Here is a 57,671-nt window from a genome sequence, read left to right as displayed (position 1 = left end):
GGGTCATGGCTTCGAGGGCCATGGCGTTGACCGTGTTGCCTACGGTGTTGGAGAGGTCGGCGGTGGTGGGGACGCCGTTGCCGCTCCAGATGTACATGGGGAGGCCGCGCAGGAGTTCGGCTTGGACGGTGGCGTCGTTGCGGGTCCAGGCGGGGTTGGTGATGGGGCCCCACATGTCGTCGAGGTTGAAGTTGCCCTCGTCGCGCATGGCGGCGCGCATGCCCTCGTTCCACAGCGGGAAGGTGGGGTTCACGTAGCCGGAGAAGGAACCGGCGAAGCGAAATTGGTCGCGGTGGTGGGCGGCCAGGGTGAGGGCGGCGTTGCCGCCCATGGAGGGGCCGACGATGGCGTTGTTGGTGCGCGAGACGCCGTATCCGGCAAGGAAGTTGGGGAGTTCCTCGGTGAGGAAGGTTTCCCAGCGGTAGGTGACGGTCTGGCCGTTGGTGCTGCTGGGGCGCAGCCAGTCGGTGTAGAAGCTGGAGTGGCCGCCGACCGGGAACACCAGAGTGACGTCGTCGCCGACGAATTGGCGCAGGGCGTCGGTGTCGGAGGTCCACTGGCTGTGGTCGCCTGGAGCGCGCAATCCGTCGAGCAGGTACAGGGCCGAGCTGCCGCCGCGGGCGGCCCACTGCACCTGCACCTTGATCGGCCCCATGCTGGAGGGCACCCACAGTTCCTGATATCCGCCCGAGGGTGCGGCCGCGGCCGGACCGGTGCCGACCGTGGCTTGTGCCGCTCCCACCCCCGACACCAGCGCGGCCGCCGCCGCGACAGTGGCGAATCGCCGCAACACCCCGCGAAACGTCCGGTGTCCCTTGGATCGCTCTACGCCCATCATTCGCACCCCTCCCGACGGATTTCCGGAGATCTACCTTATCTCAGCCGGAAATCCACTGCGCCCCAATCAAATCAGCTGCTCAACCCCCGGCGGGCCAACAGCGGCTCGATCTCCGGCGCGCGTCCGCGGAAGGCGGCGAAGGCTTCCATCGGGTCGACCGACCCGCCGCGCGAGAGCAGTTCGCCGCGGAACCGGTCGCCCTTGGCGCGGATCGACTCCTCACCCTCGTCGAACCATTGCACGGTATCGGCGTCGAGCACCTCGCTCCAGATGTAGGAGTAGTACCCGGCCGCATAACCGCCCGCAAAGATGTGCGCGAAATAGCCGGTCCGATACCGCGGCGGGATGGCGGCCAGGGCGACACCGGCCTTGCGCAGCGCTTCGTCCTCGAACGCCTCGGCATCGGTGTCGGCCTCCGCCTCGGCGCGGGTGCGACGATGCCAGGCCCAGTCCAGCAATGCCGCCGCGAGATATTCGACCGTGCGGAAACCCTCACCGAACTGTTCCGCCGCGACCATGCGCTCGACCAGTTCGGCGGGCATCGGCTCGCCGGTCTCGATGTGACGGGCGTAGTTGGCGAGCACTTCCGGACGCGCCATCCACATCTCGTTGACCTGGGACGGGAATTCCACGAAGTCGCGCGGCACGGCGGTGCCGGAGAAGAACGGGTACACCACATCCGAGAACAGCCCGTGCAGCGCGTGCCCGAACTCGTGGAAGAGGGTGCGGACATTGTCCCAGGTCAGCAGGGCCGGTTCGCCCTCGGCCGGTTTCACGATATTGAGGTTGTTCACCACGACGGGCCGCTGCCCCAGCAGTTTCGACTGGCGGACCAGCGAGTTCATCCACGCCCCACCGCGCTTGGACGGACGCTTGAAGAAGTCGCCGAGGAACAGGCCCAGCGCGCTGCCGTCGGCGTCGAACACCTCGAAGACCCGCACCTCCGGGTGATAGCCGGTCAGATCCGTGCGCTCGCGGAAGGTGAGCCCGTAAACCAGTCCGGCCGCGTGGAATACGCCGTCCCACAGCACCCGCTCCAATTCGAGGTACGGGCGCAGCACCTCGCCGTCCACCGAGAACTGTTCGGCCCGCAGCTTTTCCGACCAGAATTGCCAATCCCAGGACCGCAGTTCGGCCTCCGGATCCGAGGCACGCAGGGCGGCGGTGAGCTCGGCCGCCTCCCGCTCGGCATTGGCGACCGCGGGCGGCACCAGGCGAGCGAGCATATCCTCCACCGCCTCAACGGTTTTCGCGGTCTGATCGGCCACCGCGTAGGAGGCGTGATCCGAATAGCCCAGCAGCTCCGCCCGTTCGGCGCGCAGCGCGGTCATCCGAGCGCCGAGGGCGGCATTGTCGCCGTTCGCGCCGAACCCGCGCCCCAGCGACGCCGCCATCATCCGTTCCCGCACCGCCCGGTTTTCCAGTTCGGCCAATACGGGCTGGTTGGAGACGTTCTGCAGGCTCAGCGCCCACTTGCCGGGATGTCCGAGGGCTGCGGCGTTCTCCGCCGCCGCGGTCACCGCCGCCGGAGTGAGCCCGGCGAGTTCGTCCTCGCTGTCGAGGATCAGGGTCGCCGCGTTCGTGGCCGTCAGATTTTCCTGACCGAATTCCGTTGACGCCGTGGCGAGTTCCGCATTGAGCTCGCGCAACCGAGCCTGCTGCGCCGCGTCCAGCCGCGCACCGGCACGCACGAAGCGCAGGTGGTAACGCTCGAGCAGCCGCGTCTGCTCGGCATCCAACCCGAGTTCGGCCCGGCGCTCGTACAGCGCGTCGATCCGCCCGAACAGCACCGGATCCAGATGAATGGCATCCGAGTGCGCGGCCAGCCGCGGCGAGACCTCCGCCTCGATCTCCTGGATCCGCTCGTTCGTGTCCGAGGACACCAGGTTGAAGAACACCAGCGAGACCCGTGTCAGAATTTCACCCGACCGCTCCAGCGCCGCAATGGTATTCGCGAAGGTCGGGGCCTCGTCCAGCGCGTCGATCGCGGCGATCTCGGCCAGCTGCTCCGCCATCCCCCGCTCGAAGGCGGGCAGATAGTGCTCTTCGCTGATCTCCGCGAACGGCGGCAGCTCATAGGGCAGCGCGCTGCGCTCGAAGAACGGGTTGCTCGTCATACCCGCCACCTTATTCCGGCAGGTGGCACGATCATGGAATGAGTACGGACTACTTCGATCTCGGCGCATATTCGAGGACCGTCACGACCTCCTCGCCCGAGGCCCGGCTGTGGTTCGATCGGGGGCTGATCTGGACCTACGCCTTCAACCACGAGGAGGCCGTGCACTGTTTCCGGCGGGCGCTGGAGGCGGATCCGGACTGCGGGCTCGCCTACTGGGGCCTGGCCTTCGCGCTGGGACCCAACTACAACAAGCCGTGGGAGTTCTTCGACGAGGAGGAACTCGCCACCACGGTGGTCGCCGCCCACGAAGCGGCGCGGCGGGCCCTCGCCCTGACCGCCGCCGCTACACCGGTCGAACGCGCGCTCGCCGAGGCCCTCCGCGCCCGATATCCGCGGGCCGCCGCCGAGGGCGATCAGGAGAGCTGGAACCGGGACTACGCCGATGCGATGCGCACCGCCTACCAGCGATTCCCGGACGATCTCGACGTCGCCGCGCTGTACGCCGACGCGCTGATGAACCTGAGCCCCTGGGCCCTGTGGGACCAGCGCACCGGCGAACCCGCGGCCGGGGCGTTCACGCTGGAGGCCAAGGCGGTGCTGGACCGGGCGCTGCGCGGCGAGGCGGGACGCGCACACCCGGGCATCCTGCACCTCTACATCCATCTGATGGAGATGTCCCCGACCCCGGAATCGGCTCTGACAGTGGCGGATCGGCTGCGCGATCTGGTGCCCGACGCCGGGCATCTGCGGCACATGCCCTCGCATCTGGATGTGCTGTGCGGCGACTACCGCAGCGTGGTGGCCGCCAACTCCGCCGCCATCGCCGCGGACGAGAAGTTCGTGCGGCACGCGGGCGCGCTCAATTTCTACACGCTCTACCGGGCGCACAACTACCACTTCAAGATCTACGGCGCGATGTTCCTGGGACAGTTCGCGACCGCGCTGGAAACCGCTGCGCAGCTGGAGGATTCCCTCTCCGAGGAACTGCTCCGGATGCCGTCCCCGCCCATGGCCGATTGGCTGGAGAGCTTCGTGGGCATGCGGGTCCACGTGCTCATCCGCTTCGGCCGCTGGGACGAGATCATCGCCCTGGAACTGCCGAAGGATCCTGAGTTGTACTGCGTGACGACCGCGTTGCTGCACTACGGCAAGGGTGTCGCCTATTCCGCCACCGGCCGGATCGACGAGGCGCAGCGCGAGCGAGAACTGTTCCACGCCGCCGTGGCACGGGTGCCCGAGTCCAGAACCCTGTTCAACAACACCTGCCGAGATATCCTCGCCATCGCCGCCGCCATGCTGGACGGCGAACTGCTCTATCGAAAAGGCGATTACGACAAGGCATTCGAAGCCCTGCGCCATTCCGTCGAACTCGATGACACGCTGCCCTACGACGAGCCCTGGGGCTGGATGCAACCGGCCCGCCACGCCCTGGGCGCACTGCTGCTGGAGCAGGGCCGGATCGCCGAAGCCGAGGCCGTCTACCGCGCCGACCTGGGCCTGGATCACACGCTGCCCCGCGCCTGCCAGCATCCGGGCAATGTGTGGGCCCTGCACGGCTACCACGAATGCCTGCTGCGGCTGAATAAAACCGAGGCGGCCGCGATCATCGCACAACAGTTGAAACTGGCTACCGCTGTGGCGGATGTGACGATCCAAGCCTCATGTTTCTGCCGCATTCCGACGACCGATCACCCCGACGAGCATTGCTGCCACTAGCAGGACTGTCTGGGCCAATTACCTTGGGCTACAACGGCCGATGCGGCGGCACAATAGGTGATGGCCTGCTGCAAATCAATAGCAAGTCGAAATGGAATACTGCACAAAAGTTCCCCAGCGTCCGTATCTACCCCCAGGTAAGCTACCGGCTAGTAGTCGTTTAGGTTACGTCCAGCGTGGGCTCGATGGACGGCCCGACAGGCAGGTCGGGCGCAGCAAGGCAGGGTGAGGTGCAAGTGTTGATCGGCCGGTCGAGGTTGTCATTCGCCATGCGGCGCGGCGTGATATCGCTGAGCCGCACCGGACCGGATTCGAATGTCGTTGTGCGCGAACCGTTGTGGGGCATCGGTTCGTAGCAATCTCGCGGGATGCGATCCCGCACACCACTTCTCGGGGGGATCCGCGTTACCGAGGAGACTTCATGTCTGACATTGCCACCGCCGTGCATTTCCCAGCGGAATGCCCGCACGTCCGGCGTCACCACGATCCCGGCTGCTTAAGCCTCCCGCCCGGTCGGGCAACCTCGAAAAATCTCTAAAGCTCTTCGTGTAGTACACATTTCACACCCGCGCGGCGTCGACGCGCGCAGGTGCGTGCTCGTCGTGAGGAAGGTTCTCGAGTGGTGACTCGATCAGATTTCCCCGTAGCTGTCGTAGGAATGGCGTGCCGGCTGCCGGGGGTTGCTGATCTCGACGAATTCTGGCGGCTGCTCGCCGAGGGACGCGATACCGTCGGCGCCGCCCCGGCGGCGCGCGCGAATCTCAGCGAGCGCGCGAGTTTCCTCGATACGGTGAGCGATTTCGACGCGGAGTTCTTCGGCATCGCCCCCAATGAGGCCCGCTCGATCGATCCGCAGCAATTGCTCGCATTGGAGCTGAGCTGGGAAGCCCTCGAGGACGCGGGGCTGGCCGAGGCGGCACGCGAATCGCGCCGGGGCGGGGTATTTCTCGGCTGTACCGGCGGTGACTTCGCCGAACTCGTCACGGCAGCCGAGGGGCCCGGCATTACGCGCCACTCGCTGTGGGGTGCGACGCGCGGCATCATCGCCAACCGGGTCTCCAACTATTTCGGCTTCACCGGCCCGAGCCTCCTGGTCGACAGCGCTCAGGCATCCTCGCTGGTCGCGGTGCATCTGGCATGCGAGAGCCTGCGGGCGGGCGAGACCGATATCGCGCTGGCCGGTGGCGTCAATCTGATCCTCTCGCCGACCAGTGGTGAACGGATCGAACAGTTCGGCGCGCATTCGGCGCAGGGGCGGTGCTTCACCTTCGACTCGCGCGCGGACGGATTCGTGCGCGGCGAGGGCGGCGGCGTGATCGTGCTGAAGCCGCTGGCCCGGGCGATCGAGGACGGCGACCGGATTCACGCCGTGATCCGCGGCAGCGCGGTTACCACCGGCAATGAGCGGCGGGTGTTGAGTGCGCCGAGCCGCGACGCCCAGGTCGATGCGATTCGCTTCGCGCTAGAGGCGGCCGATGTGCCCGCCGATTCCGTGCAGTACGTCGAATTGCACGGCACGGGAACCCCGGCGGGCGATCCGATCGAGGCCGCCGCGCTCGGCGCGACCTACGGCTCGGATCGGAATTCACCGCTGGCGGTGGGGTCGGTCAAGACGAATGTCGGCCATCTCGAGGGCGCGGCCGGGATCATCGGCCTCATCAAGACCGCCTTGTGTCTGCGGCATCGCGAACTCGTGGCCAGTCTCAACTTCGAGCGGCCCAATCCGGCGATTCCCCTGGATGATCTGCGCTTGCGTGTGGTCAGCGAACCCGAGCAGTGGGCTGCGAACACGATCCGGCGGGCGGGTGTCTCCGCGTTCGGCATGGGTGGTTCGAACGTTCACCTGATCCTCGATGAGGCTCCGATCGCGGACATCGCGACCACCGTTGGGCCAGATGACCTCGACGAGGTGCCGATCGTGCTCTCCGCGCGCGCTGCGGACGGTCTTCGCGCGCAGGCGAGTCGGCTGCGTGACTGGCTGGTGCGCCACCCGGAATTCTCCCTTGCCGACATCGCGTATTCACTGCTCACCGCCCGCGCCCACATGCCTTGGCGAGCAACCTTTTCCGTATCGAGCCGCGAGCAGCTGCTGGACGAGCTGGGAACGCTCGCCGAGCACGGCGGCGGCTCGGACCGCACCGGACAACCGGTGGATTCGACGGCCCCTGCGACAGGTGTCCGGGTAGACCTGCCGCCGTACGCATTTCGCCGCCGGGAGCACTCCGCGGATCTCGAGTCCGTCCAGTCTCCCCCGGTATCGCCCAGCGCGCTGGGGAACCACCTGCAAGCGATGCCCGAATTCCAGCGCCGCGCAGCGGTTCTCGCCGTGGTCCGGGAGCAGGCCGCCGCGGTGCTCGGATACGAATCGGCCGGGTCCATTCGCGACGACCTGCCGTTCACCGATCTCGGGTTCGACTCGCTCAGCGGCGTGGAACTGCAGAAGCGCCTGACCCTCGCGACGGGTGTGGAATTGCCGCCCTCGCTCATCTTCGATCACCCCACGGCCGCCGCGGTGGCCGACCTGCTGAGATCACGCGTCACCGCGGCCGGTGAGAAGCGCGGCCGGGTCACCCGGCGCACCTCGACGGACGAGCCGATCGCGATCGTCGGTATGGGTGCGCGGTTCCCGGGCGGTATCTCGTCCGCCGAGGAGCTGTGGGAGCTGGTCGCGGCGGAACGCGACGCGATCGGCGACTTTCCCACCGATCGCGGCTGGGATCTCGATCGCCTCTACGATCCCGACGCCGACAAGGCGGGCACCGTTTACACGCGCAGAGGTGGATTCCTCAGCGACGCAGGCGATTTCGATCCTGCCTTCTTCGGGATCAGCCCGCGCGAGGCCCTCGCGATGGACCCGCAGCAGCGGGTGTTCCTCGAAACCGCGTGGGAAGCCCTCGAAGACGCCGGGATCGACCCGACCACGCTGCGCGGCAGTGACACCGGCGTCTTCGTGGGAGCCTGCGCGTCGGGCTATTCCGGCCTTGTCACCGGCGAGCTGGAGGGCTTCCGGCTGACCGGCACCTCGCACAGCGTCATCTCGGGGCGGCTCGCCTACGTCCTCGGCCTGGAGGGCCCCGCGGTGACGGTGGACACCGCGTGCTCCTCGTCGCTGGTGGCGCTGCACTCGGCGTGCCAGGCCCTGCGCCGGGGCGAGAGCTCGCTGGTGATCGCCGGAGGCGTGACCATCGCCGCGACGCCCGACCTGTATGTCGACTTCTCCCGGCAGCGCGGGCTGTCGCGCGACGGCCGCTGCAAGGCATTCTCCGCCGCCGCCGACGGTGTGGGCTGGTCCGAAGGATCGGGTGTCCTCGTTCTGGAGCGGCTCTCCGACGCCCGCCGACTCGGACACAATGTCCTTGCGGTAGTGCGTGGTAGCGCGGTCAACCAGGACGGTGCGAGCAACGGTCTCACCGCGCCCAACGGTCCCTCGCAGCAACGTGTGATCGAGCAGGCCCTCGCCGACGCCGGAATCGCGGCGGCCGATGTGGATGCCGTCGAGGCGCACGGCACCGGCACGCGACTCGGCGATCCGATCGAGGCGCAGGCGCTGATCGCGGTCTACGGACAGGATCGCGGCGACCGGGAACCCCTCCGGATCGGTTCGCTCAAATCGAATATCGGCCATACGGTCGCCGCCGCCGGTGTCGCAGGTGTGATCAAGACCGTCCAATCGATGCGGTACGGACGACTGCCGCGCACCCTGCACGCGGAAACGCCTTCCCCCCATGTGGATTGGAGCGCGGGCGCGGTACGGCTGCTGACCGAGGCCGAACCGTGGGAGCGCGGGGATCGGCCGCGCCGGGCGGGGGTGTCGTCGTTCGGGATCAGCGGAACGAACGCCCATGTGATTCTCGAGGAAGCGCCTGTCGAAGCGGCGACATCGGATGTGCCGCAGGATGATTCAGCCCTCCCGAACCAGACCGCGATGCCGCTGGTCATCTCGGGTAAGGGCGAGGCGGCGCTGCGCGCGCAGGCCGCCCGCTTGCGGACGTGGTTGTCGGAACGTCCGCAGCTGGATGCCGCCGAGGTGGCCGCTGCCCTGACTTCGACTCGGGCACAACTCGATTCGCGCGCCGTGGTGTTCGGACGCGACCGCGACGAGCTGCTCGAACGGTTGCACACCCTTGCCGAGGCGGGCGATGGCGCCGACATCGTCACCGGAAACCTCGTCGCGGGCCAGACCGCGTTTCTGTTCACCGGACAGGGTGCCCAGCGAATCGGCATGGGCGCCGACCTCTACAACGCCTTCCCCGCCTTCGCGACCGCGCTGGACGAGGTGTGCGCGCACTTCGATCCGCTTCTCGGACAATCACTGCGCGAGGTGATGTTCACCGATGCCAACGGCGTGCTCGATCGCACCGAATGGACGCAACCGGCGCTGTTCGCCTTCGAAGTCGCGGTGTACCGGCTGTTGGAATCGTTCGGTACGGCACCGGATGTCCTCGCGGGCCACTCCATCGGCGAACTGTCGGCCGCCCACGTGGCCGGAGTGCTGTCGCTACCCGACGCCTGCGCACTGGTGGCGGCCCGAGGCCGGTTGATGGGCGAACTCCCCGAGGGCGGAGCGATGCTCGCCATCGCCGTCGACGAGGCCCGCGCGAACGGCATCGTCGCCGGATTCGACGGGCGCCTCTCGCTCGCCGCGATCAATGGCCCGGCCGCGACGGTGCTTTCCGGTGACTCCGACGCAATCGATGCCGTCGAACGGGATCTGGCTACCGAGGGCATCCAGACCACCCGGCTGCGCGTCAGCCACGCTTTCCATTCGGCGCGACTGGATCCGATGCTGGAGGAATTCCGCACGATCGCGGACAGCCTCACCTACAGCCCGCCCCGGATCCCGATCGTTTCCACCGTCGCCCCGGACCTCGTGGGCGAGACCATCGCCACCCCCGACTACTGGGTGCAGCAGGTGCGCGACACCGTCCGCTTCGCACCCGCGGTCGCGGCCCTGGTCACGAGCGGCGTCCGGCGATTCGTCGAAGTCGGACCGGATGCCATTCTCAGCGCGGCCACCAACCGCTGCCTGGCAACCGACCCGGCCACCGAGGCGTCGACCGCGGTCGTGGCCACCTCCCGACGATCGAATGATCAAGTACCGCAGCTACTCTCCGCGCTGGCACAGCTCCACGTCACCGGCGATCCGGTCGACTGGCGCCCCCTGCTGCCCGCTACCGAGCGACGAATCCCGTTGCCGACCTATGCCTTCCAGCATCAGCGGTTCTGGCTGCGGCCTAGCCCCGTCGCCACGTCCGGCACATCGGGGCATCCGATCCTGACCGATGTCGTCGGTATCGCGGGCACCGATGAGTGGTTGTTCACCGGTCGACTATCCCTGCGCGAACACCCGTGGATCAACGACCATGCGGCAAATGGTGTTGTGGTCGTGCCGAGTGCGGTCCTGGTGGAATTCCTGCTCATCGCGGGCCAACGGATCGGCTGCGACGTGCTCGACGAGCTCACGCTGCAGGTTCCGATCGTGCCCGCCGACGACGATGAGATCGAACTCCAGGTCACTGTCCGGGCCCCCGAGTCCGGACGTCGGCCTTTCGACTTCTACTTCCGGAAATCGGCCGATGCCCCCTGGGTGCTGAACGCGTCTGGTGCACTCGCACAAGAACATCCGGTCGACTCGGGCGCATTGCGGCTGCTCGGCCAGGCATGGCCGCCCGCCGACGCGGAAGCGCTCGACGCGGCGCGTATTCCTAGCCTGATGACCGAGGGCTCCGGGCTCGAATACGGCCCGGCGTTCGGCGGCGTACATGCCGTATGGCGACAGGGAGACGCGGTCTTCTCCGAGATCACCCTGCGCACGGAGGTAGACGGCGCCGCAAGCACTTTCGGTCTTCACCCGACGCTCGTGGATATGACCGTGCATGCCGGTCTCGCCGAGTTGCTGTGGCGTGGACAGGACCACGATCCTGCCTCCGGGAAGCTGCTCTTCCGCTGGGGCGGCGCACGATTCCACCGGCCGATGACCGACGGTTCGGCACGGCTGACGTCACTTCGAGTCGCCGCCGTCGCAACCGGTCCGGAGACCATCTCCGTCGCCGCCATCGATTCCGCCGGCCAGCCGATCATTTCGGTGGATGCCGTGGTCATGCGCCCGTATGACGTGCGGCGATTCTTCGAGGGCCTCTCCGAGGACACGGCCGACCTGTATCGGGTGCGCTGGGAGCGCGCGGGTGGCGAGATCATCGGCGACCCGGAGCTGATTCCGACCGCTGTGGAATACCGTCCGGAGATCCCGAGCGGCGAACCGGCCGATATCCATTCGGCCACTCGGCTGGCCGTGAACGAGACACTCGCCCAGCTGAATTCGTGGCTGAGTGGCGACCGATCCAATGCCCGACTGGTCGTCATCACCACCGGCGGGGTGGGAGTGGCCGAGGAAACCCCCGATCCCGTCGCATCGGCGGTGTGGGGTGTGGTGCGCACCGCGCAGACGGAGAATCCGGATCGCTTCGTCCTCGTCGACGAGGACCCGGCGGCACCGCTGGATGCCGAAACGCTCGCCGCCGCATTGCGCACGGAGGAGCCTCAGGTCGCGATCCGCGGCTCCGAGGTGCTCGTGCCGCGACTGGTTCGCGCCGAGACGGTCAGCACCGACGTCGAGGCCACCCCGTTCGGCGCCGGTACGGTGCTGATCACCGGTGGCACAGGTGGATTGGGTGCGCTGTTCGCCCGACACCTCGTCACCGAATACGGCGTCCGGGACCTGGCGCTGACCTCCCGCCGCGGCCCCGATGCACCCGATGCGGCGGCCCTGGTCGAGGAATTGGCGGCTCTGGGGGCCCAGGCTCGGATCATCGCCTGCGACGTTGCCGACCGTGAATCGGTACGACAACTGGTGAGAGGTCTGACCAATACCGAGCAGACCGCCGGTCTCAGTGCGGTGATACACGCCGCGGGTGTCCTCGACGACGGCACCATCGGCTCCCTGACCGCCGAGCAGGTCGATCGGGTCTTGGCGCCGAAGGTCGCGGGCGCGTGGAATCTGCACGAGGCGACCGCGGGCATCGATCTCTCCGCGTTCGTGGTGTTCTCCTCCGTTGCCGGAGTGATCGGTTCGGCCGGACAGGGAAACTACGCCGCCGCGAACAGCTTCCTGGATGCGCTGGCCGAGCGGCGTCGGTCCGCCGGGCTTACCGCTACCTCCCTAGCGTGGGGACCATGGGGCGAAGCGGGCGGAATGACGGGCGAATTGGATCACGTCGCCGTCGCACGGTGGGATCGCCTCGGGCTCGGGCAGATCGAACGCGCGGAGGGACTGCGCCTGTTCGATGCCGCGCTCGCGCATCGTGCGGCACGCTTGGTTCCGCTGCGCTTCGATGCCACCGCGCTGCGTCGATCCGATGCTCGCGCACTGCCTTCGGTACTGCGAGGGTTCGGACGACGCCCCGCCGAAGTCGTGAAATCCGTTGGCACGGCGGTCGATACATTGGCCGCGCGACTGGCCGAGGCGGGGTCGGACCGTAGTGCCGACCTGACCCTGGAGACGGTCCGCACGCAGGTCGCCGCCGTCCTCGGACATGATTCCGGTGACTCGATCGATGCCGAGACGCCGTTCCGGGAACTGGGCCTCGATTCACTGGGCGGCGTGGAGTTGCGGAATCGGCTCGGCAAGGCGACCGGTCTGTCCTTGCCGTCCACTCTGGTCTTCGATTATCCGACGCCCGCGGCGGTGGCGAAGCTGGTCCAGTCGAGGGTCGCGCCGACGGCGACACCGGCTGCCAAGCCGCTGGCATCGAGCTCCGCGCGCACCGATGAGCCCATCGCGATCGTCGGCATGGCCTGCCGCTACCCAGGCGGTGCCGAATCCCCCGACGCGCTATGGGATCTGGTGTTCGCGGGAAGGGACGCCACGAGCGACTTCCCCGCCGACCGCGGCTGGGAGCTGGACCGGCTGATCAATCCGGACCCCGATCATCCGGGCACAACATATTCGGGTCGCGGCGGATTCATCACCGGCGCAGCCGAGTTCGACGCGGGCTTCTTCGGAATCGGACCCCGCGAGGCCGTCGCCATGGATCCGCAGCAGCGGTTGCTGCTCGAAGTGTCCTGGGAGGCCCTCGAACACGCTGGCATCGATCCGAACTCGTTGCGCGGCAGCGATACCGGTGTCTATTCGGGCGTGATGTACCAGGACTACGAATCGCTCACTCGCAACGCGGGTCCGGAAGTCGAGGGGTACGCGCTCACCGGATCGCTGGGCAGCGTGGTGTCGGGGCGTATCGGGTACGCGCTGGGGCTGGAAGGCCCCGCGCTGACAGTGGATACCGCGTGCTCGTCCTCGCTGGTGGCGCTGCATCTGGCGTGCCGTGCGCTGCGGGACGGCGAGAGTTCGCTGGCCCTGGTCGGCGGGGCCACGGTCATGGCCACGCCCGCGGTGTTCCTCGACTTCTCCCGGCAGCGCGGTCTCGCCTCGGACGGGCGCTGCAAGTCGTTCTCCGCGGCCGCCGACGGCGTGGCCTGGTCGGAGGGCGCGGCCATGCTGGTCGTCGAAAGGCTCTCGGACGCACAGCGACTCGGGCACACCGTGCTCGCGGTCATCCGGGGCAGTGCGGTCAATCAGGACGGCGCCAGCAATGGCCTGACCGCCCCCAATGGACCGGCCCAGGAGCGGGTGATCGCCGAGGCGCTGGCCGACGCCGGTCTGACACCCGCGGACGTGGACGCCGTCGAGGCGCACGGCACCGGAACCACCCTGGGCGACCCGATCGAGGCGCAAGCGCTGATCGCCACCTACGGACAGGCGCGCGGCGACCGGGAACCCTTGCGGATCGGCTCGCTCAAATCCAATATCGGGCATGCGCAGGCGGCCGCGGGCGTCGGCGGCATCATCAAGATGGTGCAGGCCATGCACCACCGCGTGCTGCCGCGCACCCTGCACGCGGAAGAGCTTTCACCGCATGTGGATTGGTCCGCCGGAGCCGTGCGGGTGCTCACCGATGCCGAGCCCTGGCCGGGTGGCGACCGGCCGCGCCGCGCCGGTGTCTCGTCCTTCGGCATCAGCGGGACGAACGCTCACGTCATTCTCGAGGAGCCGCCCACGGTTGCGGCCGAACCCATTGTCGCCCCGGTGAATCCGAACGTCTCCGCCCTGATGATCTCGGGGCGGTCCGAGGCGGCACTGCGCGATCAGGCGGATCGGTTGCGGCAGTGGATGATCGAACGCCCGGCACTCGCCGCGCGAGATGTCGCCGACGCCCTGGTCGGCACCCGGGCGCGACTGGACTGGCGCGGCGGTGTCATCGGCCGCGATCGTGACGAACTGCTCACCGGACTGGCGGCCCTCGCCGACGGACAGGCCACCACGACCGCCATTGCCGGCACGGCGACGCCGGGACGGCTGGCGTTCCTCTTCACCGGGCAGGGTGCGCAGCGCCGCGGCATGGGTGCCGGGCTCTACCGCGACTACCCGGTCTTCGCGAGCGCCCTCGACGAGGTGTGCGCCGAATTCGACGAACGTCTCGGCGGCTCGCTGCGCTCGGTCATGTTCGACGCACCCGAAGGCGGGCTGAACCGAACGGAATTCACCCAGCCCGCGCTGTTCGCCTTCGAAGTGGCGCTGTTCCGGCTGCTGGAGTCGTTCGGCGTCGTCCCGGACGTGGTGGCCGGACATTCCATCGGTGAGCTCGCCGCGGCGTATGTCGCGGGCGTGTGGTCACTGCCGGATGCGTGCGCGCTGGTGGCGGCGCGCGGACGGTTGATGGGCGGACTGCCCGAAGGCGGTGCGATGCTCGCCGTGGCCATCCCCGCGGAGCAAGCGGAAGCCGTGGTCGCCGACTACGCCGATCGCCTGTCGGTGGCCGCGATCAACGGGCCTGCCGCCGTGGTGCTTTCGGGCGATGAGGACGCCGTCGGCGAGGTCGAGCAACTGTTCGACCAGCGCGGTGTCCGGACCAGCCGGCTCCGGGTCAGCCACGCGTTCCATTCGGCGCGCATGGATCCGATGCTGGACGAATTCCGCACTGTCGCAGCAGGACTGACCTACCGGCAACCGCTGCTGCCGATCGTCTCGAACGTCACCGGTGTCGAGGCGGGCGACGCGGTCCTCGACCCAGAGTATTGGGTGGCGCAGGTGCGCGGCTGTGTGCGGTTCGCGCCGGGCGTGGACACCCTGATCGCCGGCGGTGTGCGGAAGTTCGTCGAGGTCGGCCCGGATGCGGTGCTCACCGCCATGACGTCGGCCTGTTTGGCGCAGCATCCCGAGGTGGAGCCGAAATCGGTTGCGGTGGCGGCATCGCGGCGCTCGGTGGACGAGCCGACCGCGTTCCTCACCGCCTTGGCGCGGGTGGATGCGGCCGGCATTCCCGTCGACTGGTCGCAGGGGCAGGATCGGCCTACTGTCCGAGTCGCCCTGCCCACCTACGCATTCCAGCGTCAGCGCTATTGGGCCCGGCCGGTCGTGGCGAATGATGTCCGGCGTTCGGGGCTGGAAGAGGCAGGCCATCCGCTGCTCGGCGCGATCGTGCGGGTGCCGGGCTCGGAGCAGGTGGTGTTCACCGGAAGGCTTTCGCGCAGCACGCAGCCCTGGCTCGAGGACCACGCGATCGCGGGCACGGTCCTGTTGCCCGGCGCCGCCCTGGCGGAGCTCTCGCTGCATGCCGGTGCGGTCATCGGGCGGCCGCGGCTGGCAGAGCTGGTGATCGAGGCACCGCTGCCGATACCGGCCGATGCGGGGGTACAGCTGCGCCTGGTGACGGACGCACCCGGCGACTCGAACAGTGTTACAGCACAAATCTATTCACGAATCGAGAGCACCGGAACCGACGGCGAGGAGCAGTGGGTGCGCCACGCCTCCGCGACCCTCACCGACGAGTTCGCACCGGCGACCCCGGGTGGCTCTTACGATTGGCCGCCCGCGGACGCCGTGGCGATCGCCGTCGAGGACGGCTACGCGGCCCTGGCGGAACGCGGCTACCGATACGGCCCGGCCTTCCGCGGTGTGCGGTCGTTGTGGGCGCGTCCCGGTGAGGCGTTCGCCGAGATCGCACTGCCGGATTCGGTCCGAGACCAGGCCGGGGAGTTCGGGCTGCATCCCGCCCTCCTGGATTCGGCGCTGCACACGATCCTTTTGGGCGGCCTGGTTCCCGAATCGCCGAATGGTTCGGTCGCCGTACCGTTCTCCTGGGAACACGTCGACCTGCGTGCGACCGGATCGAACGCACTCCGGGTGCACGCGAAGGTTTCCGACTCCGGCAGCCAGCGCATCGCCCTGACCTTCACCGACCAGGCGGGCACTCCCGTCGGTGAGGTGGGGGCACTGACCCTGCGTGCAATAGCGACCGGCACGCCCACCGCGGCCCGGCGCGACAGCCTCGGCTACCACGTCGATTGGGTGGCCCGGCCGCAACCGGACAGCGGCACAGTGGATGTCGCCTGGGACGACACCCTCCCCGACGCGGACTACGAGATCGCCACGATCGGCGGGCGCAGGCATGTGGTCGCCGCCATCGATTCGGTGACCGGGCCGAGCGTCCCGGATGTGGTGCGCGAGACGGTCATCGGCGTCGCCGCGCGAGTGCGGCGACTGCTGGATGGTGAGGATCCCGTCGTGGTGGTCACCCGCCTGGCGGTCGCGGCCGAGCCCGGCGAGCAGATCGATCCGGCGAGTGCCGCAGTATGGGGCCTGCTGCGCACTGCCCAGACCGAGTACCCGGACCGGATCAGGCTCGTGGACATCGCCGGGGACCGTTCCCATCGCGCGGCCGTGCGATCGGCGGCGGCGATCACCGGCGAAAACCAGCTGGCTGTGCGGGGATCCGCGGTGTACGTGCCGCGAGTCACCCGCGACTCCGCCGCCCTGACCACCCCCGCAGGTCCGGCCTGGGCGCTCACCCTCCGCGACAAGGGAACCCTGGACGCGGAGAACTTCGGAGTCGACGAAACTGCCAGCGCGACAACCGCTCTCGAACCCGGTCAGGTCCGCGTGAGCATGCGCGCCGTCGGCCTGAACTTCCGCGATGTGCTCATGGCCTTGGGCACCTATCCGGACCCGCTCGGCCGCATCGGCGGCGAGGGCGCGGGCGTCGTGCTCGAGGTCGCGGCCGATGTCACCGAATTCGCCGTCGGCGATCGCGTTTTCGGCTTCACCCCCGGCATGGGTTCGGTGGTCGTGGTGGACCGGCGACTGCTCGCGCCGATGCCGCGCGGCTGGTCGTTCGCACAGGCCGCCGCCGTCCCGATCGTGTACGCGACCGCCTACTACGGTCTGGTCGACCTCGCCGAGGCCCGCCCCGGTGAGACGCTGCTGCTGCACGCGGCGACCGGCGGCGTCGGCATGGCGGCGGTACAACTCGCCCGGCACCTGGGACTCCGCGTCCTGGCCACGGCCAGCCAGCCCAAGTGGAATGTCCTGCGCGACATGGGCTTCGACGATGCGGATATCGCCGATTCCCGGACCCTGGATTTCGAGCAGAAATTCCTGGAGCGCACCGGCGGCGCGGGCGTGGACATCGTGCTCGATTCGCTGGCGGGCGAATTCGTGGACGCCTCGCTGCGCCTGCTCCCCCGCGGCGGCCGCTTCGTCGAGATGGGCATGATCGACCGGCGCGACCCGGTCGAGGTCGGCGCGACGCACCCCGGCGTGCGCTACTCCAGCTTCATGCTGATGGAAGCCGGACCCGAGCGGCTGCGGGAGATCCTCACCGCCCTCGTGTCACTGTTCGACCGCGGCGAACTGCGGCCGTATCCGATCACCGCATGGGATCTGCGGCGCGCCCCCGAGGCCTTCCGCTATCTCAGCCAGGCCCGGGGCGTCGGCAAGAACGTGCTGACTGTCCCGGCACCGCCGCGCGCCGACGGAACCGTGCTGATCACCGGCGGCACCGGCGGTTTGGGTGTGGTGGCCGCCCGCCACCTCATCACCGCCCACGGTGCCCGCAGGCTCGTGCTCGCGAGCCGCCGCGGCACGGAGACGCCCGGTGCGGCGGAGACGGTCGCCGAACTCACCGCACTCGGCGCGCACGTGGACGTCGTCGCGTGCGACGCGGCGGATCGGGCGGCGCTCGACCGGCTGCTCGCCACGATCCCGGCCGAACATCCGCTGACGATGGTCGTGCACGCGGCCGGTGTGCTGGCCGACGGCCTGCTCGCCACCATGACCGACGAGCAGATCGCGCGGGTCCTGCGGCCCAAGGTCGACGCCGCGTGGAATCTGCACGAGGCCACCGCGGGCCTGGACCTCTCGGCCTTCGTGCTCTATTCCTCGATCGCGGGGGTTCTCGGCACGGCGGGCCAGGCCAATTACGCCGCCGCCAACACCTTCCTCGACGCGCTCGCGCACCAGCGGCGCGCCGAGGGACTCCCCGCGACCTCCATCGCATGGGGGCCGTGGCAGCAGAGCAGCGGTATGACCGGCGATCTGACCGAAGCCGATCTGGCACGACTGCGACGAGAGGGCCTGCTACCGCTGGATTCCCGCGAGGGCATGGACCTGTTCGACGCGGCGACGGCCACCGGCCGTCCGACCTCGGTCGCGGTCCGCATCGATCGCGACGCGCTCGGCGATCCGGCCGGTGTCCGTCCGATCATGCGGGCACTGTCCCGGCCCGCGGTGCGCCGCGGACCGGTCACCGACCCGGCGACGCCGGACCTCGCCGCCGATTCGGGAGCGCTGGTCACCCGCCTGCTCGGTCGTTCGCCCGAGGAGCAGAAGCGGGTCCTGCTCGGCGTGATCGGCGTGCACGCCGCAGCCGTGCTCGGGCTCACCGACTCCGAGACCTTGGAGCCGGATAAACCGTTCAGCGCCATCGGTTTCGACTCGCTCGGGGTGATGGAATTCCGCAACAGGTTGAAAACCGCCGCGGGAGTGCAGCTGTCGGCCACCGCGATGTTCGATCACCCGACCCCGGCGGCCCTGGCCGAGTTCCTGCGCCGGGAGCTGGTGCCCGCCGACGCCGCCGCGCGGGCGCTGACCGCCGAAGTCGACTCGCTCACCCGAAGTTTCGCCGCGGCCGAACTGACCTCGTCGGAACGCTCCGCCCTTGCCGAGAAGGTATCCGCGCTACTACGCAAGCTCGAGGACGCGGCCGATCGAACCGAGCGCGGCCCACTCTCCCCACCCGGAGTGGATGCCGCCGGGGATCTCGAATCCGCCGACGACGACGAGCTTTTCGAATTCATCGACAGCCTCTGAGCTGACGGACCAGGAGTTGCACTGATGGCTGACGACGACGAACTGCGCCGGTACCTCAAGAAGACCGCCAAGGAGCTGTACGACACCAAACAGCGGCTGCGCACGCTCACCGATCGCATGCGGGAGCCGATCGCCATTGTCGGCATGGCGTGCCGGTACCCGGGCGGCGTGCGCTCCCCCGAGCAGCTGTGGCAGCTGACCGCGGACGGCGTCGACGCCATCGGCGGCTATCCGACCGACCGAGGCTGGGACCTGGATCGGCTGTTCGACCCGAATCCGGACGCGCCGGGCACCATCTACACCCGCGACGGCGGATTCCTCGATGACATCGGCGATTTCGACGCCGCCTTCTTCGGCATCGGTCCCCGCGAGGCGGCGGCGATGGATCCGCAGCAGCGGCTCATGCTGGAGGCCGCGTGGGAAGCCCTCGAGGACGCGGGAATCGACCCGACGTCGCTGCGAGGCAGCGAGACCGGTGTGTTCGCCGGTGTCATCCATCAGCACTACGGCCCCCGCATCGGCTCCGCCACCATTGGCGCGGAAACCGAAGGCCATGCCTACCTGGGTGTTTCGAACAGCGTCCTGGCCGGGCGCATCGCCTACACCTTCGGGTTCACCGGCCCGGCGATCGCGGTCGACACCGCGTGCTCGTCCTCGCTGGTGGCCATCCATCTGGCCTGCCAGGCATTGCGTTCCGGCGACACGGACGTCGCTCTGGCCGGTGGCGTCACCGTGATGTCGGACCCCTCGCTGTTGATCGCCTTCGCGCGGCAGCGCGCACTATCCAGCGACGCCCGCTGCAAGGCGTTCGCGGCCGCCGCCGACGGCACCGGGTTCTCCGAGGGACTCGGAATGCTTGTGCTGGAACGACTCTCGGACGCCCAGCGTGCGGGCCACAACGTGCTGGCGGTCATTCGCGGCAGCGCGGTCAATCAGGACGGTGCGAGTAATGGGCTCACCGCGCCCAACGGCCCGTCACAGGAGCGAGTCATCGCCCAGGCCCTGGCCAATGCCGGACTGGAGCCCGCCGACGTCGACGCGGTCGAGGCGCACGGAACCGGCACCATGCTCGGCGATCCGATCGAGGCGGCGGCGCTCATCGGCGTCTACGGCGCGGGACGCGAGGGTGAGCCGCTGCATCTGGGCTCGCTGAAATCCAATATCGGCCACACCTCGGCCGCCGCGGGTGTCGGCGGCGTGATCAAGATGGTGCAGGCCATGCGCCACGGTGTGCTGCCCAAGACGCTGCACGTGGATGAGCCAACGCCGCACGTGGACTGGTCCGCCGGTACCGTCCGCCTGTTGCAGGACAGCCACCCGTGGCCGCACGGGGAACGCGTGCGCCGGGCAGGCGTGTCCTCCTTCGGAGCCAGCGGCACCAATGCGCACCTCATTCTCGAGGAGGCTCCCGCCCCGGCGGAGGTCGCGGCCGAGGCGGAGGCCTCGCCGCGCGTTTCGGCCGACAGTGTCGCACTGGTCGTCTCGGCCAAATCCGAAGTCGCTCTGCGCGCGCAGGCGGATCGGTTGCGGCAGTGGATGATCGAGCGTCCCGACGTGGACGTGCACGAGGTGGCGCATTCCCTGGCGAGTTCGCGGGCGCTGCTCGACTGGCGTGGCGCGGTCACCGGCCGCGACCGCATCGAACTGCTGACCGGGCTGGCGGAACTGGCCGCGGGCGGCGCGGATGCCGTTGCGGCGAAGGCTGATTCCGGCGCGACCGCGTTCCTGTTCACCGGCCAGGGCGCGCAGCGCGTCGGGATGGGCGCCGACCTCTACACGGCGTACCCGGCCTTCGCCACCGCGCTGGACGAGGTGTGCGCGGTCCTGGATCGGCCGCTCGGACGATCCCTGCGCGAGGTGATGTTCACCGACCCCGACGGCGTGCTGGACCGCACCGAATGGACCCAGCCCGCGCTGTTCGCCTTCGAGGTGGCCTTGTTCCGGCTGCTGGAATCCTTCGGTGTCAGACCGGATGTGCTGGTCGGTCATTCGATCGGCGAGCTGGCGGCGGCGCATGTCGCCGGGGTGCTGTCGCTGCCGCACGCCTGTGCGCTCGTGGCGGCCCGCGGCCGCCTGATGGGCGCACTGCCCGAGGGCGGCGCGATGCTCGCCGTGGCGATCGATGCGGCACGCGCCTCCGAACTCATCGTGGCAGTGGCCGATCGAGTCTCGATAGCCGCGGAGAACGGTCCCACCTCGACGGTACTGTCCGGCGATACCGAGGCGATCGAAGCCTTGGAGCGTGAACTCGCCGCCGATGGCATCCGGACCAAGCGGCTACAGGTGAGCCATGCCTTCCATTCGGCGCGAATGGCGCCGATGCTCGACAAGTTCCGTTCGGTCGCACAGAAACTCGACTACCGCAAGCCCGCCCTGCCGATCGTCTCGACCGTCTCCGGGGACTCGGCCGGCGCTGCCGTGACCGATCCCGAGTACTGGGTGCGGCAGGTGCGCGCCACCGTCCGCTTCGCGCCCGCCGTCGACACCCTGCGGGCCGACGGGGTCAGCCGCTTCGTCGAAGTCGGACCCGATGCGGTACTGACCGCCATGACCCGCGAATGTCTGGGTGAGAACACCGATCTCGCGACGGTGGCGCTGGCGCGGCGGTCCTCCGAGGAAGTCGGGCAGTTCGTCGCGGCCTTGGCCCGGATCCAGGTCACCGGCGCGCAAGTCGACTGGCGCTCGACCTTCGCCGAGCGCGGTACGGCTCCGATCGCCCTGCCCAAGTACGCTTTCCAACGTCGCCGCTACTGGCTGAACCCCGACCACGGCGCGGCCGCCGACCTGTCGGACCATCCGATCCTCACCGGCGTCCTCGGTTTGGCGGGCTCCGACGAGTGGCTATTCACCGGCCGACTATCGGCGGCGACGCATCCGTGGATCGCCGACCACCTCTCCTACGGTGTGATGGTCCTGCCGAGCGCCACGCTCATCGAGTTCCTGCTGGTCGCCGGTGGCCGAATCGGTTGCGAAGCGGTCGAAGAACTCACCCTGCAAGCACCGATCGTGCCGTCCGAAGGCGATGAGATCGAGCTCCAAGTGCTGGTACAAGCTCCAGATGCGACCGGCCATCGTCCGTTCGAATTCTATTTCCGCACATCGGCTTCCGAGGAGTGGATCCACAACGCGACGGGCTCGCTCGCCACATCCGCCGGGCACGAGCCGGAGGTGCTCGCCCGGCTGCGGGCCGAATCGTGGCCGCCCGCCGACGCGGAACAGTTCGACAGCGCCGGTCTGCCCGCGCAGATCGCCCAGGACGCGGGGCTCGAATACGGTCCGGCGTTCCTCGGGGTACAGCAGGTGTGGGAGCGCGACGACGCCGTCTTCTCCGAAATCGCCCTGAACTCGGATCTCACCGCGGCAGCATCGAATTCGGTCCGCCACACCCTGCATCCCGCACTGCTCGACATGGTGATGCACGCCGCGTTCTCCCGGCTGATCTGGCGTGACGGCAACCCCGATCCGAACACCGGCAAGCTGCTCTTCCGCTGGGCCGGGGCTCGGTTCCACCATGCCGCGGGCGCCAGGCCCGCCGAGGTGTCCGCGCTGCGGGTCATCGCGGTCGCGCAGGGGCCGGAAGCCGTGGCGGTCGCGGCCGTCGATCCGGATGGCAATCCCGTCGTCTCGGTGGATGCCGTGGTGATGCGGCCCTACGACGTCAAGGAATTCCGCAGCGCGCTGTCGGCCGACAACGCCGCGCTGTACGAAGTGCACTGGGAAGAGGATCCGAACGCGAGCGATCTCACGGCCGCCGGGGAACTTCCCGAGCCCGAGGTCTTCCGCGCCGTTTCGTCCTCGGACGGAACGGCTTCCGGCGAACCGCGGGAGATACGAGCACGGGTCCACTCGGCCCTGACGCACCTGCGCTCGTGGCTCGCGCAGCAGCGACCGGCCGACTCCCGGCTGGTGGTGGTGACGTCGGGTGGAGCCGGAATCCCAGGGGAGACTCCCGATCCGGCAGCGGCCGCCGTCTGGGGACTGCTGCGCAGTGCGCAATCGGAGCATCCCGATCGATTCGTACTGATCGACGAGGATCCCGCCGCACCCGCGACCTCCGAGCGGATCACCGCCGCACTGGCTGCGCGCGCACCGCAGATTGCGCTGCGTGACGACCGCATTCTGGTTCCCCGTCTCCGGCTCGCGGTCGAAACAGCCAGTGCCGCACCGGAATCTGTGGCCGCGACCTTCGATGGGGCGACGGTGCTCATCACCGGCGGCACCGGCGGCCTCGGTTCGCTGTTCGCCCGGCACCTGGTCACCGAATACGGTGTGCGCGAACTGGTTCTGACCTCACGCCGGGGTCCGGATGCGGCGGGAGCCGCCGAGCTGGTCGCGGAGTTGACGCGACTGGGGGCGAGAGCCCGGGTCGTCGCGTGCGATGTGGCCGATCGCGATGCGGTGCGCGAGCTGCTCGCCGATATCGGTGATACCCCGATCGCGGTGGTGCACACCGCCGGTGTGCTCGAGGACGGAACCGTCTCCGCGCTGACCGACGCGCAGCTCGACCGCGTATTCGCGCCGAAGGTCGACGGCGCTTGGCATGTGGACGAACTGACCCGGGACCGCGATGTCCGCGCCTTCGTGCTGTTCTCCTCGATCGCGGCCGTCCTCGGCACCTCGGGCCAGGCGAACTACGCCGCCGCCAATGCCGCACTCGACGCCCTGGCCCAGCGCCGCCGCGACGCCGGTCTCGCGGCGACCTCGCTGGCGTGGGGTCCGTGGAATCAGTCCAGCGGCATGACCGGCGCACTGGATCGCGGTGCGCTGGCGCGCTGGGAACGACTGGGGCTGAGCCCACTCGCCGACGCCGACGGCCTGCGTCTGTTCGACGAAGCCCTCGCACACGGTTCGGCGCGACTGTCGCCGATCCGGTTCGATGCCGGCGCACTGCGCACCGGCGACGGGTCCGACGTACCCGAGATCCTGCGCGGATTCCTCCCCCGCCGGGCGCGTGCCGCCGCCCCGACCGCCGTCGCGGCGACCGGGACGCTCGCTGCCCGCCTGGCCGAACTACCCGCGGCACGGCACGGCGAAGTGGTCCTCGAGACCGTGCTGTCCGCGGCCGCGGCGGTCCTGGGTCACGACTCCGCGGCCGACATCCGGCCGGATCAGCGTTTCGACGAGATCGGTTTCGATTCGCTCGGCGGCGTGGAGTTCCGCAACCGGCTGGGCAAGGCCACCGGTCTGCAACTGCCGTCGACGCTGGTGTTCGACTATCCGACCCCGGCGGCGGTGGCGAAGCTGGTGCTGTCCCGCGTCGAGCCGACCGCGGGCGAACCCGTGAAGAAGTCGGTGCGCCGCGTTCGGGCCGACGAGCCGATCGCCATCGTCGGCATGGCGTGCCGGTTCCCCGGCGGTGTCGAATCACCCGAGCAGCTATGGGATCTCGTCGCTGCCGGAATCGACGCGACCGGCGATTTCCCGACCGATCGCGGCTGGGACCTGGAGCGGCTGTTCGACTCCAACCCCGACAAGCCCGGGACCGTCTACGCGCGCCGCGCCGGATTCCTCGACAAGGCGGGTGACTTCGATCCGGGATTCTTCGGGATCAGCCCCCGCGAGGCGTCCGCCATGGACCCGCAGCAGCGCCTGCTCCTCGAAACGTCCTGGGAGGCCCTCGAAGACGCCGGTATCGACCCGAACTCGTTGCGGGGCACCGATACCGGGGTATTCGTCGGCGCGGGCGCATCCGGCTACGTCGACCTGGTCGGCGGTGATCTGGAGGGCTATCGGCTCACCGGCACCACGAGCAGCGTGATGTCGGGACGCGTGGCCTACGCGCTGGGGCTCGAGGGTCCGACGCTCACCGTGGATACCGCCTGCTCCTCCTCACTGGTCTCGCTGCACCTGGCCGCCCAGGCACTGCGCAACGGTGAGAGCTCCCTCGTACTGGCGAGCGGCGTGACGGTCGCGGCCAGCCCGTACTTGTCCGTCGATTTCGCGCGGCAGCGCGGACTCTCGCCGGACGGCCGGTGCAAGGCGTTCTCCGCGGCGGCCGACGGCGTCGCCTTCTCCGAGGGCGCCGGGGTGCTGGTACTCGAGCGGCTCTCCGACGCGAAACGCCTGGGGCACAACATTCTTGCCCTCGTCCGCGGCACGGCGATCAACTCCGACGGGGCCAGCAACGGCCTGACCGCGCCGAACGGTCCGTCCCAGGAACGCGTGATCAAGGCGGCGCTGGCGAATGCCGGGCTGACGCCGTCGGATATCGACGCGGTCGAAGCGCACGGCACCGGCACCACGCTGGGTGACCCGATCGAGGCGCAGGCGCTGATGGCGGTCTACGGTCGCGACCGCGCGCAGAACCCGCTGCGGATCGGCTCACTCAAGTCGAATATCGGCCACACCGTCGCCGCCGCGGGTGTCGGCGGCGTCATCAAGATGGTGCAGGCGCTGCGGCACGAAACCCTGCCCAAGACACTGCATATCGACGCACCGAGCCCGCACGTGGACTGGGCCGCGGCGGACGTCGCGCTGCTGACCGAGGCACAGCCCTGGCCCGCCGGTGACCGGCCGCGACGGGCCGGGGTGTCGTCGTTCGGTGTCAGCGGCACCAACGCGCACGCCATCCTCGAAGAGGCTCCCCGCCAGGTCATTCCGGTGGAGGCCGAGGCCCAGCCGCTCGGCACGGTGCCCTGGCTGCTGTCGGCCAAGAACGACATCGCGCTGCGGGCGCAGGCGACGAAGCTCCAGCGGTGGCTGCTCGACCACCCCGACACCGATCCCGCGCAGGTCGCGCACGCGCTCGCCACCACCCGTGCCCAGCACGAGACGCGGGCCGCGGTCCTGGGCGCCGATCGCGACGAACTGCTCGCCCGGCTGGCGCAATTGGCCGACGGAACCGCTACCGCCGGAGTGGTTTCCGGGACGGTGGGCGCGGGCAAGACCGCATTCCTGTGCACCGGCCAGGGCGCGCAGCGGGCCGGGATGGGCGCGGAACTCGCCGCGAGCTTCCCCGTCTTCGCCGCCGCACTGGACGAGGTGTGCGCGCAGTTCGATCCGCTGCTCGAAACCTCGCTGCGGCAGGCGATGGTCACCGGAGAGCTGATCGATCGCACCCGCTTCACTCAACCGGCGCTGTTCGCGTTCGAGGTGGCGCTGTACCGGCTGCTGGAGTCCTTCGGCGTGACACCCGATGTCCTGGTGGGCCATTCGATCGGCGAGCTGACCGCGGCCTACCTGTCCGGCGTCTGGTCCCTGGAGGATGCCTGCGCATTGGTCGCGGCCCGGGGCCGCCTGATGGACGCGTTGCCCGAGGGCGGTGCGATGCTGGCGGTCGCCGCGCCCGAGGACGAGGTCGCCGCCGCACTCGCCGAGTACCGTGATCGGGTCTCGATCGCGGCGGTGAACGCGCCTGCGGCCGTGGTCATCTCCGGTGACGCCGACGCCGTCGGCGAACTCGAGCGGCAGTTCACCGAGCGGGGCCGCCGGACGAACCGGCTGCGGGTGTCGCACGCCTTCCATTCGCACCTGATGGAGCCCATGCTGGGCGAGTTCGAGACCGTCGCTGCCGCGATCACTTTCCATCCCCCGCGAATTCCCTTGGTATCCAATGTCTCCGGCGAGCTCGCCGGTGACGAGATCTTGAAGCCGGACTACTGGGTGTCCCAGGTGCGTGGCGCGGTGCGTTACGCACCCGGCGTGCGGGCACTGGTGGCCTCGGGTGTGCGCCGCTTCCTCGAGATCGGGCCGGACGCCGTCCTGGCGGCCATGACCCGGCAGACCCTGCCCACCGAGATCGAGTCGCGCACGCTGGTCGCGGCGGCGGCCCGCCGGGACCACGACGAGGTCGAGCAGTTCGTGACGCTGCTCGCCCAGGCGCACACCGCGGGAGTCTCCGTCGACTGGACGCCGTTGTTCGGCGACCGCCCGACACCGCGAATCACTCTGCCCACCTACGCCTTCCAGCACCAGCGTTATTGGCTCGAGCCCGGCCTCGGGCAGCGCCGCCCCGACGCCTCGGAACACCCGCTGCTCACCGACGTGGTGCGGGTGGCCGATCGCGACGAGTGGATGTTCACGGGCCGATTCTCGCTGCCCACCCACCCGTGGATGACCGACCACACCACCTACGGTGTCGTGGTCGTCCCCAGTGCCGCGCTCATGGAGATGCTGCTGGTCGCCGGTCGGCGCATCGGCTGCGAGGTCGTCGACGAGCTCATCCTCGAGCGGCCGATCCTGCCGCCCGCGGACGGCGAGGTCGAACTCCAGGTGCTGGTGCGGGAACCGGATGCCGCGGGGCGCCGGTCCTTCACCTTCCACTACCGTCTCCCCGACGGCGAGTGGGCGCGCAATGCCAGCGGCGTCCTGAGTGGGCGGCCGCTGATCGACCTGGGCCTGATGGAGATGCTGCGCAGTACGCAGTGGCCGCCGATCGGCGCCGATTCGGTTGACACCGAATGGATTCCGGGCCATGCGACGCGGGTCGCCGGGCTGGCGTACGGCCCGTCGTTCCGCGGTATCGACGCCGCCTGGCACAGCGGTGACACGTCGTTCTCCGAGATCACCCTGAACCCGGAGACGCCCGGCGACGGATTCCAGCTGCATCCGGGCCTGTTCGACATGGTGATGCACGCCGGGCTGGTCAGCTTGATCTGGGCGGATCTCGACAGCAACCCGTCCGAGGGCAAACTGCTGTTCCGCTGGGGTGCAACGCAATTTCACACGACCGCTCCGGTCACCTCGATGCGGGTGATGGCGGTGCGGCGCAACAGCGAGGCGATCGCAGTGGTGGCCGTGGACCAGGACGGCAACCCGGTGGTCTCCATCGACGAAGTCGTCATGCGTTCCTACGACGTCGACCAGTTCCGCGCCACGCTGTCGGGCGGAGGCGCTGGCCGGTACGGGTTACGTTGGGCGACAGTCGAGATACCGGACGTGCTCGCGCCGATCGGAAGCATGGCCGTGCTCGGAGCGGCGACCGTGGCCGGGATAGATGAGCGGTATCCGGATCTGGCGGCGCTGGCCGCCGCCCCGGCCGTTCCGGACGTCGTGGTCTGGCCCGAAACCGCCGGACCGCATGGCGCTTCGGCGCGTGCTCGCGTTCATGCCGCATGGCAGCTGGTCCGGGACTGGCTGACCGACGAACGGTTCGGACGGTCGCAGATGGTTGTCGTGACCGAGGGCGCGGCGACAGTGCCCGATTCCGCACCGGATCCGGCCGCGGCCGCCGTCGCGGGGCTGATCCGCAGCGCTCAGGCCGAGTATCCGGATCGAATCGTGCTGCTCGACGTGGATCCCGATGGTAGAAACCGGCTTTCGGCCGACGCGATGCGAAACGCCATCGCGGCGGGCGAGGCACAGGTGGCGGCGCGGGGCGACAGCCTCCTCGCACCGCGGCTGGAGCAGGTGACATCCGCTGCGGGTGAACCGATTTCATTCGGCGCCGGCACCGTACTGATCACGGGCGGAACCGGTGGACTGGGTGCGCTGCTGGCCCGGCACCTGGTGACCGCGCACGGTGTCGATCGACTGCTGCTGGTCTCGCGGCGCGGTGAACACGCCGACGGCGCAATGGAACTCGCGGCGGAACTGTCCGGACACGGCGCAGACGTGCGCATCGCCGCCTGCGATGTCACCGACCGCGAGGCCCTGCGGGCGCTGCTGGCGGACCTGCCGGACGAGCACCCGCTCACCGGTGTCGTGCATGCCGCCGGTGTGCTCGCCGACAGCACCTTCGACGGCCTCACGACCGACCGGATCGACCAGGTCTTCGCTCCGAAGGCCGAGGCGGCGTGGCACCTGCACGAGCTCACCCGGGAGCTGAACCTGTCGGCGTTCGTCATGTTCTCCTCGATCGCGGGCATGATCGGCTCGGCGGGACAGGCGAATTACGTTGCCGCCAACGGCTTCCTGGATGCCCTCGCACTGCGCCGCCGGGCCGAAGGACTGCCCGGTCTCGCACTCGCCTGGGGTCCGTGGCAACAGGATCTCGGCATGACCGGCACCCTGGATCGCACCGCCATGAGCCGACTGGACCGGTTGGGTCTGACGCCGCTGGACCACGAAGACGGCCTGCGACTGTTCGACGCCTCGCTGACCACGGCGGAGCCCGTGCCGGCGCTGCTGCACCTCGACACCGACAAGCTGCGCGTCGAAGCACACACCGGGACGATTCCGGCGGTGCTGCGCGGATTCGTTCGCGCGAGCGGCCGGACGGCCACGCGGGTGAACGAGGGCCCCTCGCTCGGGGAGCGACTGCACGAGGTGCCGGAGGCGAAGCGCCACGGCGTCGTCCTCGACCTGGTGCGCGAACACGCGGCCACGGTGCTCGGTTACGAGTCGCTCGATGACATCAGCCCCGATCGCGGCTTCGACGAACTCGGCTTCGATTCCCTTGGCGGCGTGGAGTTCCGCAACCGGCTGTCGAAGGTGGCGGGCTTGTCGCTGCCGTCGACCCTGGTGTTCGACTACCCCACCGCGCGAGATCTGGCGGGCTACCTGGTGCAGCAGGCCCTGGCGGAGGCACCCGCTCTGGCCGCCGCACCGGCGCCCTCCGCCGCACCGGCGGCCGCCGCAGTGCCGCCCGAAGTCGCACAGCTCGAGACCATGGTCGAGCGGATCATCGCCAATGGCGGCGACTCCGACGCGACCCTCGCGGCCCTGCGGAGCATCACCGACCGCCTGCACGCCCATCTGGGTGACGCGTGGTCGGACAGCGACTACCAGGACCTCGCGGTCTACGGGGACACCCAGGTCTACGAGGACCTCGAATCCCATTCCGACGATGAACTTTTTAATCTGATCGACGAGGAGTTCGGCCCAGCATGACCAACCCGAGCAGCAACGAGGAACGCCTCAGCCGGTACCTGCGGAAGGTCACCGGGGATCTCCGCACCGCCAACAAGCGCATCCAGCAGCTGGAGGACCAGGCCGGGGAGCCGCTCGCGATCGTCGGCATGGCGTGCCGGTACCCGGGCGGCGTCGACACTCCGGACAAGCTCTGGGATTTGGTCGCCTCCGGCACCGACGCGATCGGCCCGTTCCCCACCGACCGCGGCTGGGATCTCGAGCGGCTGTTCGACACCGACCCGGACGTGCCCGGTACCGTCTACACCCGCGAGGGCGGATTCCTCGACGCGGCAGGCGATTTCGACGCCGGATTCTTCGGCCTCGGACCCCGCACCGCGGAGGCGATGGATCCGCAGCAGCGACTGTTCCTCGAAGCGTCCTGGGAGGCTTTGGAAAACGCGGGCATCGATCCGGAGTCGCTGCGGGACAGCGATACCGGCGTCTACGCGGGCGTCATGCACTTCGACTACGGCCGCCGCGTCGGCGCGCCCGGTCACACCGCCGAATCCGAAGGCAATGCGCACCCGGGCGTTTCGGCCAGCATCCTGTCCGGGCGGGTGTCGTTCAGCCTCGGCTTCAAGGGTCCGGCGCTGTCGGTGGACACCGCGTGCTCCTCGTCGCTGGTCGCACTGCATCTCGCCTGCCAGGCGCTGCGTCAGGGCGAGACATCGCTGGCCCTGGTCGGCGGTGTCACCGTGATGTCGGATCCCGCCCAGCTCATCAGCTTCGCGCGGCAGCGCGCGCTGTCCCCGGACGGCCGGTGCCGGGCGTTCGGGGCGGCGGCCAACGGGACCGGATTCTCCGACGGTCTCGGCATGCTCGTGCTCGAGCGGCTCTCGGACGCGCGCCGCAATGGCCACCCCATTCTCGCGGTGGTGCGCGGCAGCGCGGTGAACCAGGACGGGACCAGCTCTCGGCTGACCGCGCCGAACGGTCCCTCGCAGGAGAAGGTGATCGCGCAGGCGCTCGCCAATGCCGGTCTGACCGCCGCCGACATCGACGCGGTCGAGGCGCACGGCACCGGCACCCAGCTCGGCGATCCGATCGAGGCGCGGGCGCTGATCGCCACCTACGGTCGCGACCGCGACGGTGAGCCCTTGCGGATCGGATCGCTCAAATCGAATATCGGGCACACCTCCGCCGCGGCCGGCGTCGGCGGCGTGATCAAGATGGTGCAGGCGATGCGGCACGAAACGCTGCCCGCCACACTGCATGCCGATACCCCGACACCGCATGTGGACTGGTCCGCGGGCGCCGTGCGGCTGCTGACCTCGGCCGAGCCGTGGCCCGCGGGCGAGCGGGTGCGGCGGGCCGGTGTGTCGTCCTTCGGCGCCAGCGGCACCAATACTCACGTGATCTTGGAAGAGGCGCCTGCCCCGGCGGAGGTCGCGGCCTCGGAGGTCGCGCCGGTTGTCTCCGAGATCGCCGTGCTGCCGCTCTCGTCCAAGACCGAGGACGGCGTGCGCGCGCAAGCCGCCAAACTGCTGGATTGGGTGCGCGAACGTCCGGAGCTGACGGTCGGCGATATCGGCTATTCGCTGGTCACCGGCCGCTCCCGATTGGAGTGGCGGGCTGCGGTGGTGGCGGGCGATCGGGACGCCATGCTCGCCGGACTGGCGGAGCTCGCGGAGCACGGATCGGCGGGCGATATCGCCACGGGCCGGGCGGTGACGCGCAAGACCGCCTTCCTGTGCACCGGACAGGGTGCGCAGCGGGCCGGTATGGGTGCCGAACTGTACGAGGCGTTTCCGGTGTTCGCGGCCGCGCTGGACGAGATCTGCGCGCAGTTCGACCCGCTGTTGGGCACATCGCTGCGGCAGTTGATGTTCACCGGCCGAGCGGACGGCGACGGTCCTGCGGCGCTGCATCGGACCGAGTTCACCCAGCCCTCGCTGTTCGCGTACGAAGTCGCACTGTACCGGCTCCTCGAATCCTTCGGAGTCACGCCGGACGCATTGATCGGGCATTCGATCGGCGAGTTGGCCGCCGCGCACCTGGCCGGTGTGTGGTCGCTGCCGGACGCGTGCCGCCTGGTCGCGGCGCGCGGTCGGCTCATGGGACGGCTACCGGCCGGGGGCGCGATGCTCGCCATCGCGGCCAGCGAGGGCGAGGTCTCCCCGCTACTCGCCGACGAGGCGGGGCGATTGGCGATTGCCGCCGTGAATTCGCCTGCGGCCGTGGTCGTCTCGGGCGACGAGGACGCGGTGACGGCGCTGGCACAGGTATGCGCGGAGCGCGGCTGGCAGACCTCGCGGCTGCGGGTGTCGCATGCGTTCCATTCCCACCTGATGGATCCGATGCTGGCCGAATTCGCCACCGTCGCAGGGTCGTTGACCTATCAGCGCCCGAGCATTCCACTGGTGTCGAACCTTTCCGGCCGGATGGCCGGTGATGAGGTGCTCGAGCCCGCCTACTGGGTCCGCCAGGTGCGCGAGGCCGTTCGGTTCGCGCGCGGCGTGGAAACCCTGGTGGCCGCGGGCATGCGCCGGTTCCTCGAGATCGGCCCCGACGCGGTCCTGACCGCGATGACCCGGCAGTGCCTGCCGGAGAATGTCGAATCCCAGGCGGCGGTCATGGCTGCGGCCCGCCGCGGGCGGGCCGAGGTCGAGCAGTTCGTGACCAGCCTCGCGCAGGCGCATGCCGTCGGCGTCGATGTCGAGTGGACCGCGCTGTTCACCGGACGCCCGGTCGCGCGAGTCCCGTTGCCCACCTACGCGTTCCAGCGTCGCCGCTACTGGGTCGACCCGGTCGGCGGTAACGCCGGGGTCGAGGCCGCGGGTCTGGGTGCGGTCGAGCATCCACTGCTGGGTGCGGTGGTATCGGCGCCGGAGTCGGGCGAGGTCTTGCTGACCGGGCGGCTGTCGCTCGCGACCCAGCCGTGGCTCGCCGATCATGTGATCGGAGGTGCGGCACTGCTGCCGGGAACCGGTTTCGCGGAGCTGGTGCTGCGGGCCGGAATCGAGGTCGGCTGCCCGGTGATCGAGGAGCTGACCCTGCAGGCTCCGCTGCTGCTGCCCGCGACGGGCGGTGTGCAGATCCAGGTCGTCGTCGGCGGGCTCGAGGACGGGCAGCGGCCGGTTGCCGTCTATTCCCGTGGTGAACACGACGATGACGGCGAGTGGGTACTCCATGCGCGAGGCGCGCTGACAGTCGCCGACGCTGCCGGCGAGCCTCTCGCCGAGGCGTGGCCGCCGAGCGCGGCGACCGAAATCGAGGTCGCCGCAGCGTATTCGAGCTTGTTCGCCCGTGGTTACGAGTACGGCCCGGCCTTCCAGGGTGTGCGGGCGTTGTGGCGGCGCGGCGATGAGGTGTTCGCCGAGATCGCCGCCGATGCGGACTCGAGGGTGCGCATCGAAGGTTTCGGAATCCATCCGGCGCTGCTGGACGCCGCCTTGCACGCCGGGTACCTGGCCGGAGCGTCCGAAGACGTTGCGGGACAGCCGGAGTCGCTGTTCGCGGTCCCGCCCGGGCAGGTCGCGCTGCCGTTCGCGTGGGACTCGGTGACACTGCACACCGTCGAAGCCGCCGTGCTTCGGGTGCGGTTGACCCCGGCCGGATCCTCGGTGTCGGTGCGGGTGGCCGACGAATACGGGCAGCCGGTCCTGTCGGGATCGGTTGCGGCACGGCCGATGCCGCTCGAGCAGCTGGTCGCGGCCGCGTCCGGTGGCGTGGCCGAACCCGTCCTGGAACTCGCGTGGTCACCGGCCACGACCCAACAGCCCACGACCGATACCGAGGTGGGGCGCTGGGACGGGCTGGAGGACGCCGCGCAGGTTCCTCCGGTGGTGCTCGTCGAAGCGGGTACCGGATGGGACACCGACGGCACCGATGTGGTGGCCGCAACCCATGACGAAACCGCTCGACTCCTCACGGTTTTGCAGGAGTGGCTGGCCCAGGAACGGTTCGCGGCGAGCACGCTGCTGATCGCCACTCGCGGCGCGGTCGCCCTGCCCGCTGAGGAGCTCACCGACCTTCCCGGCGCGGCGGTGTGGGGCTTGGCGCGTGCCGCCCAGGCCGAGGAGCCGGGCCGAATCATCCTGGTGGACACCGACACCGGCATTGACGTTCACCTCGCGTCGGCCATCGTGGCGGTGGACGAACCGCAGGTCGTCGTGCGCGGCGGCGTCATTCATACCGCGCGCCTCGTCCGGCCCGCGCATGAACGCACGGACAGCGGCGACGAAGGAGCCGAGTTCGGCTCGGGAACCGTGTTGATCACCGGCGGCACAGGCGGTTTGGGCGCTGTGATGGCCCGGCACGTGGTGGTCGAGCACGGTGTGCGGTCGCTGTTGCTGGCCAGCCGCAGCGGCCCGCGGGCCGAGGGCGCGGCAGCCCTGTGCGCCGAACTGGAACAGCTGGGCGCACAGGTGAAGGTCGTGGCCTGCGATGTCGCGGACGTCGTGGCGGTAGCCGAGCTGATCGCCGAGGTACCGGCCGAGTGGCCCCTGAGCGGTGTCATCCACGCCGCGGGTGTGCTCGACGATGGGACCATCGCGTCCTTGACCCCGCACAGGGTGACCGCGGTGCTCGCGCCCAAGGCCGACGCCGCCTGGTATCTGCACGAGGCGACCGCGGGCCTGAATCCGGCCGCGTTCGTGGTGTTCTCGTCGGTCTCGGGCACCCTCGGTGGCCCCGGGCAGGGCAACTACGCCGCCGCGAACACCTTCCTCGACGCGCTGGTGGCCCACCGCCGGGCGCGCGGGCTCGCCGGTCAATCGCTGGCATGGGGTCCGTGGGCCCGGTCTCGCGGCATGACCGCGCACCTGCAGGAGTCCGACCTGGCGCGATTGAGCCGGGGCGGATTCGCCGCGCTCACCGACGAGCAGGCGCTGCGCGGTTGGGCCGCGGCACTGCGACGGAACGCGCCGCACACGGTGATCGCGACCCTCGACACTGCCGCGCTCCGCACCCAGGCCGAGACCGGCCTGCTACCCGCCGTGCTGCGGGATCTGGCACCGGCGGCCCGCCGTCGCGCGGTGGAGGCCGCGCCGGTTTCCGGCCTGCGGCAACGGCTTTCGGGATTGGACGGCGAGCGGCAGCGGCAGCTGGTCTTCGATACCCTGCGCACCCATATCGCGGCCGTGCGCGGCATTGACGGCGTGTCCGCGTTCGAGCCCGGCCGTACGTTCCAGGACCTCGGTTTCGACTCGCTGAGCGCCGTCGAACTGCGCAACCGCCTCAAATCCGCGACCGGGCTATCGTTGCCCGCCGCCGTCATCTTCGACTACCCCACACCGCAGGCGCTCGCCGAGCACCTGGCCGACAAGTTGACCGGCATCGCGCAGGACGTCGCGGTCACCGCGAAAGTCGTTGCCGACGAACCGATCGCGATCGTCGGCATGGCGTGCCGGTACCCGGGTGGCGTCACCTCCCCCGAGGACCTTTGGAAGTTGGTCTTCGACGGCGTCGACGCGACCTCGGAGTTCCCGGGCAATCGCGGGTGGGACACCGAGCGGATCTACGATCCCACCGGCGAAAAGCCGAACACCACCTACACCCGTTCAGGTGGATTCCTGCACACCGCAGGCGAATTCGACCCGGCGTTCTTCGGGATCAGCCCCAATGAGGCCGCGACCATGGATCCGCAGCAGTTCCTGTTGCTGGAGACCTCGTGGGAGGCTCTCGAACGAGCGGGCATCGATCCGGCGACGCTGCGGGGCAGTGCCACCGGCGTATTCGCGGGCATGATGTATCACGACTACCCGGCCAACGCTAATTCGGGATCCATTGCCTCCGGCCGAGTTTCGTATGTGCTCGGGTTGGAAGGGCCGTCGGTCACCGTCGACACGGCATGTTCGTCTTCGCTGGTGGCGATGCACCTGGCCGGGCAGTCCCTGCGGTCGGGCGAGTCCGACCTGGCCCTGGCGGGCGGTGTGGCCGTGATGGCGACACCGGAGGTCTTCGTCGAATTCAGTCGCCAGCGCGGGCTGGCTCCGGACGGGCGGAGCAAGTCGTTCGCCGATGCCGCCGACGGGGTGGCGTGGTCCGAGGGCGCCGGTGTGCTGGTGCTGGAGCGGTTGTCCGACGCCCGGCGCAACGGGCACGAAGTGCTCGCGGTGATCGCGGGTTCGGCGGTGAATCAGGATGGCGCGTCGAATGGTTTGACCGCGCCGAACGGTCCCTCGCAGCGGCGGGTGATCCGGCAGGCGCTCGCGAACGCGCGGATCGCGCCGAGCGACGTCGACGTGGTCGAGGCACACGGCACCGGCACCACACTGGGTGATCCGATCGAGGCCCAGGCGCTGCTGGACACCTACGGTCAGGAGCGCGCGGCGGACCGGCCGCTGTGGCTGGGGTCGTTGAAATCCAATATCGGGCACGCGCAGGCCGCGGCCGGTGTGGGCGGCGTCATCAAGATGGTGATGGCCATGCGGCACGGCGTACTGCCGCGGACGCTGCATGTGGATCGGCCGTCGAGCAAGGTGGATTGGTCCACGGGGCACATCGAATTGCTCACCGAACCGGTGGCGTGGCCGGAGGCGGATCGGCCGCGGCGCGCCGGGGTGTCGTCCTTCGGTATCAGCGGCACCAATGCGCATGTCGTCATCGAACAGGCGACTGAACCGATTCGGACCTTGGACGGCGTCGAGACCCTTCCGGTCGGCGAAGTGCTGCCGTGGGTGGTTTCGGCACGCAGCGGTGCGGCACTGGCCGACCAGGCCGGACGGCTGGTCGCGGCCGTGGTCGAGCGTGATCTGGATCCGGCGGATGTCGGCTTCTCGCTGGCTTCCACGCGCGGCGTCTTCGAGCATCGCGCGGTTGTCTTCGGGGACAACCGAACCGCTCTGCTGTCGGGGACGCGGGCGATCGCCGAGGACTCGCAGTCCACCGGCGTGGTGTCCGGTCGCGTGGTTCCGGGTTCGACCGGTCTGGTGTTCTCCGGTCAGGGTGCGCAGTGGGCCGGGATGGCGAGCGAGTTGCGCCGGGCGTATCCGGTGTTCGCCGAGCACTTCGACGCCATCGTCGCCGAGATCGATCCCCTACTGGGGCAGGCGGATTCGCTGAGCGTCGTGCTGGCGTCCGAGGACCTCGTCGATCGGACGGTGTACGCGCAGGCCGGGTTGTTCGCCTTCGAGGTCGCGCTCTACCGCCTGCTCGAATCGTGGGGCGTGCGGCCCGATATGGTCGCGGGCCACTCGATCGGTGAGGCGGCTGCCGCGCATGTGGCGGGCGTGCTGTCGCTGACCGACGCGTGCGTGCTGGTGGCCGCGCGTGGCCGGTTGATGCAGGCCCTGCCCGGCGGCGGCGCGATGGTCGCCGTTGGTGCGTCGCAGGCCGATGTGACGCCTTTGCTGACCGCGGGTGTCGCGGTCGCGGCGGTGAACGGGCCGTCGTCGGTGGTGCTCTCCGGTATCGAGGACGAGGTCCTCGCGGTCGTCGAGGAATGCGTCGAACGTGGCTGGCGGACCCATCGCTTGCGGGTCTCGCACGCCTTCCACTCGGCGCTCATGGAGCCCATGCTGGCCGAATTCGCCTCGGCGATCGAGGGTTTGGCCTTCGCCGAGCCGGTGATTCCGCTGGTGTCGACCGTGACCGGTGCGATTGTCACCACTGAGATGACCGATCCGCAGTACTGGGTGGGTCAGGTCCGCTACACGGTGCGGTTCGCCGATGCTGTTGCCGCAATGGTGGATTCGGGTGTATCGCGGTTCGCCGAGATCGGTCCCGACGCGGTGCTGACTCCGATGGTCGCGCAGATCACGGACGGCGCGGTGGCGCTGGTACGGCGCGACCGCGCCGATGCCGCCACCCTGCTGACCGGAGTGGCCGGATTGTTCGTCTCCGGCGCCGAGGTGGACTGGGCTCGTTTTTATGCCGGTACCTCCGCGCGGCGAATCGACCTGCCTACCTATGCCTTCCAGCGCGAGCGGTATTGGCTCGATGCCCGCAAACTGCTCGCGCAATCGTGGATGGGCACCGAGCTGGGCGGCGTGACCGACGCCGGGCTCGAGACGGTGGAGCATCCGCTGCTGGGCGCCGTGGTATCGCATCCGGATTCGGGTCAGCTGACCTTCACCGGCCGGTGGTCGCTGGACTCGGTGGAATGGCTGGCCGACCACAGCGTGCACGGCACGGTGCTGCTACCGGGTACCGGATTCGTGGAGCTGGCCGCGCATGTCGGCGGCCTGCTGGGCTGCGACGTCGTAGAGGAACTCATCCTGCACACCCCGCTCACCCTGCCCGCCGACGGCAGCGTCGCGGTGCAGGTCGCGGTGGCCGATGCGGACGACGCCGGTCGCCGACGGCTGCGCGTGCATTCCAGGCCGGCGGCCGAGGGGCGGTGGACGCTGCACGCCGAGGGCATCCTCGCCGAGGGCGCGGAATCCCATGACGTGGCAGCCGATTTCGACCTGGCCACCTGGCCTCCGGTCGGCGCGCAGCCGCTGGATGTCGATGGCGCCTATGACGATCTGTTCGCGCTCGGATACGGGTACGGCCCGTTCTTCCAGGGGCTGCGGGCGGCGTGGCAACGCGGCGATGAACTGTTCGCCGAGGTCGCGCTGCCGGACCCCGAGGACGCCGACGGTTTCGGCATCCATCCCGCGCTGTTCGACGCGGCCCTGCATGCCGGAATCCTGCACGGCCGCAAGGCCGGTGAGGCGGTGCTGCCGTTCGCCTGGAACCGGGTGGTCCTGCACTCGGCCGGGGCCGCCACCGTGCGGGTTCGCAGTGTTCCCGTGGGTGACGACTTCGCCGTGCAGATCGCCGACGAGCAGGGGCGGCCCGTCGTGTCGGTGGGCGCGTTGGTATCCCGGCCGGTTCCGGTCGAACGGCTCAGCGCCGACCGGTCGCCGGACGCCTTGTTCACCGTGGAATGGGTTGCGGCGCAGCCCTCGTCGGAGCGTGTCGGACCGGATCGCGTCGCGACTCTCGGTGCCGACCGCGACCTCGCGGCCCTGATCACCGATCTGGACGCGGCCCAGGATCCGGTCGTTCCCGAAGTCGTCCTGCTCGAATGCCCGCGCCACGACGGCTTGCCGACAGACGCGGCCCGCCAGGTGCTGGGAACTGTGCTCGATACCGTTCAGCGGTGGATGGCTGAAACTCGCTTCGCCAACTCACGTTTGGTGGTTCTCACCGAACATGCTGTGGCAGTCGGCGATTCCGAGTCCATCGCCTTGGATCAAGCGCCGGTGTGGGGTCTGCTGCGTGCCGCGCAGGCCGAGAATCCCGGTCGATTCCAGCTGCTGGATGTGGAGCCGGGCGGCGCTGTCTCCGCGGACACCCTGGCGGCCATCGCCGGGGAACCCGAAGCCGCGCTTCGCGGCTCGACCGTGCTCGTGCCGCGATTGACCCGCCGGACACCGGGCACGAGTCCCGGGCCGATCGAATCCATCGAGCCCGGAACAGTGCTGGTGACCGGCGGCACCGGCGGTCTCGGTGCGGTCATCGCCCGCCACCTCGTGACCGAACACGGTGTGCGCCACCTGCTTCTGACGTCCCGTCGCGGCCCGCATGCTCCCGGTGCGGCCACGTTGCTCGACGAACTGACCGAGCTCGGCGCCGAGGTCACCGTCGCGGCGTGCGATGTATCGGATCGGTCGGCGTTGACGGCGCTGCTGGCGGGCATCTCCGATGAGCATCCGCTGGTCGGTGTGGTGCACGCGGCGGGCATCGCCGACAACGGTGTGATCGAGTCCATGTCGGCGGATCGCATCGACGCCGTGTTCCGCCCCAAGGTGGACGCCGCGTGGCATCTGCACGAGCTCACGCGTGACAAGGCGCTGTCGTTGTTCGTGCTGCTGTCCTCCGCGGGCGGGCTGGTGCTGGCCGCTGGTCAGGCGAATTACGCCGCGGCGAACGTCTTCCTGGACGCCCTCGCCGCGCATCGGCACGCCCTCGGACTGCCCGCGACCGCGCTCGACTACGGCATGTGGGAGCGGTCGAGCGGGCTCGGTGCCGAGTTGTCCGAGGACGACTTCGACCGCATGCGCAGGCAGGGCTTCCCGCCACTGTCCGAGTCCGAAGGTCTCGCACTGTTCGACGCGGCGGTGGCTGCCGGGACTCCCCAGATGGTGGCGTTGCGGATCGATCCGGCGGTGCTGCGCACCCGGGGCGACCAGATTCCGCCCCTGGCACGGGGACTCGTCCCGACACTGGTGCGCCGCGCCAACCGGACCCCGGCGGGTCAGGCGCTGCTGCAACGGCTGGCGGGCCTCTCGGAGGCCGATCGCGCCGCTGCGCTGGTCGATTTCGTCCGCACCGTGGCGGCCGGGATCCTCGGCCACGCCTCCGGTGAGGCCGTCGCACCGCAGCAGGCCTTCCAGCAGCTCGGGTTCGACTCGTTGAGCGCCATCGAGTTCCGCAACAGGCTCAATACCGCGACCGGCCTGCAACTCCCGGCCACGCTGATCTTCGATTACCCGACCCCGCAGGCCGTCGCCGAATTCATCGGCGCGCAACTCACCGGCACCGCCGCCGTCGAGGAGCGCGCGGTGAGCCGGGTTCGCGCGGACGACGAGCCGATCGCCGTGGTGGCGATGGCTTGCCGCTATCCGGGCGGGGTCGCGTCGCCGGAAGACCTGTGGCAGTTGGTTGTCGAGGGCGTCGACACCGTCGGCGCCATGCCGGTGGATCGCGGCTGGGACCTCGAGGGGATCTACGATCCCGAACCCGGCAAGCCGGGTAAGACCTATACGCGCAGCGGTGGATTCCTGTACTCCGCGGCGGAATTCGATGCCGACTTTTTCGGAATCAGCCCGAACGAGGCCACGATGATGGATCCCCAGCAGCGGTTGCTGCTGGAGGTCTCCTGGGAGGCGTTCGAACGCGCCGGCCTGGATCCGGCGGCGCTGCGCGGCAGTTCGACCGGCGTGTTCACCGGCCTGATGTACCACGACTATGCCCGGGCGACCGGGACCGGCAGCGGCTCCGCGGGCAGTCTGGTGTCGGGCCGGGTGTCGTATGTGTTCGGTCTGGAAGGACCGTCCGTCACCGTGGACACGGCGTGCTCGTCGTCGCTGGTGGCCCTGCATCTGGCCGGGCAGTCGCTGCGCTCGGGCGAGTGCGATCTGGCCCTGGCCGGTGGCGCCGCGGTCATGGGGACGCCGGACATGTTCCTGGAGTTCGGTCGCCAGCGCGGGTTGTCGCCGGACGGGCGGTGCAAGTCGTTCTCCGACAGCGCCGATGGCGTGGGTTGGGCCGAAGGTGTCGGCGTCCTGGTGCTGGAGCGGTTGTCCGATGCCCGCCGCAATGGGCATGAAATCCTCGCGGTCATCGCCGGTTCGGCGGTGAACCAGGATGGCGCGTCGAATGGTCTGGCCGCGCCGAACGGTCCCTCGCAGCGGCGCGTGATCCGCCAGGCACTGGCCAATGCCGGTCTCGCGCCGGTCGACGTCGACGCGGTGGAGGCGCACGGCACCGGAACGACGCTGGGCGATCCGATCGAAGCCCAAGCGCTGCTCGCCACCTACGGGCAGGACCGCGCCGCGGACCGTCCGCTGTGGCTGGGGTCGCTGAAGTCGAACATCGGACACGCGCAGGCCGCGGCCGGTGTGGGCGGTGTGATCAAGATGGTGATGGCCATGCGGCACGGGCTGCTGCCGCGGACGCTGCACGCGGATCAGCCCAGCACCAAGGTCGATTGGACCGAGGGGCAGGTGCGGCTGCTGACCGAGGCGGTGCCGTGGCCGGAGGTCGGCCGGGCTCGCCGGGCGGGCGTGTCGTCGTTCGGTATCAGCGGTACCAATGCGCACGTCATCATCGAGCAGGCCCCGATCAGTCAACCTGCGGCGGAACAGCTCCCGGCGCAGGCGATTCCGGCGGGCGGGCTGCTGCCGTGGGTGCTTTCGGCGCGCAGTGCGGCGGCGCTGACCGGCCAGGCCGCCCGATTGTCGGCGCACCTGGGTTCGCCGACATCGCCGGTGGCGGAACACGATCCGATCGATGTCGGTTTCTCACTGGCTTCGACGCGCAGCGTGTTCACCCATCGGGCCGTCGTGCTGGCCGAGGACAGTGCGGACCTGATCGCGGGCGTGCACGCCTTGGCCGCGGGCACGGACGCGCCCGGCGTGGTGTCGGGTCGCGCGGTGGCGGGTTCGACGGCGCTGGTGTTCTCGGGGCAGGGCGCGCAGTGGGCCGGGATGGCGACCGAGTTGCGCAAGGCGTACCCGGTGTTCGCGGATCATTTCGACGCCATCGTGGACGAGTTGAATCCATCGCTGGCACAGCAGGTTCCGCTGGATGCCGCGTTGACGTCCGAGGAGCTCGTCGACCGGACGGTGTTCGCGCAGGCGGGATTGTTCGCCTTCGAGGTGGCTCTGTTCCGGCTGCTCGAATCCTGGGGCCTGCGTGCCGATGTGGTGGCGGGCCACTCCATCGGTGAGGTCGCCGCGGCACATGTGGCCGGAGTGCTGTCGCTGACCGACGCGTGCGTGCTGGTGGCCGCGCGCGGCCGGTTGATGCAGGCGCTGCCCGCCGGTGGGTCGATGGTCGCGATCGGCGCCGCCGAAAGCGATGTGCTGCCATTGCTGTCGGGCGAGGTGTCGGTGGCGGCGGTGAACGGTCCGTCATCGGTGGTGATCGCCGGTGCCGACGACGCGGTCGCGGCCGTTGCCGACGTATGTGTCGAAAAGGGTTGGCGGACGAATCGTTTGCGGGTTTCGCACGCGTTCCATTCGGTATTGATGGAACCGATGCTGGCCGAATTCGGCACGGCGATCGCGAATCTGACATTCGAGCGACCGAGTATCACCCTGGTGTCGACGGTGACAGGTGCGCGGGTAAGTGATGAGATGCGCGATCCGTCGTACTGGACCAACCAGGTTCGGGAGACGGTGCGATTCGCGGATGCTATTGCCACGATGGCGGATTCGGGTGTGTCCAGGTTCGCCGAGATCGGCCCCGACGCCGTTTTGACCCCGATGATCGTCCAGACCCTCGACGATGAGCACCCGGCCGCCACGGTGGTGCCGCTGGCGCGCCGCGGCAAGGCCGACGCTGTATCGGTGTCGAACGGGGCGGCCGGACTGTTCGTCTCCGGCGCGGACCTCGACTGGGCCGCGATGTACGAAGGAACCGGCGCTCGGCGAATCCCCCTGCCCACCTATGCCTTCCAGCGTGACCGGTATTGGATGCCCGACGGAGCCACCGGCAAGGGCGATGCCCGATCGCTGGGCCTCGCCACCACCGGACACCCGCTGGTGCCCACGGTCATCGCACAACCCGACACCGGCGGTGTGATCCTGACCGGCCGCCTGTCGGTCCAGACGCACCCCTGGCTGGCCGATCACGGCGTGCTCGGCACCGTCCTGTTCCCAGGATCAGGTCTGGTCGAACTCGCCCTGCAAGCCGGCAGCAGGGTGAGCCTTCCGACGCTGACGGACTTCGTCCTGCACGCGCCGCTGGTGCTACCGGAGACGGGCGGAATCGCGGTGCGCAGCGTGGTCGGCGCCGAGGACGAGACAGGTCAGCGCCCAGTGCGGATCTACTCGGCCCCCGAAGGCGAGAGCGACTCGGCATCGTCGTGGACACTGCATGCCGAAGGCGCGCTCACCGCCGGTGACGCGGTCGAGGCTTCCGATCTCACCGCGTGGCCTCCGATCGGAGCGCAGCCGCTGCCGGTCGGCGGTGTCTATGACGAGCTGCGCGCCGACGGGTACGAGTACGGGCCCGCCTTCCAAGGTTTGAGCGCGGCATGGCAACGCGGCGACGAAGTGTTCGCCGAGGTAGCACTGCCCGACCCGCGGGAAGCGGCGGAATACGGGCTCCATCCCGCACTGCTCGATTCCGCCCTGCATGCCCTGCTCATCGGCGGCGCGGACGAGGCCGGACCGGTATTGCCGTTCGAATGGTCCGGTGTCACCGTGCACGCGACGGGAGCCGACACCTTGCGCGTTCGCGCGACCCGCGTCGGCGACAACACCGTGCGGGTGGATCTCGCTGATGCGACCGGCGCTCCGGTGGCGACGGTGCGCCGACTGGCCGCCCGGCCGGTCGATGCCGCGCAGCTCGCGGCGATCACCTCGACGGTCGACAATGCGATGTACCGGGTCGAGTGGACGCCGATATCGGTGTCCGACAGTGAGATAAGCACCGTGTCGTGGGCGGATCTCGGTGACGAGGTCCCGGCCGCGGTGGTGCTGGACGCTCCGGCGGGGAATGATCCCGACGCCGTTCGCGCCGCGACCCACGCTGTGCTGCAGGTGCTTCAGAGCTGGATCACCGATCACCGATCCAGCCGAACGGCATTGGTGATCCGGACCCGCGGCGCGGTTTCGGTTGCCGGGGAGGATATTACGAACCTCGCCGGTGCCGCGGTGGCCGGTCTGGTTCGCTCCGCGCAGGCGGAGGGCTCGGGTCGAATCGTCCTGGTGGACACCGATTCCGATGTCGCCGGGCCGCTGGGCGGGATCCTGGCCTCCGGGGAACCGCAGGTGGCCGTGCGCGGCGGGCGAGTGCACAGCGCACGACTGGTCCGGGCGACGACCACTTCGGATCCGGGCGTCGCTTTCGGTCCGGACGAGACCGTGCTCATCACCGGCGCCAGCGGCTTCCTGGGCGGATTGTTCGCCCGGCACCTGGTGAAAACCCATGGTGTCCGGCATCTGCTGCTCCTGAGCCGCCGTGGCGAGTCGGCGCCCGGCGCCGCCGAGCTGGCCGCCGAACTACGCGGTGGCGGCGCCGAAATCGACTTCGCCGCCTGCGATGTCGCCGACCGTGCCGCGCTCGCCGAGGTCCTGTCCGCCATCCCCGCGAGCCGTCCGCTCACCGGTGTCTTCCACACCGCCGGTGTGCTCGACGACGGCGCCATCGCCTCGCTGACCCCGGATCGAACGGATACGGTGTTGCGCCCCAAGGTCGATGCGGCCCTGCACCTGCACGAGCTGACCGCCGGGCTGCCGCTGAAGGCGTTCGTGCTGTTCAGCTCAGCGGCCGGAGCGTTCGGCAGTCCGGGGCAGGGCAACTATGCCGCGGCCAATGCCTGCCTGGACGCGCTGGCCACACATCGCCGGGCCTCCGGGCGCAGCGGGCAGTCCCTCGCGTGGGGGCTGTGGAGCGGTGACGGCGGCATGGGCGATGAGCTCGGTGACGTCGACCGGCGTCGCATGGCCCGTTCGGGAATGCTGCCGCTGTCGGCGGAGCAGGGCTTGGCACTGTTCGAGGCGGCCGCTGAAATCGACACGGCGGCACCGGTTCTCGCCAAGCTCGACAAGGCTGGACTCCGCGACGCCGGGTTCGCGACGGCCCTGCTGTCCGGGCTCGTCCCCGCTCGCCCGGTATCGGCCGCCCCGGCCGCACTGCGCGCCCGGCTGGCCGACACCCCCGCGGGCGAACGCCTCGGCGTGCTCGTCGATCTGGTCCGTGACCAGGTGGCCGCGGTGCTGGGGCATGCGAACGCGAAGGCCATCGCGGCCGACCGGGCCTTCAACGAGCTGGGCTTCGATTCCATCACCGCCATCGAATTCCGCAACGCCCTCAAATCCGCGACCGGCCTGGCCTTGCCCGCGACCCTGATATTCGACTACCCGTCACCGGAGACGCTGGCCGAATACCTGGCCGAAGAGTTCACCGACGACCACCACCCCGGGGCGTCTTCGGATGCGTCGGAGGACGAGATTCGCACTGCGCTCCAGACGATTTCGCTGACCAGTCTCCGCGAGGCCGGACTGCTGGAGGCACTCATGCGGCTCGCTCAGGGGCAGCAACGCCCGGAGGAGACGACGGCGGACGAGTCCATCGACGAACTCGATATCGACGACTTGATCAATCTGGCTTACAACTCCGAGGACTAGCGATATGACGAATACCGAGAGCACCGCCAAACTCGCCGACGCGCTACGGGCCTCGCTGAAGGAAACCGAGCGGCTGCGGGCGCGCAATCGTCAGCTCGACGCGGCCCTGCGCGAGCCGATCGCGATCGTCGGCATGGCCTGCCGGTACCCCGGCGGCGTCGAATCACCGGAAGACCTGTGGCGCTTGGTCTCCGACGGCGTCGACGCCACCACCGAGCTCCCCGACAACCGCGGCTGGGATATCGAACGCATCTACGACCCCACCGGCGAACTGCCCGGCCGCTCCCACACCCGATCCGGCGGATTCCTGCACAGCGCGGGCGATTTCGATCCCACCTTCTTCGGCATCAGCCCGAACGAGGCGGCCACCATGGATCCGCAGCAGTTCCTGCTGCTCGAAACCTCCTGGGAGGCCTTCGAACGCGCCGGAATCGACCCGGCGACCCTGCGCGGCAGCGCGACCGGCGTGTGGGTCGGCATGATGTACCACGACTACCCGGCCAATACGAACGCCGGATCGCTGGCATCGGGCCGGCTCTCCTACACCTTCGGACTCCAGGGGCCGTCGGTCACCGTCGACACCGCGTGCTCGTCCTCGCTGGTGGCCATGCACTCCGCCGCCGCCGCACTGCGCGCGGGCGAGTGCGAACTGGCCCTGGCGGGCGGTGTGACCGTGATGGCGGGCCCGGACACGTTGATCGAGTTCAGCCGCCAGCGCGGGCTGGCCATCGACGGCCGCTGTAAGTCGTTCTCCGACAGCGCCGACGGCGTCGGCTGGGCCGAGGGCGCCGGTGTGCTGGTGCTGGAACGACTGTCCGACGCGCAACGCAACGGCCACCGGATTCTCGCCGTGCTGGCCGGTTCGGCGGTGAACTCCGACGGCGCCTCCAACGGCCTGACCGCGCCCAACGGCCCCGCGCAGCGGCGCGTCATCGAGCAGGCGCTGGCCAGTGCCGGAATCTCCGCGGATGGGGTCGACGCGGTCGAAGGGCACGGCACCGGAACGACTCTGGGCGACCCGATCGAGGCGCAGGCCCTGCTGGGCACCTACGGTCGCGATCGTGCGCCGGAGCGGCCGCTGTGGCTGGGGTCGCTGAAGTCGAACATCGGGCACGCCCAGGCCGCCGCGGGTGTGGGCGGCGTGATCAAGATGGTGATGGCGATGCGGCACGGGACGCTGCCGCGCACGCTGCACGTGGACCGGCCGTCGACGAAGGTCGATTGGTCGGCGGGCGAGGTGCGACTGCTGACCGAACCGGTGTCGTGGCCGCGGCGGGATCGCCCACGCCGCGCGGGTGTTTCGTCCTTCGGCATCAGCGGCACCAACGCGCACGTGATCATCGAAGAGGCTCCCGTGGCCGAACCGGCTCCCGCCGCCGCGGCGACCCCGGCCGAACCCGCCGGGGCGGTCCTGCCCTGGGTGCTGTCCGCCGCCGGTGCCCGTGCGCTCGGCGAGCAGGCCGTTCGCCTGCGGTCGTATGTCAGCGAAAACGCCGTCGCGGCAAATGATGTCGGGTTCTCCCTGGCCGCCACCCGCGCCACGCTCGGCCATCGAGCGGTGGTCCTCGGCGCCGATAGCGACGAATTGCTCTCGGGTATCGAGGCATTGGGTCGCGGGGACTCCGTACCCGGTGTGGTGTCGGGTCGCGCGGTTTCGGGATCGACGGGCTTCGTCTTCTCGGGTCAGGGTGCGCAGTGGGCCGGTATGGCCGAGCAGCTACGTACTCACCCGACCTTCGTGGAGACATTCGACAAGATCGTCGCGGAGCTGAATCCGCTTCTCGACCAGCCGGTTTCGCTCGACGAGGCACTGGCCTCCACGGACCTGGTCAACCAGACGGTCTTCGCGCAAGCCGGACTGTTCGCCTTCGAGGTCGCGGTGTATCGCCTGCTCGAGGCGTGGGGCATGCGCCCGAATCTGTTGGCGGGCCACTCGATCGGCGAGATCGCCGCCGCGCATATCGCCGGAGTGCTGTCACTCTCGGACGCCTGCGCCCTGGTGGCCGCGCGCGGCCGGTTGATGCAGGCCCTCCCCGCCGGTGGCGCGATGGTCGCGGTGGGAGCGCCGGAATCCGCCGTGGCCCCGCTGCTGACCGACGGCGTATCGATCGCGGCCGTGAACAGCCCCACCTCGGTGGTGATCTCCGGCGTCGAGGCCGAGATCGACGCACTGGCCGAGCTATTCGCCGAGAAGTCCTGGCGGACAAGCCGTCTGCGGGTATCGCACGCGTTCCACTCCGGATTGATGGACCCGATGTCGGCGGAGTTCGCCGCGGTGGTCGAGGGCCTGAGCTTCGCCCGGCCGACCATTCCGCTGGTGTCGACCGTGACCGGCGCCCGGGTGACCGATGAGATGTCGGACCCGGCGTACTGGGTGCGTCAGGTCCGCGCCACCGTGCGGTTCGCCGACGCGGTCACCACGATGGCGGACGCGGGTGTGGTGCGCTTCGCCGAGATCGGGCCGGACGCGGTCCTCACGCCCATGGTGGCGGACACCGTGGACGCCGAAGGCACCGTCACGGTGGCGGTGGCACGCCGCGACGCGGCCTCGACCGCCTCCGTGACGACCGCGGTCGCGAAGTTGTTCGTCTCGGGCGCCGAGGTGAACTGGACCGCGTTCTATCCCGGAGCGCGACCGATCGACCTGCCCACCTACGCGTTTCAACGCGAGCGGTACTGGCTCGATGCGAAGCGGTATCTGTCGACGACGTGGCTGGCCGCCGAGGCCGATGCCGCGGGATTGGATCCCGTCTCCCATCCGCTGCTGGGAGCGATTGTCCCGCAGCCGGATTCGGGCGGGATGAGCTTCGTCGGCCGATGGTCGCTGGACTCGGTCGGTTGGCTGGCCGATCACAGCGTGCTCGGCACGGCCCTGCTGCCGGGGACCGGTTTCGTCGAATTGGCGACCCATGTGGGCGGATTGATCGGCCAGCCGCGAGTAGAAGAGCTGATCCTGCACGCGCCGCTGACACTGCCCGCCCGCGACGGGGTTTCGGTCCAGGTGGTGGTCGGCGCGGCGAATGATTCCGGGCGACGGCGCATCACGATTCACTCGCGCCAACCCGATGCCGTCACATGGACATTGCACGCGGAGGGCGACCTCACCGCCGAAGACCGCGAGCCCGATTTCGATCTCGCCGCCTGGCCTCCGGCCGACGCCGAGCCGATCGACGTCACCGACGCGTACACCGAGCTGCTGGACGCCGGATACGGATACGGCCCCTATTTCCAAGGCATGCGGGCGATGTGGCGACGCGGCGAGCACGGGGCCGACGGTCACGAACTGTTCGCCGAGGTGGCCCTGCCGGATGCGGAGGCCGCCGAAGGCTATGGCCTGCACCCCGCGCTGTTCGACGCGGCCATGCACGCCCTCATCGTGGATCAGCTTCGCAATGGCGGCCTCGACGCGCCCGCGCTCCCGTTCAGCTGGCGGGGTGTCGCACTGCACGCGGCCGGGAGCAGCGCCGTCCGGGTCCGAATCCGGGTGCACGACAACCGCTTCACGCTGTGGCTGGCCGACAGCACCGGCAGCCCGGTGTTGTCGGTCGACTCGCTGGACACCCGTCAGGTGTCCGCGGACCGGCTGCGCGCCGACCGGGTGGCCGATGCCTTGTTCACGGTGGACTGGGTCGCGGCGTCGGTCGGCACCGGTTCGGCGGCCCTGGCACGCACGGCGGTCATCGGCGCGCCAGGCTCGGCGGAAGTGCGCGGCTATGCGGACCTCACGTCGCTGATCGCGGAACTCGACGCGGCGGCCGAAGCCGTTGTCCCCGCGCTGGTTCTGCTCTATTCCGCCGATACCGGCGACGCGTCCTCGCACGACGCCCGCGAGGCGGTGCACGGCGTGCTGGCCGCTGTTCAACAGTGGTTGGCAGACCCCCGATTCGCCGAGTCCCGCCTGGTGATCCTGACCCGCGACGCGGTCCGCACCAGCGAGTGGGAACAGGTACGCCCGGCACAGGCCCCGGTCTGGGGTTTGGTGCGCGCGGCCCAGGCCGAGCATCCGAACCGGTTGCAGCTCTTGGATCTCGAGGCCGCGGCCGACCACGATCCGGCCGCCGTCGCCACCGCCGCCACGGCCCTGGCGACCGAGCCGGAGGGCGCGCTGCGCGACGGGAAGCTCCTGGTGCCGCGCCTGGTTCAGCATCAGCTCACCGAGGAGAACCGCGAGCCCGTCGAGCCGTTGGACACCGGCACCGTGCTGATCACCGGCGGCACCGGTGGGCTGGGCGCGCTGTTCGCCCGGCACCTGGTCACCGAATACGGTGCGCGGCGGCTGGTTCTGACCTCCCGGCGGGGGCCGGAAGCTCCCGGCGCGGACGCGTTGTGCGCCGAGTTGACCGAACTCGGTGCGCAGGTGACCATCCTCGCCTGCGATGTCTCCGATCGGGACGCGCTGAAAGCCGTACTCGACGGGATCGGGTCCGAGCACCCGCTGACGGGTGTCGTGCACGCGGCGGGCGTCGCCGACCACGGTCTGATCGAATCGATGACGGGCAGTCGCATCGATGCGGTGTTCGCGCCCAAGGCCGACGCCGCGTGGCATCTGCACGAACTCACCAGCGACCTGCCGCTGTCGCTGTTCGTGCTGGTGTCCTCCGCCGGTGGGTTGGTGCTGGCCGCCGGACAGGCCAACTACGCGGCGGCCAACGTCTACCTCGATGCCCTCGCCAGCTATCGCCGGGCGGCCGGGTGGGCGGCCACCTCGATCGATTACGGCCTGTGGGAACGATCGAGCGGTCTGGGCACGGAACTCTCGGACGAGGATTTCGAACGAATGCGGCGACAGGGCTTTCCGGCGCTGTCGGAAGCCGACGGCCTGGCGCTGTTCGATGCCGCCGTGACCTCCGGCGTCGCCCAGCTGGCCGCGCTGCCGATCGACCGGGCCGTGCTGCGTACACGAGCCGAGCACGCACCCGCCCTGATTCGCGGGCTGGTGCCGGTGGCGGCACAGCGCGAGACGCCGTCACCGCTGCTGGAGCTGGTCGGCCTGCCGTCCGCCGAGCGGCTGCCGCTACTGGTGGAGTTCGTGCGCAAGCAGGCGGCCAAGACGCTCGGCTACGCGGATTTCGAGCTCATCGAGGTCGACAATGTGTTCGGCGAAATGGGATTCGACTCGCTCACCGCGGTCGAATTCCGCAACGCGCTGCGCGACGCCACGGGCGTGCAGTTGCCCGGCACCCTCGTCTTCGACTTCCCGACGCCCCAGATCCTCGCGAAACAGCTGGACGAACGACTGGCCGAAGGCGCGGGCTCGCTCGCGAACGCGGTCAGCGCGGCCGCCCAGCGCGATCGCGAGGAGGGCGTCGCCGATGACTCGCTGTACGGCATGTTCCGCACCGCGGTCGGTCGGGAACAGTATTCGGTCGCCTTCCTGCTGCTGCACCTGGCGGCACAGATGCGCGACCTGTTCACCGCCAACGAGGTGCCGGAGGTCGAGCCGGAGCTCATCCGGATGACCGAGGGCGACGCCACGCCGCGCATCATCTGCATCGCCCCGCCGATGGCGGCGGGTGGTGTGCGCCAATACGCCCGCGTGGCAAGCAAACTGCGGACGGCCCGCGACGTGGTCGGCCTCGCACCGATGGGATCCCATGCGGGCGAGCCGCTGCCCACCGACTATGCCGCGGCCACCAAGGCGTTGATCAAGCCGATCCTCGACGCCGCCGGCGGGCAGCCGTTCGTGCTGTTCGGGTACTCCTCCGGCGGAGTGCTGGCCTACAGCGTCGCCGAACAGCTGGAGGCGTTCGGCGGGCCGACGCCGACGGGCGTGGTGCTGGTGGACAGCTACCGGGTGGCCGAGGGCGACGGCAGTGAGTGGATTCTCAAGCCGGTCGCCGAGAACATGGTGACCAACGAGGCCGCCTTCGATCGCTTCGATCCGGCCCGTTTGACCGCCATGGGCCAGTACATTCAGGTGCTCCGCGGCATCCTGCCCGGGAAGATCGCCGCGCCCACGCTGTTCCTGCAGTGCGCGCAGCGGATTCCCGGTGTGCCCGAGGACTTCCAGGCGTGGCAGGCCCAGCCGTGGGATGAGAGCCATCGGGTGGTCCAGGTGGACGCCAACCACTTCGCCATGCTGCACGAGGGCTCGGATCAGGTCGCCGCGGCGGTCGACGATTGGCTGGAAGAGCTGGTGTGACGATGCGGCCGGGAGGGCGATTCGCCCTCCCGGCCGCTATCCGGTCATTTGGCCGTGTGCGTGAGCCGAACCGCCCCGTACCACGGAATTCGCTTGGCGCCGAGCGGCATTCGGGGGCCGACGGGCGCGAAGGCGAGCGACCACAGCAGCGGGGGCAACCGGCGGAATCGGGCCGCCATGCGGAACAATCCGATGACCTTGTCCGCGGTCCACCCCGCGTCGGCGAAGAAGCGCAGCGGTTCGAGGGGCCCGAACTTCCAGGGCGAGTTCTCGAGCAGCTTCTTGTTCACCCGGTTGAACCGGTCGACCACGGGCTTGTTGTTGACATCCATGATCCACCAGGCGATTTCGGGTCGCGCCAGTGCCGCGGCCAATCCCGAGACCTCGTCGTCGGACAGGTAGTACACCAGTCCTTCGGTCAGGACGAGCGCCTTCTTCACACCTTCGAGCGCCTGGTCGAGGAATTGCTCGCGCGCTGCCGGGTCCGCGAGGTCCACTGCGGCACGGGTGAGTTCGCAGCGCGGGGTCTCGCCTTCCAGCAGGCGGTTCTTCTCGGCGATCAAATCGGGGAAGTCGACTTCGATCCAGCGGAGGTCGGAGGGCAGGTCGAGACGGTACGGCCGCGCATCCATACCCGCCGCCATATTGATGACGAGATCGCAGCCCTCGGTGAGGGTTTCGGCGATCAGATCATCGATGACCTTGGTTCTCGTGACCAGTGGCCAGCCCGCCATCGCGTTCGATCCCTCACCCGCGACGATGGCCTTACCGGTTTCACCGGCGAGCCGTTCCGCGAGCGGGTCGTGAAAAAGCGCGTCGGGTCGGGCGGATTCGAGCGCGCGATAGGCGGCCACCCAGTGCGCGGTGTCCGAGACATTCGAAACGGGTCCAGCGGTTTCAGGCATAGTTGCGGTCTCTCTGGTCACGAATAAGTTGGGCCACACCGTGCGAGTTGGCATCGATGTAGAAGTGGCCGCCCGGAAACGATGTCTGCGTGAAGGGGCCGGTGGTGTGCGCCTGCCACTCTTTCAAGTCGGCGATGCTGGTGGCGGGATCGCTATCACCGACCAGCGCCACGACAGGCGAGTCGACTGTGGAATCCGGTGCACACGAGTAGGTTTCGATCGCCCGGTAGTCACTTCGCGTGACCGAGAGAATGAGCGACCGGAAATCGGGATCCTCCAGCAGCGCCGCGGGAGTGCCGCCGAAGTCCAGCAGGTGCCGGATCAATTCCTGATCGGTGTAGCGGTGCACACCGTGAGAACCCTTCCGCGCCGGTGCGATTCGGCCCGATACGAACAGTGTGGCGGGCGGTGTCGCCTGCTCCTGTTCGAGACGGCGGCAGGTCTCGAACGCGACCGCCGCGCCCATACTGTGGCCGAACAGCGAGTAGCCCGCGGGCCGCGGAATCAATTCGAGAATTTCCGGCAGCGCGCCCTCGACCAGCTCGGCGACGCTTCCGAGCAACGGCTCGTGCCTGCGATCCTGGCGACCGGGGTATTGCACACCCAGTACCCGGAATCGCGGTCCCAGTGTTCTGGCCAGCGGCCCGTAGGAAATGGCCGATCCACCGGCGTGTGGAAAGCAGATCAGAGTATGGGCGCCATCCTCCGCTGCGGCGGACAAGCTACGTAACCAGCTGGTGTTTGCCATGGGACCTCTCGGCGAATCGTGAATCTCATTGCAGTAGAACGGGAACCGACTGGTGACCGTTGGAGACGAAGCTGCCCAGCGGCCGGAGTTCGGCGGGATCCACCGCCAATCGCATATTCGGGAACCGCTCGAACAGGGCCGGGAGCGCGATCGCCGCCTCGAGCCGGGCCAGGGGCGCGCCGAGGCAGTGGTGCGCACCGTAGCCGAAGGCGATGTGCTCCTTGTTCTCCCGGTGCACGTCGAAATCCCCGGCGGTGTCGCCGTGAATTCCCGGGTCCCGGCTCGCGGCCCCGTAGGAGGCGAGAATCGCCTCACCCGCGGCGATCCGCACACCGGCGACCTCGATATCCTCGACCGCGTAGCGCAGGGGCAGATGCGTGATCGGCGGCTGGAAGCGCAGCGCCTCCTCGATCACCTCCGACCACGGCACCCGGCCGGCGGTTACCGCGGCCCGCTGTTCCGGATTGGTCAGCAGGGCAACGATCGCCTGGTCGAGCAGGTTGACCGTGGTCTCGTGACCGGCATTGATCACCAGGATCAGGGTGTCGATCACTTCCTTCTGGGTCAGCCGGTCGGAGTCCTCGTCGACGGCCGAGATCAGCGCGCTCGTAATGTCCTCGCCGGGATTGCCGCGCCGGTAGAAGATCAACTGCCCCATCAGCGAGACCATTTTCAGGACATTGGCCTGCGCCTGCGCCGGTGTGAAGGAGGTGTCGAAGAACCCGTCGACACACGCGTGGATCTTGGCATTCAAATGCTTTGGCACGCCGAGCAATTCACCGATGACCTGGATCGGCACCGGGTACGCGTAAGTGGGCCGCAGGTCGACGATTTCACCCGTCGGAAGGGCATCCAGTTGTTTCAGCAGTCCATCGACGATGGTTTCGATGCCCGGGCGCATCAGGGCGGTGCGGCGAGCGGTGAATGCCGGTGCCACGAGTTTGCGCAGGCGGCGATGCTGGTCGCCGTACGCGGTGAACATATTCTCCGCGATCACCCACGGGTGCAACGGCCACCGATGGTCGATCTCCCCGTTCTTGTAGGCCGTCCAGTGCTGGCGCGGATCCTTGGACACTCGGGGATCGGCGAGAAGTTCCTTCAGCACCGCGGCATCGGTGACCGCCCAGGCCGATACCCCACCGGGCAAACCCACCGGGGAGACCGGTCCGCGCTGTCGTATCCGCTCGTTTTCAGCCTGAACATCGGCGCCCGTCGGATCCAGCACAATCGCTTCAGTATTCAAGGACCAACTCCCGAGCCGCGGGGCGAACCCCGCCTCAATCTTGTTCCCGCACTGGTGATGCGGGGACCGCCCCGCCTCACCGACTCCACTTCGATGGGGATCGCTGTCGCATTACAGCGAAACTTACCACTGAGTAGTCAACGGGACTTCAGCCGAACGGGCATCTGTGAGTAACCGCGCAGCGTGGACAGCCGGCGGCGGGTCGGTTCGCCGTCGAGGCGAATATCGGGGAAGCGGTCGAAGAGGGCGGGCAAGGCCTGCAGGACCTCCAGTCGTGTCAGGCTCGCGCCGATGCAGGCGTGCATACCGGTGCCGAAGGAGAGGTGGTCCTTGGCATTGGCGCGGGTGACGTCGAAGCGGTGCGGGTCGGGGAATTTGGCGGGATCGCGGTTCGCGCCCGCCACGGAGACGACGACCGACTTTCCCGGCTCGAGCGGAACACCGCCCTCGAATTGCACCGGCTCCAGGACGCTGCGGGCCGTCATCTGCACCGACGTGTCGAAGCGCAGCAGTTCCTCGATCGCGAGCGACCAGCGTTCGGGCTCGGCGCGCAGCAGGTCGAGTTGATCCGGATGGGACAACAGGATCGGGATCGAATTGCCGAGCAGGTTCATGGTGGTCTCGAAACCCGCGCCCATCAGGACGTTCGCGCTGGCCAGCAATTCGGTGGTGGTCAGGTCGCCGGTGGTGACCAGGAGGCTGAAGATGTCCTCCCCCGGGTCGCGGCGCACCTTCTCGATGTGGGCGACGAGGTAGTCCGTCAGCGCCTCGGTCGCGAGCATGGCGCGGTGGTGGGCCTGCCAGGAGATTCCGACGTCCAGGAGCGGCGCGACGTGGCTCCCCCAGCGCAGGAACAGCTCGCGATCGGCCGCCGGGAAACCCATGATTTCCGCGATGACGGCGATCGGCACCTGGGCGGCGAAAGTCGCGATCAGGTCCACCGATTCGTGCGCGGCCATGGCGTCGAGCAGCTCGGCGGTGACCTCGCGGACCCGATCGCCCAGGCGGGCGACGGCGCGGGGGGTGAACGCGGAGGCGACGGGCTTGCGCAGGCGTCCGTGCTCGGGCGGGTCCAGCGCGAACATGGACGGCGCTTCGATCGGATTGGGCGGCACCGCGATTCGCTCGGCGTAGCGGCGCAACGGCAACGGCACCGCGGAATCGATGGGCTTACGCACGCCGAATCGCCTGTCCCGCAGGATTTCCCGGCATGTCTCATAGCCGAAGACGGCATATCCCGCGCGCGTGACCTGTACCCCGCCGTCACCGCGCAGCTGATCGATCAGCGAGTACGGGTCATCGTAGCCTTCGTCCCCACTCATCAGCCGCGCCAGCAGGTCCCCCTGGGCGCGCAATGCGAGAAACCCCAGCCGCGGCAACCCATGCTCCGCCGCCCACCTGATCGAGTATCTCGCATCCATCAAAACCCCTGTGCCGTAACGGAAACCGCGAGCGCCAATGCCTCGCCGATCCCAATATAGGACGAAGCGCCCTTATTGCGCCCTCGGCGAGGCATCATAAAAGTCGGCGGCGCTATTCGCCGAAGAACGGGTGATCGACGACGTAGAGCCACCGCCCGTCCGGTTGCCTGCGCGCGACCTCGGTCGTGGTGGTGGTCAGCGGCTGGGGCGCCAGACCGGTGGCGGTCGCCTCGCTGGACAGCAGTGCGATATCGCCTGCCGTGTGAATCTGCCGCAGGCGCAGGGAGACTTGTGCTCCGGCGGCGATGTAGTCGCGCAGGCTTTCCCGGATCGCGTCGGTGCCCGCCACCACGGTCCCCGGGGTGGGCGCGAAAACCGCCGCGGGCTCGTACAGTTCGACCAGTCCGTCGAGATCGCCCGCCACCAGTCGCTTCGCGAAGAGTTCGGCCAGCTCCTCCGGCGTCCCGGCCAGCTCCGGTGTGCGCGCCGCCGGTGGCTGGTCGCCCCATCCGGTCACCCCCATCAGGTCGTGCCAGTCGGGCATCGAGCCGTAGGGCAGGCGGGCGCGCAGCAGCAGTCCGGGGAAGCTGACCGGGCTCGCCTTGCTCGGCTTGCCGTGCACCTGGGCGAGGATCTCCTCGGTGAGCGCGAAACTCAGGTCGGCCCTGGGGTACACGGCGTGCACGCGCTCCACCAGTTCGGGCGGCAGCTGCTCGCGATTGCGCCCGAGGACATCGGCGGAGATGCCGACCTGTGCGAGGGCGACCTCGGGTTCGCGGCGACCGGCGATCCCGTCGGAGGTGTGCAGCGCCACCGCGTCCCACACGATGCGCACACGCTGCTCGGCCACGCCGCGCTCACGGAGGAAGGCGGCGGCGGTGTCGGCGCCGTCGACCTCGAAGCGCTGGTCGCCATTGCCCGGTTCGCTCAACCCGATGTCATGGAGTACGCAGCTCAGGAACAGCAGCTCGTCGTCGTAGCCGGTGTCCGGATGCAGCCGCGCGGCCAGTTCCCGGGCGTACAGGTAGCTGCGCACGCTGTGTGCGAACACCACCGGGGTCTCGGCGGTCTGCGCGAAGCGGTAGGCGTCCACCGCCAAATCCGTTGTGGGCAGGTCGAAGTCGATGAACGGTTCTGGAATTCGATTGGTCAAGGTCGGTCTCCTGTGGGTTGGTGCTCCCGATTCTTCGACCTGCCCCGCAACCCGAACAGTGGCCAGAATGCCACGGTGCGTTAAATTCTGGCCATGCACGTGATCGCGGTTCTGGCGCTCGACGGTGTGGTTCCCTTCGAGCTGACGATCCCCGGACAGGTGTTCGGGGCGGCCAACAGTCGTGCGGCCGTTGCGGCCTATGAGATCCGTCTGGTCGCGCCCGGACGCGAGACCGCCACGGACCCCGCGCTCGGCGCATTCACCCTGCGCACCGACTGGGACGTGCCCGATCTGGCCGCCGCCGACACCATCATCGTGCCCGGCCACGCCAATTTCTCCGCGCCCCAATCGGATTCGGTGCTGACCGAGTTACGTGCCGCGGCAGACCGGGGCGCACGCATCGCCTCGGTGTGCGTGGGAGCCTTCACCCTCGCCGCCACCGGTCTGCTCGACGGCCGCCGCGCCACGACGCATTGGCGGCACGCGGCCGACCTCGCCGCCCGTCATCCCGAAATCGACGTGGATCCGTCCGTACTGTTCATCGACGAGGGACAGCTGCTCACCTCGGCCGGTGTGGCCGCGGGGCTCGATCTGTGCCTGCACCTGGTCCGCCGCGATCTGGGCGCCGCCGTGGCGGCCGACACCGCCCGCGCCATCGTCATGCCCCTCCAACGCGAAGGCGGCCAAGCCCAATTCATCGGGCACCCGGCCCCCGACC

At 69.3% G+C, this 57,671-nt stretch carries 13 protein-coding genes (1 of these 13 running past the window's edge); 6 read left to right on the top strand and 7 right to left on the bottom strand.

The genetic code is table 11. From position 1 onward, the window contains the following. Positions 1-835 carry the 5' portion of an alpha/beta hydrolase gene (locus ACAM49_RS07775; protein ID WP_369634766.1) on the bottom strand. It extends 152 nt beyond the left edge of the window, so 835 of the gene's 987 nt are visible here — the first part of the coding sequence; its start codon is at positions 833-835; its stop codon lies off the left edge, out of view. Positions 836-909: 74 nt separating this feature from the next. Further along, positions 910-2,955 (bottom strand): M3 family metallopeptidase, encoded by a 2,046-nt coding sequence (locus ACAM49_RS07770; RefSeq protein ID WP_369634765.1) that lies wholly within the window; start codon positions 2,953-2,955, stop codon positions 910-912. 38 nt (positions 2,956-2,993) lie between these two features. On the opposite strand from ACAM49_RS07770, the gene ACAM49_RS07765 reads away from it, so the two are divergent. The 5 genes from ACAM49_RS07765 (at position 2,994) to ACAM49_RS07745 (ending at position 51,483) form a co-directional block, all read left to right on the top strand. Then, entirely contained in the window at positions 2,994-4,673 is a 1,680-nt protein-coding gene (locus tag ACAM49_RS07765; RefSeq protein ID WP_369634764.1) for a tetratricopeptide repeat protein, read from the top strand. A gap of 622 nt (positions 4,674-5,295) precedes the next feature. After that, positions 5,296-18,816, top strand: coding sequence for an SDR family NAD(P)-dependent oxidoreductase (locus ACAM49_RS07760; protein WP_369634763.1), 13,521 nt, complete (start codon positions 5,296-5,298; stop codon positions 18,814-18,816). Between the two features lie 24 nt (positions 18,817-18,840). Then, positions 18,841-29,586, top strand: a complete 10,746-nt coding sequence (locus tag ACAM49_RS07755) for an SDR family NAD(P)-dependent oxidoreductase (protein WP_369634762.1) — start codon at positions 18,841-18,843, stop codon at positions 29,584-29,586. Continuing rightward, positions 29,583-45,341: an SDR family NAD(P)-dependent oxidoreductase gene (locus tag ACAM49_RS07750; RefSeq protein WP_369634761.1), complete on the top strand. Its 15,759-nt coding sequence runs from the start codon at positions 29,583-29,585 to the stop codon at positions 45,339-45,341. Before ACAM49_RS07755 ends, ACAM49_RS07750 begins: the two co-directional genes overlap by 4 nt. A 4-nt stretch (positions 45,342-45,345) precedes the next feature. Beyond that, positions 45,346-51,483: a type I polyketide synthase gene (locus tag ACAM49_RS07745; RefSeq protein ID WP_369634760.1), complete on the top strand. Its 6,138-nt coding sequence runs from the start codon at positions 45,346-45,348 to the stop codon at positions 51,481-51,483. A 44-nt stretch (positions 51,484-51,527) separates the two neighbouring features. Here ACAM49_RS07745 and ACAM49_RS07740 read toward each other — a convergent pair whose 3' ends face one another. The 5 genes from ACAM49_RS07740 to ACAM49_RS07720 all read right to left on the bottom strand — a co-directional run bounded on the left by ACAM49_RS07740 (position 51,528) and on the right by ACAM49_RS07720 (position 56,953). Further along, a complete protein-coding gene (locus tag ACAM49_RS07740; protein ID WP_369634759.1) occupies positions 51,528-52,388 on the bottom strand; it encodes a class I SAM-dependent methyltransferase in 861 nt (286 codons plus the stop codon). After that, positions 52,381-53,136, bottom strand: coding sequence for a thioesterase II family protein (locus ACAM49_RS07735; protein ID WP_369634758.1), 756 nt, complete (start codon positions 53,134-53,136; stop codon positions 52,381-52,383). Before ACAM49_RS07735 ends, ACAM49_RS07740 begins: the two co-directional genes overlap by 8 nt. Positions 53,137-53,161: 25 nt before the next feature. Further along, positions 53,162-54,379 (bottom strand): cytochrome P450, encoded by a 1,218-nt coding sequence (locus tag ACAM49_RS07730; protein ID WP_369634757.1) that lies wholly within the window; start codon positions 54,377-54,379, stop codon positions 53,162-53,164. 137 nt (positions 54,380-54,516) lie between these two features. Then, the gene (locus ACAM49_RS07725) at positions 54,517-55,800 is read right to left on the bottom strand and encodes a cytochrome P450 (RefSeq protein WP_369634756.1); all 1,284 of its coding nucleotides are present in this window, start codon (positions 55,798-55,800) and stop codon (positions 54,517-54,519) included. A gap of 112 nt (positions 55,801-55,912) precedes the next feature. Beyond that, the gene (locus tag ACAM49_RS07720) at positions 55,913-56,953 is read right to left on the bottom strand and encodes a nuclear transport factor 2 family protein (RefSeq protein WP_369634755.1); all 1,041 of its coding nucleotides are present in this window, start codon (positions 56,951-56,953) and stop codon (positions 55,913-55,915) included. Positions 56,954-57,046: 93 nt separating this feature from the next. On the opposite strand from ACAM49_RS07720, the gene ACAM49_RS07715 reads away from it, so the two are divergent. After that, positions 57,047-57,671 (top strand): GlxA family transcriptional regulator (locus ACAM49_RS07715; RefSeq protein WP_369634754.1); only part of this gene is annotated, 625 nt, incomplete at its 3' end.

Source organism: Nocardia sp. JMUB6875, assembly GCF_041154655.1.
GTDB lineage: Bacteria > Actinomycetota > Actinomycetes > Mycobacteriales > Mycobacteriaceae > Nocardia.
This window is presented reverse-complemented; position numbering and strand designations above follow the sequence as displayed.

Excerpts from the sequence above, each read along its gene's own strand:
- ACAM49_RS07745 (WP_369634760.1), top strand. The coding sequence starts at position 45,346 with ATGACGAATACCGAGAGCACCGCCAAACTCGCCGACGCGCTACGGGCC.
- ACAM49_RS07770 (WP_369634765.1), bottom strand. The coding sequence starts at position 2,955 with ATGACGAGCAACCCGTTCTTCGAGCGCAGCGCGCTGCCCTATGAGCTG.
- ACAM49_RS07725 (WP_369634756.1), bottom strand. The coding sequence starts at position 55,800 with ATGGATGCGAGATACTCGATCAGGTGGGCGGCGGAGCATGGGTTGCCG.
- ACAM49_RS07755 (WP_369634762.1), top strand. The coding sequence starts at position 18,841 with ATGGCTGACGACGACGAACTGCGCCGGTACCTCAAGAAGACCGCCAAG.
- ACAM49_RS07740 (WP_369634759.1), bottom strand. The coding sequence starts at position 52,388 with ATGCCTGAAACCGCTGGACCCGTTTCGAATGTCTCGGACACCGCGCAC.
- ACAM49_RS07750 (WP_369634761.1), top strand. The coding sequence starts at position 29,583 with ATGACCAACCCGAGCAGCAACGAGGAACGCCTCAGCCGGTACCTGCGG.
- ACAM49_RS07735 (WP_369634758.1), bottom strand. The coding sequence starts at position 53,136 with ATGGCAAACACCAGCTGGTTACGTAGCTTGTCCGCCGCAGCGGAGGAT.
- ACAM49_RS07765 (WP_369634764.1), top strand. The coding sequence starts at position 2,994 with ATGAGTACGGACTACTTCGATCTCGGCGCATATTCGAGGACCGTCACG.